Here is a 57671-nt window from a genome sequence, read left to right as displayed (position 1 = left end):
AGTACGAGATCCAGCAGGCCTCCGGCCAGCGCGGCTCCGGCTTCAACTTCAACGACGAAATCCTGCCCGTCTGACACCATGAGCACCCCCCAGGAATTCCTCGCCGCCGGCGACCCGGCCCAGGCCCTCGCCGCGCTGCAGCAGCAGGTGCGTGAAAAGCCGGGCGATGCCAAGCTCCGCATCTTCCTGTTCCAGCTGCTGAGCGTGCTCGGCCAGTGGGAACGCGCCCTCGCCCAGCTCGACGTGTGCGGCCAGCTCGACCACGGCACGCTGCCCATGGTCAACACCTACCGCGAGGCCATCAAGTGCGAGGCCGTGCGCGCCGCGGTGTTCGCCGGCAAGACCACCCCCGTCGTGTTCGGCCAGCCCACTCCGTGGGTCGCCATGCTCATCGAGGCCCTGGCGCAGGAAGCCCAGGGCAACGCCGCGCAGGCCGCGCACCTGCGCGCCTCCGCGCTCGAGGCCGCCCCGGTCACCCCCGGCACGCTCGACGGTGTCGCGTTCGACTGGATCGCCGACGCCGACTCGCGCCTGGGCCCCGTGCTCGAGGTGGTGCTCAACGGCCGCTACACCTGGGTGCCGTTCGATGCCCTGTCGGCCGTCACCATCGAGGCGCCGGAAGACCTGCGCGACATGGTGTGGACCCCGGTGCAGCTCACGTTCACCAACGGCGGCCAGACCGTGGCGCTCGTGCCCACCTGTTACCCCGGCACCCGCGAACAGGCCGACGGTGCGCTCAAGCTCGCCCGCGGCACCACGTGGAACGGGCTCGGCGACGACCAGTACGCCGGCCTCGGCCAGCGGCTGGTGTCCACCAGCGGGCCCGAGGCCGCGCTGCTGGACGTGCGCGAGATCCGCCTCACCGCCACGCCGGCCTGAGCGCGCCCGCATGAACCTCCGCGACCGCCTGCAGCCCGTGCTGCTCGACCGCCTGACCGACCTCACGCCCCACACGCGTGTCGAGGCGGAAGACAACCGCATGATGAACAAGGCGCAGATCCGCGAAGCGGTGCTGCGCGACCTGTCATGGCTGCTCAACGCGGTGCAGCCGCTGCGCGGCCTGTCCGAGGCCCATGCGCAGGCGGCCAACTCGGTGCTCAACTACGGGCTGCCGCCCATGTCGGGCCAGATGGCCTCGCGCGTGGACATCAGCCTGCTGGAGCGCACCATCAAGCAGTCCATCCTGCGCTTCGAACCGCGGGTCATGGAAGACTCGCTCGAGGTGAAGGCCATCGACGCCACCAGCGTGCTCGACACCCACAACGTGATCGAATTCGAGATCCGCGGGTTCATGTGGGCCCAGCCCGTGCCGCTCGAACTGCTGTTGCGCACCCAACTCGACCTGGAAGCCGGCCAGGTGGAAGTGCGCGACGCCACCGCCATCCACGTGCGACGCAAGACCACCTGACGCCCTCACCGCCCCCGCCCCGATGGACCCGAGCCTGCTGCGCCTGTACAACGACGAACTCACCCATCTGCGCGAGGTGGGGGCCGAGTTCGCGAAGGAATTCCCGAAGATCGCCGCGCGGCTGTCGATGGACGGCGTGGAGGTGTCGGACCCCTACGTCGAGCGGCTGCTCGAAGGCTTTGCCTTCCTCGCCGCCCGCGTGCAACTCAAGATCGACGCCGAGCACCCCCGCCTCATCCAGCACATGCTGGAGACGGTGTACCCCGGTTTCCTGTCGCCCGTGCCGTCGATGATGATGGCGCGGCTGCGCCCCGACCTGCTCGACCCGAACCTGGCCCGCGGCTTCACGATCCCGCGCGACAGCGCACTCACCAGCGAAGCGGTGCGCGGCCAGAACACCCGCTGCGAGTTCCGCACATCGCAGGACGTCACGCTGTGGCCGGTGGACATCGACGCCGTCCAGTACTTCACCCACGCCCCCGACCTGCCGCTCACCCGCCTGCCCGGCGCCCGCCAGATCCGCGGCGGCCTGCGCATCAAGCTCAAGACCCACGGCGGCATCAAGTTCCGCCAGCTCGGCCTCGACACCCTGCCTCTCCACATCGCCGCACCCGACGACGTGGCATTCCGCCTGCACGAGCTGGTGCTCGGCAACGGCCTCGGCACATGGGTGGGCGGGGGTGACAAGGCCAGCATGTCGGCCTATGCCGATGCCGGTTCGGTCCAGCCCATGGGGTATGGCGACAACGAAGCGCTGTTGCCCGAGACACTGCGCGGTTTCAGCGGCCACCGGCTGCTGCAGGAGTACGCCGCCATGCCGCAGCGGTTCCTGCAGTTCAGCGTCACCGACCTGGCGCGGCGGTTCGCGCTGATCGATGGCACCGAGGCCGAGGTCGTGGTGCTGTTCGGCAAACCCGACGTGTCGCTCGAATCGCTGGTGGATGCCCAGAGCCTCGCGCTCTACTGCACCCCCGCCGTCAACCTGTTCCCGAAACGCCTCGACCGCATCCAGCTGGGCACCGGCGCCTGGGAACACCACGTGGTGCCCGACCGCACCCGGCCGATGGACTTCGAGGTGCACTCCATCGCGTCCGTCACAGGCTTCGGCACGGCCCAGGCGGCCGAGCAGAAGTTCCTGCCGCTGTACACCGCGTTCCACGACGAGTCCCGCAGCCACGGCGCGTACTACACGGTGCGCCGCGAACCGCGCCTGCTGTCGAGCCGCCAGCGGCTCGAGGGGCCGCGTTCGGCCTACATCGGCCAGGAGCTGTTCCTGTCGCTCGTGGACCCCAACAACGCGCCCTACCGCGACGACATCCGCCAGCTGTCGCTGACGGCACTCGCCACCAACCGCGACCTGCCCACGCTGCTGCCCGGCTCCGCCACCGCGTGGACGCTGGACGCGGCCGGCCCCACCATCCGCATCGACACGCTGCGCGGCCCCACCCGCCCGGTGCAGCGCATCGCCCGCGGCGACGTGGGCTGGGCCATGGTGAGCCTGCTCTCGCTGAACTACCTCAGCATCGCTGGCGAGGACCCGGCACGTGCTGCGGCCGCGCTGCGCAGCCTGCTGTCGCTGCACGGGCCCGAGCAGGACATGGCGTGGTCGAAGCAGGTGGACGGCGTGCAGTCGCTGCACGCCCAGTCGGTGGTGCGCCGCCTGCCGTTTCCCGGGCCGCTCACGTTCGGCTGCGGCGTCGAGATCACGCTCGTGGCCGACGAGCTCGGGTTCCTGGGCTCCAGCGCCTTCCTGCTGGGATCGGTGCTCGACCAGTTTTTTGCGCGCCACGCGTCGGCCAACAGCTTCGTCGAGACGGTGCTGCGCTCGGCCTCGCGCGGCGAGATCCTGCGCACCCGGCCGCGCGTGGGCACCCGGGCCGTGCTGTGACCCCCATGGACACCCCGGACGTCGCCCGCGCCCGCCACGAACGCCAGGCCCGGCTGTTCGACGCGCTCGCGGCCGAGCCCTGGAACCACGACTTCTTCGCCGTGTTGCGCGAGGTGGAGGCCATGTCGCCCCAGCACCCGCGCCTGGGCAAGGCCCTGCGGCCCGGCGCCGAACCGCTGCGGCTGGGTCAGGACCCGGAGCTCGATTTCGCGCCGGCGCCCATCATGTCGTTCAACGCGAGCCTCGACCGGCCGCGCCTCGGTGTGCGGTTCTTCGGCCTCTTCGGCCCGATGGGCCCGCTGCCGCTGCACTTGACCGAGTACGCCCGCGACCGCCTGCGCAACCACGCCGACCCCACGTTCGCGCGCTTCGCCGACGTGTTCCACCACCGCGCACTGCTGCTGTTCTACCGCGCGTGGGCCCAGGCCCAGCCGGCCGTGCAGGCCGACCGCCCCGATGACGACCAGTTCGCCAAATGGGTGTCGGCCCTGTTCGGCCAGGCCCCGGCGTCGATGCGTGCGGCCGACACCGTGCCAGACAGGGCAAAACGATTTGCCGCAGGCCACCTGGCCCGTGCCACGCGCAACCCCGAATCCATCCAGAAGGTGCTGCGCCAGTACTTCCAGGTGCCCATCCGCGTGGAGTCGTACGTGGGCCACTGGATGACGCTGCGTGCCGGCGACCGCACCCGCCTCGGCAGCCCCGGTGCCCGCCGTTCCGCGGCGCTCGGTGTCAACGCTGTGGCCGGGGGCAAGGTGTGGGACCGCCAGTACAAGCTGCGCCTGCACGTCGGCCCGTTGACCCTCGCCCAGTACAACCAATTCCTGCCTGGCCAGCCGTCTCTCATCGAACTGCGCGACTGGATGCGCCAGCTCGTGGGGTTCGAGATGCTGTGGGACGTTCGCCTCGTGCTGAAAGGCAACGAGGTGCCGCCCCTCGGCGTGAAGCGCCAGGCCCGGCTCGGCCTCACCACCTGGCTCGGCCGCGCCACCCCCCACCCAGACCGCGGCGACCTTCGCCTGCATCCCGCACGCCTCGGCGTGCCCTCAAACACCCAGGGAGAAAACCATGGCTGAAATCAGTCGCACCGCGTTGTTCGGCAAACTCAACCCGCTCGCCTACAAGGCGATCGAAGGCGCCACCGTCTTCTGCAAGCTGCGCGGCAACCCGTACGTCGAACTGCAGCACTGGTTGTTCCAGATCCTGCAGAACCAGGACTCCGACCTGCACCGCATCGTGAAGCACTACGGCATCGATGCCGCCGTGCTCGTGGCCGACCTGCAGAACTCGCTCGACCGCCTGCCGCGTGGCGCGTCGTCCATCACCGACCTGTCGAGCCACATCGAAAACGCCGTCGAACGCGCGTGGGTCTACGGTTCGCTGATGTTCAAGGACTCGCAGGTGCGCACCGGCTACCTGCTGATCGGGTTGCTGAAAACCCAATCGTCGCGCAACGCGCTGCTGGCCATCAGCAAGCAGTTCGAGCGGGTGAAGCTCGACGACCTGACCGAAAACTTCGCCGCCTTGCTCGCCGGTTCCCCGGAACACGGCCAGGCCGCCAGCGACGGCTCGGGCGCCGCCCAGCCGGGCGAGGCGAGCGACGCCATCGCACCGGCCGCGATGGGCAAGCAAGAAGCGCTCAAGCGCTACGCCGTGGACCTGACCGAGAAGGCCCGCAACGGCGAGATCGACCCCATCGCCGGGCGCGACGAGGAGATCCGCCAGATCGTCGACATCCTGATGCGCCGGCGCCAGAACAACCCCATCCTGACCGGCGAGGCCGGCGTGGGCAAGACGGCGGTGGTGGAAGGCTTTGCGCTGCGCCTCGCGCGCGGCGACGTGCCGCCGCAGCTGCGCGACGTGTCGCTGATGATGCTCGACATCGGGCTGCTGCAGGCCGGCGCCAGCATGAAGGGCGAGTTCGAGAACCGCCTGCGCCAGGTGATCGACGAGGTGCAGTCGTCGGCCAAGCCCATCATCCTGTTCATCGACGAGGCCCACACGCTGATCGGCGCCGGTGGCGCGGCCGGCACGGGTGACGCGGCCAACCTGCTCAAGCCGGCCCTGGCACGCGGCAAGCTGCGCACCATCGCGGCCACCACGTGGGCCGAGTACAAGAAGTACTTCGAGAAGGACCCGGCCCTCACCCGCCGCTTCCAGGTGGTTCAGGTGCCCGAACCCAGCGAGGAAAAGGCCGTGCTGATGTTGCGCGGCGTGGCCACCATCCTCGAGAAACACCACCGCGTGCAGCTGCTCGACGAGGCCATCGAGGCCGCCGTGAAGCTGTCGCACCGCTACATCCCCGCGCGCCAGCTGCCCGACAAGGCCGTGAGCCTGCTCGACACCGCCTGCGCCCGCGTGGCCGTCAGCCAGCACGCCACGCCGCCCGAGGTGGAAGACGTGCAGCGCCGCATCGAGGCGCTCACCACCGAGCAGCAGATCATCGACCGCGAAGCCGACGTCGGCATCGACGTGAAGGTGCGCCACGACCGCGTGGCCCAGCACCTGGCGGAAGCCAACGCGTCGCTCGAGAAGCTGCAGGCCCGGTTCCAGGAAGAGAAGGTGCTGGTGGACCAGGTGCTGGCCCTTCGCGGCAAGCTGCGCAAGGCCGGTGACAAGGCCGACGGCAAGGATGCCGCCACTGAGACCACGCTCTCGCCCGAGGAACGCACCCGCCTGCTGGCCGACCTGGCCGAACTGCAGACGAAGCTTCACCACCTGCAGGGTGACACCCCGCTGATCCTGCCGTCGGTGGACGAAATCGCCGTGGGCGCCGTGGTGCAGGACTGGACCGGCATCCCGGTGGGCCGCATGGTCAAGAACGAGGTGGAGTCGGTGCTGCGCCTGGCCGACACGCTGAACGAACGCGTGATCGGCCAGAAGCACGCGCTCGAGATGATCGCCCGCCGCATCCAGACGTCGCGTGCGAAGCTCGACAACCCGAACAAGCCCATCGGCGTGTTCATGCTGGCCGGCACGTCCGGCGTGGGCAAGACCGAGACCGCGCTCGCGCTGGCCGAGGCACTGTATGGTGGTGAACAGAACGTCATCACCATCAACATGAGCGAGTACCAGGAGGCGCACACCGTCTCCACGCTCAAGGGTTCGCCCCCGGGCTACGTGGGTTACGGTGAAGGCGGCGTACTGACCGAAGCCGTGCGCCGCCGTCCGTACAGCGTGGTGCTGCTCGACGAGGTGGAAAAGGCCCACCCCGACGTGCACGAGCTGTTCTTCCAGGTGTTCGACAAGGGCTGGATGGAAGACGGCGAAGGCCGCATGATCGACTTCAAGAACACGATCATCCTGCTGACGTCCAACGCCGGCAGCGACCTGATCATGAACCTGTGCAAGGACCCGGAGCTGATGCCCGAGCCCGATGCCATCGCGAAGGCGCTGCGCGAGCCGCTGCTCAAGGTGTTCCCGGCGGCACTGTTGGGCCGCATCGTCACCATCCCGTACTACCCGCTGTCCGAGGCCATGCTCGCGCAGATCGTCAAGCTGCAGCTCAACCGCATCAAGAAGCGCGTGGAAGCCAACCACGGTGTGCCGTTCACGTTCGATGACGACGTGGTCAAGCTCGTGGTGAGCCGCTGCAACGAGGTGGAAAGTGGTGGCCGCGTGATCGACGCGCTGCTGACCAACACCGTGCTGCCGCGCATCAGCCACGAGTACCTCACGCGCCTGGCCTCCGGCCAGCCGCTGAACCGCGTGGCGCTCACCGTGCAGGCGGGCGATTTCGCGTACGCCTTCGACTGACCGATGGCACGCGGTTCGAACAAGGCGGCGCCACGCGGGGCCAGCGGCGCAGCCCGGCTGGCCTGGACCCAGGCGCTGCAGTACGCCGTGGCGCTGCTGCGCGATGGCCAGCACGAGGCCGCGGAGCGAGAACTCCGCGCCGTGCTGCGCAAGTGGCCCGACCAGCCGGACGGGCTGCACTTCCTCGGCATCGCACGGCACAACCAGGGGCACTCCGACGAAGGCATCGCCCTCATCCGCCAGGCCCTCGCCGTCAATCCCGGCGCGGTCGGCGTCTGGAACAACCTGGGCAACGTGCTCACCGAGGCACAACGCTTCGACGAGGCGAAGGCGACCTACCGGGAAGCCCTCGCCCGGCACCCGGAGTTCATCAACGCGATGAACAACCTCGCCACCATCCTGCGGCGCGAAGGTGACCATGCCGGGTCGGAAGCCCTGTGCCGTCGCGCGGTCGAGATCGATCCCGAGTTCGCCCAGGCCTGGTACAACCTGTCGCTCACGCTGCTGGAACAGGGCAAGGTGGACGAAGGCCTGACGGCCAACAGCCGCGCCATCGTGCTGTGGCCGAAACACCTGCAGGCGCGCAACGCCGTGCCACGCGCCCTGGTGCACCTCGGCCGCCTGGACGAAGCCGCGCAGCTCTACCGCGACTGGCTCGCCACCGACCCCGACAACCCCGTGATCCTGCACCACCTCGCCGCGTGTTCCGGCGGCACCGTGCCGGAACGGGCCAGCGACGACTACGTCGAGCGCACGTTCGATGCCTTCGCGGCCACGTTCGATGCCAACCTGTCGGCGCTCGGTTACCGCGCGCCCCAGCTCGTGGCCGACCTGCTGACCCGGTTGCTCCCACCGCCTGCGCGCCAGTTCGACGTGCTCGACCTCGGTTGTGGCACCGGCCTGTGCGGCCCGCTGGTGCGCGACTGGTCCCGCACCCTCACCGGTTGCGACCTGTCCAGCGGCATGCTGGAGAAAGCGGACCGCCGCCGCGTGTACGACAAGTTGCAACACGCCGAGCTGGTCGCCTACCTGCTCGATCACCCCGGCTCGCAGGACGCCCTGGTGTGCGCCGACACGCTGTGCTATTTCGGCGAACTGGGCCCGGCGATGGCCGCCGCCCACGGCGCGCTGCGGCCCGGTGGCCTGCTCGTGTTCACCGTGGAAGCGTTGGGCGACGGCGGCGACGCCCCGTATCATCTGCAACCCCACGGCCGCTATGCCCACCGGCGAGCCCACGTGGCGGCCTCCCTGGCGGCCGCTGCGCTGCACACCGAGGCGCTCGAACCCGTCGAACTGCGCATGGAAGCCGGCAAGCCGGTGGCGGGCTGGCTGGTGGCCGCACGTCGCCCTTGATGTTCCCTCTCTTCCCCTGAATCGATGACCGCCGACGACCTCATCGCCTGCCTCGGCAAGGCCGACGACCACCCCGACATCCAGCGCCTGCTCACCCGGCTGGGCGCCAGGAAGCCGCCCAAGGGCGGCCGTGGCGACACCGGGTCGCGCGTCGAGGTGCGCCAACTGGGCGTCACGCTCGAGTTCGCCCCCGCCGACGGCGACCCCCGGCATGGGCAGGAGCTGGTCCGCGTGGTGCTGCAGGGCCAGGCCCAGGGCGGCGCCAAACCCTTTGCCGGCGCCTTGCCCTTCGGCCTGGCCTTTGCCGATCCACGCAAGGACGCCCGCAAGAAGGTGGGGCCGCCCATGCACATGAGCGACGAGCTGAACCGCGACGCGTGGGACTACCAGTCCCACACGATGACCGCCGACTACGCGCCAGGCCGCGGCAGCATCCTGCGGCTGTCCCTGTCGATGCCGTTCGATCCGGACGACGACGACGACGACTGACCGGGGCGGTGACTTTCGTCGCTTGCCCGCACGCCCCCGCCCTCCTAACGTGCAGGAGGAGTGTCCCCGCAGCCCGCAAAGCCCGCCATGAACAAACAGATCACGGTCACGTCGCCCCTTTCGACCGAACTGCGTGTGGAATCCATCGATTTCACCGCCGGCCTGAGCCAGCTCGGGGAGATGGAACTGCGCCTGCTCAGCGAGTCGGGCGATCTGTCGCCCGAAGACCTGCTGGGCAAACCCATCACCGTGTCGATCAGCCGCGACAACGACGAGCAGCAGCACTTCAACGGATACGTCACCCGCTTCGGCATTGGCCGCAGCCGTGGCCGGCACTTCGGCTACCAGGCCGTGGTGCGCCCCTGGCCCTGGTTCCTCACCCGCACGGCCGACTGCCGCATCTACCAGGACCTGGACGTCCCCGCCATCGTCAAGCAGGTGTTCGACGACAACGGATTCTCCGATTTCGACTTCCGCCTGTTCCGCTCGTACCGCAAGCGCACCTACTGCGTGCAGTACCGCGAGAGCGACCTGACCTTCATCACCCGCCTGCTCGAGCACGAAGGCATCTACTGGTACTTCGAGCACACCGCCAGCAAGCACGTGATGGTGCTCGTGGACTCGTCGAGCGCCCACGAACCCATCACCGGCGAGGCCACGCTGCCCTACTTCGAGAACATCGACTCGGCACCGCCCGACCTGGAATACGTGTCCGACTGGACCATGTCGCGCGAGGTGCGCACGGGCAAATCGGTGCTGCAGAGCTATGACTTCGAGCGCCCGTCGGTGGACCTGATGGTGGATGCCAACCTCACCCGCAAACACGCCCAGGAGGCATTCGAGCGTTTCGACTACCAGGGCGACTACATCATCAAGGGCGACGGCAAGCAGCTCGTGGACGACCGCCTCGACGAACACCAGGCTCGCCACCACCAGCTGAGCGCCGCGTCCAACTGCCACCGGCTTGGCGTGGGCCACCGGTTCAAGCTCGACCGCCACCCGCGCACCGACCAGAACGCCGAGTTCCTGGTCGTGGGCACCACCGTGCACGCCACCATCGGCGGCATCGAGTCGGGGCACCCGGACGGCGACTACCGCAGCACGTTCACCGCGATGCCCGTGGCCCAGCAGTTCCGGCCTGCGCGCACCACGCGCGTGCCGTTCGTGCAGGGGCCGCAGTCGGCCGTGGTGGTGGGCCCGTCCGGCGACGAGATCTACACCGACAAGTACGGCCGCGTGAAGGTGCAGTTCCACTGGGACCGCTACGGCAAGAACGACGACAAGAGTTCATGCTGGGTTCGGGTTTCCCACCCGTGGGCGGGCAAGAGCTTCGGGTCCATCCACATCCCCCGCATCGGCCAGGAGGTGATCGTCAGCTTCCTCGAGGGTGACCCGGACCAGCCGCTCATCACCGGCCGTGTCTACAACGCCGAGCAGATGCCCCCGTGGGACCTGCCCGCCAACGCCACGCAGACCGGCATCCTCACGCGCTCGTCGAAGGGCGGCGCGTACGACAACGCCAACGCCATCCGCTTCGAGGACAAGAAGGGGGCCGAGGAAGTGTGGATCCACGCCGAGAAGGACCAGCGCATCGAGGTCGAGAACGACGAGTCGCACTGGGTGGGCCACGACCGCAAGAAGACCATCGACCACGACGAGACCACGCTCGTCAAGCACGACCGCACCGAGACGGTGGGCAACAACGAGACCATCACCATCGGTGTCAACCGCACCGAGACCGTGGGCAGCCACGAGGTGATCGGCATCGGCATCAACCGCACCGAGACGGTCGGGGCGAACGAAACCATCACCATCGGCGCCAACCGCACGATCTCCGTGCTGGCCAGTGAAACCGCCACGGTGGCGCTGCAACGCACCCACGCGGTGGGCATCAACGAAACCATTGCCATCGGTGCGGCCCAGGAAGTGGCCATCGGCGCGATGCAATCCATCACGGTGGGCATCAACCAATCCACCTCGGTGGGGGTGAACCAGAGCAACAGCATCGGCAAGAACCGCACCATCGAGGTGGGTGCCAACCAGGGCACCACGGTGGGCAAGAACCGCACGGCCAGCGTGGGCGACAACGACACGCTCACGGTCGGCAAGGACCTGGTGATCTCGGCCGGCGACTCCATTACGCTGAAGACCGGCGACGCCGTCATCACGATGAAAAAGGACGGCACGATCTTCATCAAGGGCAAGAACATCACGATCGACGGCTCGGGCAAGATCAACGTCAAGGCCAGCAAGGACATCGTGATGAAGGGTTCCAAGATCCTGCAGAACTGAACAGAACAGAACAAAGGTGAACACCATGGGACGCAGAGACACCCTCGACACCGCCCGCGACCTGCCGGCAACCGACGATCCATTGACCCCGCTGCTCGCGTCGCGGCCGCTGCGCCCCACCGCCCCGGCCTTGCCCGAGGTGGTGGTGGGCGAGTTGATCGCCCTCGCCGACGACGGCCACACCCCGCTCGTGCGGTACGCCGGCCAGCCCGGCACCGCCGCACTGCGCGCCCGCGCGGTGCTCGACCTGCAGGGCAGCCACGTGGGCCGGTCGGTGGTGCTGCAGTTCGAAGGTGGCGACGCCGAACGCCCCATCGTGATGGGCGTGCTGCGCGAGACGCCGGCCGCCCCGGCCGCGGGCCCGGGCCAGGTGCAGGTGGATGCCGACGGCGAACGCCTCATCGTGCGCGCCACCGACCAGCTCGTGCTGCAGTGTGGCAAGGCCAGCATCACGCTGACCAAGGCGGGCAAGGTGATGATCCAGGGCACCTACGTGTCGAGCCGGTCCACCGGGGTGAACCGCCTGCAGGGTGGCTCGGTGCAGTTGAACTGAGCGCCGGTCCGATGGAACTGCTCAATGCCACCCGCATGATCGCGGGCTACAACCTCGGCGTGGAGCCGAGTGGGCGCGAGAGCCTGGTGGTCGTGATCAAGGGCACCTTCCGCTTTCCCGTCGACGGTGAGCCGGCCGGGCATTTCGCGCTGCACGACGTGCAGGCGCCATTGGTGATGGCCGACACCTTCACTGGCGCACCGGGGTTCTCGGCACCGGTGCACGAGGTCGACTTCGCCCCCCGCAAGACGCGCTGCGACATCCTGCTGGTGGGCAGTGCCCACGCGCCGCAAGGGCAGCCCGCGGCCCGCGTGGACGTGGGCGTGCGCATCGGTGACTGGCTGAAGGCGTTGTCGGTGGTGGGCCCACGGCGGTGGGACTGCGGCGTGGCCACGCTGCGTGCCACCGCGCCGGAGCCGTTTGTCGTGCAACCCATCAGCTACGACGTGGCGTACGGTGGTGTCGACACGCGCCACGACGACCCCGCACAACACGCCGCGTTCCTGGGCAACCCGGTGGGCCGCGGCTTCCACAAGCACCTGCGCAAGGAGTGGGTGGACGGCAAGCCGTTGCCGCTCACGGAGGAAATCGGGCGCCCGGTGTCCGACACCGATGGCGACTACCGCCCCATGGCCTTCGGCCCGCTCGGCCGTGGCTGGTCGCCGCGGGCAGCCCTTGCGGGCACCTACGACGACGCCTGGCGCGAGCAGCACTTCCCGTTCCTCCCGCCCGACTTCGATGCCCGCTACCACCAGGCCGCACCGGAAGACCAACAAGTGCCGCTCGACTTCTTCTCCCGCGGTCCGATGGAGGTGACGCTGTCGAACCTCACGCCCGAGGGCCATACCCAGTTCACGATCCCGTCGCTGGTGGCGCCCGTGACGGTGTTCCCCAAGCGCGGTGACCGCGAGGAACTGACCGCCGTGCTCGACACCGTGGTGATCGAACCCGACCTGCGCCGCTTCACGCTCACGTGGCGCGCGGTGCGCCCGTTGCGCAAGAGCCTCTTCGAGATCGCCCAGGTGCTGGTGGGCAAGAAGGGCCGCGACTGGTGGCAGCTGCGGGACAAGGTCACCTTCCCGATCCCCGTCGTGATGGTGCCGATGGAACGTCCCACCCCCACGACCGCCTGACCGATGACCGCATCTCCCCTGGCCATCCGGCGCACCGCGCTGATCACGAGCGTGGGCCTCGACGCGCCATCCTCCTGCGCGGCCATCCGCGCCAAGCTCACGAACCCCACCGAAACGCGTTTCGTCGACGACGAAGGCGCCTGGCTGATGGCCCACGCGGTGCCACTCGGCGAGTCCTGGAGCGGCCTCGCCAAGCTCGCCCGCCTGGCCGCATTGGCCATCGACGAATGCCTGGTGGACGTGCCACGCGACCAGTGGCCGCAGATCCCGGTGTTGCTGTGTGTGGCCGAGCACGACCGCCCGGGCCGCCAGGGGGGTCTCGACGACCGGCTGTTCGCCGAAGTGGAACGGCTGCTGGGCGCGCAATTCTCCGACCGCTCAGCCATCGTCGCCCATGGCCGCGTTGCCACGCCCATCGCGCTGGCCACGGCCCGGCAGTTGCTCGCCGACCCGCTGGTGACGCAGGTGGTCGTGGCCGGGGTCGACAGCCTCTTGAGCTGGCCCACCCTGTCCGTCTACCTGAAGGCCGACCGCCTGCTCACGCCCATCAACAGCAACGGCTTCATGCCGGGCGAAGCCGCGGGCGCCGTGTTGCTGGGCGCGCCCAGCGCGCATGCGGAACTGCGCTGCACGGGCGTCGGCTTCGGCATCGAGCCGGCCCACCTCGACGCCGACCTGCCGCTGCGCGGCAACGGCCTGGCCGCCGCGATCGAGCTGGCGCTCGACGACGCAGGCCGGCAGATGCACGAGTTGCAGTTCCGCATGACCGACCTGTCCGGCGAGCAGTACTACTTCAAGGAATCGGCGCTTGCCCTGGGCCGCACCCTGCGCCAGCTGACACCCGAGTTCGAGCTCTGGCATCCGGCGGAATCCACCGGCGAAACCGGTGCGGCCAGCGGCTTGGCCATGCTCGCGGTGGCCGACGCCGCCTGCCGCAAGGGCTACGCGCCCGGACCGGACTTCATCGCCCACTGGGCCAACGACAGCGGCCGGCGTGCGGCCGCCGTGTTGCAGTTCGCGAGGCACCCCGCATGACCAACCAGGTGTTCGCCAACAACCGCGAGGTGTCGTGCAAGTCCGCCGCCGGCAAGTCCATCTGCGCCTTCCCCGACGTGTGCTTCACGCCGCCGCTGACGCCGGCCACGCCGCCGGGCGTGCCCATCCCGTATCCCAACACGGGCATGGCCAGCGACACGTCCAACGGTTCCACGAGCGTGAAGATCTCCGGCAAGGAGGTCATGCTCAAGGACAAGTCGTACTTCAAGCGCAGCATGGGCGACGAGGCGGGGTGTGCGCCCAAGAAGGGCGTGATCACCAGCCGCAACATGGGCAAGGTGTTTTTCACGGCCTGGTCCATGGACGTGAAGATCGAGGGCGAGAACGTGGTCCGCATGATGGACCTCACCACGCACAACCATGGGTCCAACCCCGGCAACACCGGTCCGTGGCCGTACCTGGACGAGGTGGCGATGCCGGGCATCGGCGCACTGTGCGGGCCCGACAAGGACCGGGAAGAAAAGGCCTGCGAAGGGTGCAAGCCCAAGGGCAACAAGCCCGCCTGCCCGCCCTACTCGCCGCCCAAGCCACCCGCCTCCACGGCCACCAGCATGGCGGCCGACCAGGCCACGAAGATGGACGCGCTGGCGGCCATCAAGAAGGCCAAGCGCAGTTCCGCCCAGCAGAAGGAACTCGAATCGATCCGGGAGAAGGTCTACAAGGCCACGCCCGAATACGAGCAGTTCAAGGCGGATCACAAGAAGTACTTCGAGGACATGGCCAAGGCCACCGAGTCCGACGCCTACAAGTGCGCCCGTGCGCGCCGGTGCATGCTGGTGCCGTTCAAGTCGAAGGACAAGCAGCAGCAGTGCTGCGAAGGACAGACCGGGCACCACCTCATCGAAGCGTCCGCTTTCCTCGAGCCCGGCACGCGGGGCAAGGGTGATGTCCCGCGCGAGCAGTTCAAGAACTCCAAGTACGACATCAACAAGGCGCCGTGCATTTGCGCAGAAGGCCAGAACAACACCGCCGCCAGCCACGGCCTGATGCACACCTACCAGGGCGTGCGGGCCGAGAAGATCGCCGTCAAAGGCGAGTGGACGCTGAAGCAGGCCACCGACACCGCCGGCCAGGCCACGAAGATGGTGTTTCCCAACTCTGATTGCAGCCCGGGCTGCATCTCGGCACAGCTGAAGGCCTACCACGAGCAGGAGGGGGTGGGGGTCAAGCCGGGCGAGAAGATTCCGGCGTCGCCGAGTGGCAAGTTGGATGACGAGACGGCCAAGAATGCCTGGAAGGATCTGGATCAAAGAGCCGCTGAAGCCGAGCAACTGGCCAAGAATCGTTCAAGTAATCGCTGAAGAACACCATGAAAAACAGACCTCCAGACACGCCTCTCGACCATCGTCTCAAACTCTCGTTCGCGGCGATCCGCCAACGGGACATTGTCTACGTGAGTACGTTCGCGCCCGACATGCAGGACAAGGGGTTGCCCTTCGCGGTTTTCTATGACCATGACACCTCGGTCTTCGGTCTGATCGAGCATCCCGTGCGCTGGAACTGCGTCTCGGTGTGTGCCACCGAGTATCCCAAGCCGCAAATGGTGGCACTGGGCGAATACGGTCAGGTGCGCGTCTACGGTTCCCAGGACGATCTCGAGAGCCGGGTCGTCCCCGAGAACCTGCGGTTCCGCGAAGTGCGTTCCATCGCCGGCGTCGCCTACGCCTGCGCCATGGACCGCAAGGTCTTCCGTCGCGACGACTTGGACCAGTGGACCCCCATCCACGGCGACTTGCCGTCGCGCCCGGGCCCCGACATCGTCCTCGGCTTCGAATCCATCCACGGCTTCGGGCCCGACGACCTGTACGCCGTGGGTTGGCACGGCGAGATCTGGCACTTCGACGGCCGCGACTGGCACCAGGAAGAGAGTCCCACGAACATCATCCTCAACCGGGTCTACTGCGCCCCGGACGGATTCGTCTACGCGTGCGGCCTGAGAGGCACCCTGCTCAAGGGCCGCCACGGCCAGTGGTCCCTGGTGGCCGCCGATGCCTACGACCTCGACTACTGGGACCTGGAGTGGTTCGGCGATCGCCTCTGGATCTCTTCGCACCACGGCCTCTTCACGCTCGAAGGCGACACGCTTCAGCCGGTGCAGTTCGACGATGACGCCCCCTCCACCTTCTTCCACCTGGACGCGCGCGACGGCATCCTGTGGACGGTCGGCTCCGACGACATCCTGCAGTTCGATGGCGACGAGTGGGAACGCATTGCCTGATCCCGTCGCTCCGCCCATGAACCCACCCTCACCCCGGCCGGCCGTCGCGCCCGTCATCGACCAGCACCTGGAGGTGGCGATGCACCTCCACGGCACCCGCCAGGTGTTGCTCGATGCCCCGCATGCCCGCCTCCACCAGCTCGCGCGCCTCGACGAACGGCTGATCGCCCACCTCGATGGGCTGGCCATCGCGGGCGAGGCGGGCCTCCGGGCGAGCGACGCGACGCTGGTGGCGCCCTTCGGTGGCGGCGAGTTGTTCGTGGCCACCGTGCTCGCCCTCCAGGCGCGCGACACGGCCCGCCTCGAACGGCTGTTCGCCCTGGCCGAAGCGGTGTCCGATACTGCGCCGGCCCTGGTTTCGGCCTTCGGTTGGGTGTCTTCCCAGCACTTGCGCGGGGTCACCAAGGGCCTGCTCGATTCACCCAGCCCGCTGCGACGCGCCATCGGCCTCCAGGCCTGCGCGGCCCACCAGGTGGATCCCGGCCCGGCGCTCACCGCCGCTTGTGATGAAACCGACACGGCCCTTCGGGCCATGGCCTGGCGGGCCTCGGGCGAACTCGGCCGCGTCGACCTGCTCCCGGCCGCGTTGCGTGCGCTGACCGACCCCGACGACGCCGTGCGTTTCGAGGCCGCGCGGGCCGCCGCTCGGCTGGGCGACCGCGACGCAGCGCCTGCCACCCTGCGCGGGCTCGCTCTCGCCGCAGGCCCGCACCGGGTCGGCGCCCTCACCACCTCGTTGCTGGTCACCGCGCCTGGCGACGTGCATGGCCTGCTGAAGGCCTTGCCCGCCGACCCCGTTGGCGAACGCCTGCGCGTGCGCGGCGCCGGCTGGTCCGGCGACCCGTTCTACGTGCCGTGGCTGCTCAAGCAGGCGGCCACGCCCACGCTCGCCCGCGTGGCCGGCGAAGCGCTGTCGCTGATCACCGGCGCGGACCTCGCGGCGCTGGACCTCGAAGGTGCTGCACCCGCCGGCCCTGCCTCGGGTCCGAACGACGATCCGGCCGACGACGACGTGTCGCTCGACGAAGACGAGAGCCTGCCGTGGCCGGACACCGAACGGCTCACCGCGTGGTGGCAGGTCAACGCGACGCGCTTCGCGGCGGGCACCCGCCACTTCGTGGGGCAGGCGCTGTCACCCGCACAGGCCACGGCCGTGCTGTCCACCGGCATGCAGCGCCAACGCGTGCTTGCCGCGGATCACCTGATGATGCTGCAATCAGGCAGCCGCCGCTTCAACACCGCGGCGCCGTCGCACCGGCAGCAGAGGCTGCTGGCCACCGCACAGTGAACGGATGGTCACCATGCCCGACATCCACGTCCCCACCCTCTTCGCCCTGCTCGGACCCGCCTTCCTGCTGCTGGGCGCCGGCCGCTGCCTGGCGGCACGCGCCTGGCACCCCCAGGGCCGCACCTGGCTGATCGTGGGCACGGTTTTTTCCGCCGTGGCGGTGTGGCTTCACCTGCATCCGGCCTGAGAGATTGCCCCCGCTGTCGCGGCGCGGTATGACTTTCGTTGATTGCCACGGCGCCCCGTAACGGGGATAAACGAAGCTCGGGTGGGTCCGACGCTGTAGATCGGCGACACCCCGGCATTCGGAGCCTTTCATGAACCTGGTGATCCAAGCTCACACCCTCAAAAATGAGCCCTTGTCGCAGCCCATCACCGGACGTTTCGACGAACGGGGGGGCACCATCGGGCGCTCGGACACCAACACGCTCGCGCTGCCCGACCCGGAGCGACACATCTCCCGGCTGCACGCCGAGGTGTGGTTCAGCAACGGCTCGTTTTCCATCCGCAACGTGGGCAGCGCCAACGCCATCCTGGTGAACGGCCGCCCCATCGCGCCCGGTGAAGGCTCGGCCATCACCGAAGGTGACGAACTGGTGGTGGGCGCGTACGCGATGCGGGTGTCGTTCAACGTGCCGTCGCAGATCCGCCCCGTGGCGGTGGACGGCCGCACGGTGATCCGCTCGTCGGCCGGGGAATCGCGCACCAACCCGCCGCAGTCGCGCATCCTGCCGCGGCCAGCCATGCCTCCGGCCCCCGCGCCTGCGCCCGCAGCGGCCACCCCGGCCGCACCGGCAGGTGCGGACCCGTTCGCAGACCTGTTCGGCAGCCCGGCCCCGGCCGCGCCGTCCAACGACCCCTTCGCCGACCTGTTCGGCAGCCCCACGCCCAAGCCGGCGCCCATCCCCGCACCAGCCCCCGCGCCAGCCTCGTCTTCCCGCGCCGCCGCCCCCGTGCCCGCTGCGCCACCCCAGGGTCCGGCCCACCTGCCCGACGACTTCGACCCGTTCGCCGACCTGGCGCCGCCCAAGGGCGCCCAGGCCACCGACCTCGGTGACTTCATGGCCGGCACCCCGGCCCCGGCGGCCGGCAAGCTGCCCGACTCGGCGTTCGGCGACCTGTTCGGCAGCGCCGCGCCCACCCCTTCGTCCAGCCTCGACGACATGTTCGGCCTGGGCAAGTCGCCCGCCCCCGGCAAGGACCCGCTGGCCGACTTCATGGCCCCCGGCGCCGGTCTCGGCGGCGGCCGCGACCCGCAGCCGTCGCAGGACCCGCTCGCCATGTTCGGCGCGCCCACCCCGCCCGCCTCCAACCGGCCGTCCGACTTCAACCACACCCCCGAGCTGCGTGGCGCCTACACGCCCCCGGCGGTGCAGAAAGACCCAGTCACCGTCCCTGGCATGCGCCCGGCCGGCCGGCCCCAGGTCCCCCCTCCGCCACCGCCACGCCCACCCGTGGCCACCGCGCCCGCCCCGCGCCCGGTGTCGTCGCCCGCCGCCGCCGCGCCGCCGCGCCTGCCACCGTTCCCGCCCGAATTGGCCGAAACCACCATGCCGGCCATGCGGGTGTCGCGGCCGCTGCCGGGTGACGACGGCGATCCGGAGGTGTCCGCCCCCATGCCGCTGACGCCGCTGGTGGCGCCCACCCCGCCGGCGCATGCGCGCATGCCCAGCACACGCCCGCCCGCACCGGCATCCACCCCCGTCCCCCCCGTGCGGCCGCCGGCCCCGGTGGCCCAGGCGACCCCCACGGCCACCGGCAGCAACGCGTCCAACGACGCGCTGTGGGCTGCCTTCTGCGAAGGCGCCGGCATCAACATGACGCTGCCCCAGGGCCTGAACCCCGACCTGATGCGGGTGATCGGCCAGGTGATGCGCCACTCCGTGGACGGCACGCTCAAGCTCGTGGCCGTGCGTGCCGCCGCGAAGCAGGAACTGCGCGCACAGGTCACCACCATCCAGTCGCGCAACAACAACCCGCTGAAGTTCTCGCCCGATGCCGGTGCAGCCATCGAGCAGCTGCTGCAACCACCCATGCGCGGGTTCATGGTGGGTCCGCAGGCGGTCAACGACGTCATGGACGACCTGCTGGGCCATGCCATCGGCACCATGGCCGGCATGCGCGCAGCACTCTCCGGCGTGCTGGCGCGCTTCGAACCCGGGCAGCTCGAATCCAAGCTCGGCGGTGGCGGCATGATGGACACCCTGCTCCCGATGAACCGGCGTGCCAAGCTCTGGGAGCTGTACCTGCAGCATTTCAAGCGCATCCAGGGCGACGCGGAAGAAGACTTCCACGAACTCTTCGGCAAGGCCTTCATCCGTGCCTACGAAGACCAGCTCGACCGGCTCGACAGCGCCCGCCACCCGGACGTGTGAATCACCCCATGACCGTCACCGTCCCGCAGAAAGCCCATTGAGATGCTGCATGTCGAGATCGCTGCATGCAGCGAGCCCGGGGATCGCACCCACAACGAAGACGACCTGCGGTACGGCACCGCCGGGTCGTTCTGGTACGCGGTGCTGTCCGACGGCGCCGGCGGCCACCGGGGTGGCGCCATGGCGTCCGACCTCGTGGTTCGCCTCACCGCGCTGGGCCTGCAGTCTGCCCCCCAGGCCTCGCCGGAGGCCCTCACCCAGATCATCTGCGACGCCCACACCGCCCTCGGCGACCAGCAACAGGGCCGGCGTGGCCACGACCGCATGCATGCCACCGTGGTGGCGCTGTGGATCGACACCCGCCGTGAAGAAGCGTTGTGGACCCACGTGGGCGACTCCCGCCTGTACCAGCTGCGCCACGGCCAGGTGGGCGAGGTGACCAGCGACGACAGCGTGGTGCAGCGCATGGTGCATGCAGGCTACCTGTCGCGGGCCGAGGCCCGCGACCACCCCCGCAAGAACCAGTTGCTCAGTGCCATGGGGTCCACCGAGGCGGTCGAACCCAACACCACCGAACAGGCCACCCCCATCGCCGACGGCGATGCCTTCCTGCTCTGCAGCGACGGCTGGTGGGACCACTTCGAACCCCACGACATCGAGACCGCCTTCGCCGCCGCCACGTCGCCCCAGCACTGGCTCGACCTGATGGCCGCCGACATCCGCCGCGCCGGGCTCAAGGGCCAGGACAACTACAGCGCGGTGGCCGTCTGGATCGGTGACCCGGCCGAAACCACGCGCGTGGGCGCCTATCTGTGAACCCGACCCCTTGGAGGCCTCTGCCATGACCCGCCTTTTCCGCGTCTCCCACCCGCTGCCCGCCCTGGCATTGGCCCTGTCGGCCACGCTGGCCGCAGCGCAACCCGCCCCCCAGGGCGACGCCGTGTTGCGCGGCAACAAGGTCACCGAATCGAACCTGCTCGACGCGCTGACCCCCGACCCCGAGCCGGTGGTCACCCGCAGCCTGAAGGTCACGCGCGACGGCGCCCCCACGGTGCCCGCGCGCAAGCCCAGCGCCTCCTTGCTGATCACGTTCGAGACCAACTCCGCGGAGCTGACGGCGCCGGCCAAGAAGCAGCTGGACGTGGTGGCCGCGGCGCTCAAGAACGACCGCCTGGCCGAGTACAGCTTCAACGTGGAAGGCCATGCCGACCCCCGGGGGGACGCCGACACGAACCTGTCCCTGTCGCAGCAGCGCGCCGACAGCGTGCGCGCCTACCTGATCTCCACCCACGGCATCGCCGCCGAACGGCTGAAGGCCGAAGGCCGCGGCGACCGCGACCTGCTGAACCGCAAGGTGCCGTCCGCGGCAGAGAACCGCCGCGTCACCATCGTCACCAACCTGCGCTGAGGTCAGCGCGCGTAGCGCGCACCCCGGTTGAGCATCGATTCGGTGTGGTGCAGCTGCCCGATGGACACCAGCCCGCCGCCGGCCAGCAGCATGAAATCGGCCTCCACGTGCGCCATGGGCACCTGGGTGTCGTACAGGTAGACGATGTCGGACTGCAGGCGATCGCCGGCTCCGAACTGCATCCGGTGGATGCACTTGCGGCCGGCATCGCCGTTTTCGCCGACCAGCAGGCGGATGTGCAGCTCGCCCGGATGGGCGAGCACGATCACGCGCTCTCGGACGATGGTGGCGTTCTCATAGGTGGACATGTCGGTACCCCGGCTGCAACGACTGCCAGTATCGGCGAAGACAGTGCTGCCCCCTTTTCCAAGCCGCCCGACGCCGATGCAACTTGGGGATGCCCTGACCGGGCATTGATCGACATACTCCCCCGCAACGCAGCGAAGAGGTCGACAGATGGGCAACGGCGTATTTGCCAACGGGCGTGAAATCTCCAGCAAATCGATGGGTGGCAAATCGATCTGCTCGTTCCCCGATGTCTGTTTCACCCCGCCCTTGACCCCGGCCACGCCACCCGGCATCCCCGTGCCATACCCAAACACGGCCCTGGCATCCGATACATCGGGGGGGTCCATCACGGTCAAGATCTCCGGCAAGGAGATCATGCTCAAGGACAAGAGCTTCTTCAAGACGAGCACCGGCGACGAGGCCGGCTCGGCCCCCAAGAAGAACGTGGTGACAAGCAGGATCAAGGGCAAGGCGTACTTCATCGCCTGGTCGCTGGACGTGAAGGTCGAGGGCGAGAATGTCGTCCGCCACATGGACCTCACCACGCACAACCATGGTTCCATGCCGCCCGGCGCACCGCCCACGCTGCACAACGCGATGATGGCGGCAGCCCGCATCGGGGAATGCCACGACGACGTCATCGAGATCAACCGCCGGTGCGACCCGTGGCGCGAGGGGCGCGGATGCCCAGAAGAGCAGGAAACCAGCATCGAACGCGCCGAAGCGCGGCGCGACAAGGCCCGCACCGACTCCGGGCGCACCAAGCCGCCCTTCGGCGCCGCCTATGACCGCGCGCAGTCGCAAGTGCGGGACGAGTACCTGGTGTACACCTTCAGGATCAACCAGGACCCCTGCCGCAAAGCCATGAAGTGCCTGTTGATGCCGTTCAAGGACATGAACAAGATGAAGTGCAAGAAGCAGACGGGCGAACACCTCATCGAGAAGGCCAGTTGCAAGGGCGTGGGCGGGTACAACGAAAACGACGCCCCCACCGCATTCACCGAGGGCCCCAGCAACCACCTCGGTGAACACGGCATCGTCAGCCTCGACCGCAAGGAGTTCATGGCGGACTGGCTCAAGACCAACCCGCCGTCGGCCTGGACCATGGGCGAGGCCGCCGACCTGGGTGCCGACGTCTTCCATGAGCAGAATACCGAGCCCCGATGCAACCGCGAATGTCTGAAGAAGCAGATCATCGCGGGCCATGAGCGCATGGGGGTCCAGCAGAGCGATCCCATCCAGCCCAGCTCCGCGGCCTCCGACAAGTCCACGCCGGACCGCGAAATCATGAAACTGGTCCGCGAGCAGCTCGCGGACCAATGACACCTCAACCACCGGAGCCGCCGCCGTGCACGACAACCTCCGCGATGCCGTGACCTTCTGGGACGGCATCCCCCTGCCCGATGGGGTGCTGCTGATCGGCGGGCTGGACGCACAGCCCGACACCCGCCACACGGTGGTCGCCCGCATCCGCGACGACAAGAAGTCCATCTGGACCCTGGAATGGCAGGCGCGGATGGTGCTGCCGCTCAAGGACGGTGCCGCGTTCGCCCTGCTCGTCGGCGTGGACGGCGAAACCTGCAGCGTGTCCGACAACGGCATCACCGAGCTGCCACCGCTGCCCATCCACGCCCGCGAGGACAAGTTCGGCTCGCTGCTGGGCGGCCGGGTGATTGAAGGCGAGGCGGTGGTGGTGGGCTACCGGAACCAAGTCCATGTCCGGGGCCCGGGCGCCCCCTGGCGCACCCAGGACGCAGGCCTGCCGGGCCGCGCGGACACCGCGGCCCGCGTCTTCGGCCTGGAGGCGGTGGACGGTTTCTCGCTGGCGCACCTCTATGCCGTGGGCATGAAGGGGGCGATCTGGTACCGGGAGGGCGGCGCCTGGCATGCGGTGGACAGCCCCACGAACGTCCGCCTCACCGCTGTGCACTGCGCCCCCGACGGTTGGGTGTATGCCTGCGGGCAGCACGGCGTGGTTCTGCGCGGCCTGCGAGACCAGTGGGCGGTGGTGGCCGACGACGCGGCCATCTCGTACCTGTGGGGCATCGCCACCGTGGGGGGACGGGTCGTCGCCTCGTCGAACCTCGTGATGTACCAGGTCGACGACAGCGGTCTCGTGCCTTACCCTTTCGCCGACCTGAACCCCGACGATCAGAAGCTGCCGTTCTCGTTCTTCCGCTTGTTGCCCGAGGCGGACACGGTGCTGTCGGTGGGTCCGAAAGACGTGCTGCGTCTCGCCGCAGACAGCTGGCACCGCATTGTTTGAAGGTGTCAGAGGCTGAGCGTTTTTCTCAGCCCCGGCCCGCTTCCGCCACGGCGCGCAAGTCGGCCGCGAGCGCATCCACGCGCTCGGGCACCGAGTCCCACGCGAACATGAACCGTGCCCCGCCGCCGATGAACGTGTAGAACCGCCAGCCGCGTCCACGCAGCGCCTCCATCAGCGGCGGCGCCATCTTCAGGAACACGCCGTTCGCATCCGTGGGGAACATCAGCGACAGCTCCGGCACCCCGGCGATGCCATCCACCAGCCGCCGGGCGCAGGCGTTGGCGTGCGCGGCGCGGGCGCGCCAAGCGCCCGTCTCCAGCATGTGCACCCACGGCGCCGACAGGAACCGCATCTTCGAGGCGAGTTGCCCGGCCTGCTTGCAGCGGTAGTCGAAGTCTTCCGCCTGCGGGCGGTTGAAGAAGAGGATGGCCTCGCCCACGGCCATGCCGTTCTTGGTGCCACCGAAACACAGCACGTCCACGCCCACGCGCCACGTGATGTCGGCCGGCTCGCAGCCCAGCGCGGCGCACGCGTTGGAGAAGCGGGAGCCGTCCATGTGCAACACGAGGCCCAGCTCGCGGCACGTGGCGGAGATGGCCGCGAGTTCCTCGGGCCGGTACACCACGCCCGTTTCAGTGGGCTGGGTGATCGTCACCACGCGGGGCTTGGGAAAGTGGATGTCCTGGCGCTGCGTGGCGATGGCGCGGATGGCCTCGGGCGACAGCTTGCCGTCGGTGGCCGGTGCCACCAGCAGCTTCGAGCCGTTCGAGAAGAACTCGGGCGCGCCGCATTCGTCGGTTTCGACGTGGGCCGTCGAGGCACAGATCACGCTGTGGTACGACTGGCACAGCGACGCGAGCGCCAGCGAGTTGGCCGCCGTGCCGTTGAACACGAAAAACACCTCGCAATCGCGGTCGAACAGCGTGCGGAAGGCGTCGGAGGCCTTGGCCGTCCAGGCATCGTCGCCGTAGGCTGGCGCGTGGCCCGCGTTGGCCTCGGCCATCGCGGCCCAGGCTTCCGGGCAGATGCCCGCGTAGTTGTCACTGGCGAATTGCTGGGCGGTGTCGGGCATGGCGGGGTGTGGAAATGAAAACGGGCCCGGTGATGCTGACGCATTCCGGGCCCGCTGTCACGCCGTCGTCCCGGCGCAAGGCTGCAATCAGCGCTTCTTGACGGGCGGCAGGTCCGTGCAATGCCCTTCTGCCGCTTCAGCCGCAAGGCCGACGCTTTCGCCGAGGGTCGGGTGCGGGTGGATCGTCTTGCCGATGTCCACCGAGTCGGCGCCCATCTCGATGGCCAGGGCCACCTCGCTGATGAGGTCGCCCGCATGGGTACCAACGATGCCGCCGCCGATGATCCGGTGCGTTTCCTCGTCGAAGATCAGCTTGGTGAAACCCTCGTCGCGGTTGTTCGCGATGGCCCGCCCCGAGGCGTTCCACGGCAGCACGCCCTTCGTGTACTTCAGGCCCTGCGCTTTCGCTTCGTCCTCGGTCACGCCCACCCACGCCACTTCGGGGTCGGTGTACGCCACGCTCGGGATCACGCGTGCATCGAACTCGGTCTTCTCGCCGAAGGCCGCCTCGGCCGCCACGTGGCCTTCATGCACCGCCTTGTGGGCGAGCATGGGCTGGCCCACGATGTCGCCGATGGCAAAGATGTGCGGCACGTTGGTGCGCATCTGCTTGTTCACCGGGATGAAACCGCGGTCGCCCACGGCCACGCCAGCCTTGTCGGCACCGATGCGCTTGCCGTTGGGCACACGGCCCACGGCCTGCAGCACCAGGTCGTACAGCTGAGGTTCCTTCGGTGCGCCCTCGCCTTCGAACGTCACGCGGATGCCCTCGGGCGTGGCCTCGGCCCCCACCGTCTTGGTCTTCAGCATGATGTTGTCGAAGCGCGGCGTGTTCATCTTCTGCCACACCTTGACCAGGTCGCGGTCGGCGCCGAGCATCAGCGAGTCCATCATCTCCACCACGTCCAGGCGGGCGCCCAGCGTGCTGTAGACCGTGCCCATCTCGAGGCCGATGATGCCGCCGCCGATCACGAGCATGCGCTTGGGCTTCTGGCGCAGCTCGAGCGCGCCGGTGGACGTCACGATGCGCGGGTCGTCCTTCGGCAGGAACGGCAGCTTCACGGCTTCAGAACCGGCCGCGATGATGGCCTGCTTGAAGCGGATGGTCTGGCGCTTGCCGTCGGCGTCGGTCACGGCCAGGTGGAAGGCGTCGACGAACTCGCCGTTGCCGTGCACTACGGTGACTTTCCGCATCTTCGCCATCCCGGCGAGACCGCCGGTCAGCTTGCCGACCACCTTTTCCTTGTGCTTGCGCAGCTTGTCGAGGTCAACCTGCGGTTCGCCGAACGTGATCCCGAGCGCGTCGAAATGCTTCGCCTCGTCCATCACGGCTGCCACGTGCAGCAACGCCTTCGACGGAATGCAACCCACGTTCAGGCACACGCCGCCGAGCGTCTTGAACCGCTCGACCAGCACCGTCTTCATGCCGAGGTCGGCCGCGCGGAACGCGGCCGAGTAACCGCCCGGGCCGGCGCCGAGCACGACGAGATCGCACTCGATGTCGGCCGTGCCCACGGTGGACGGCGCCGCCGCGGGGGCGGCTACCGGCGCGGGGGCCGGTGCCTGCGCAGCAGGAGCCGCGGCCGGGGCGGCCGCGGGCGCGGCAGCACCCGCGGCTTCGAGCGTCAGCAGCAGCGAGCCTTCGCTGACCTTGTCACCGAGCTTGACCTTCAGTTCCTTGACCACTCCGGCATGGGTGGACGGGATTTCCATCGAGGCCTTGTCGCTCTCGACGGTGACGAGCGATTGTTCGGCCTTGATGGTGTCGCCGGGCTTGACCAGCAGCTCGATGACGGCCACGTCCTTGGAGTCGCCGATGTCCGGCACCTTGATGTCGATGAGCGACATGGTTCTCTTTCGTGAAGGTGTCTTACAGCAGCACGCGGCGGAAGTCGCCGAGGATCTGCGCGAGGTAGGCGTTGAAGCGGGCCGCCGAGGCGCCGTCGATCACGCGGTGGTCCCAGCTCAGGCTGAGCGGCAGGATCAGGCGCGGCTGGAAGGCCTTGCCGTCCCACACCGGTTCGGTGGTGGAGCGGCACACGCCGAGGATGGCCACCTCGGGCGCGTTGATGATGGGCGTGAAGTACCGGCCACCGATGCCGCCGAGCGACGAGATCGAGATGCAGCCACCGCTCATGTCGGCCGGGCTCAGCTTGCCGTCGCGGGCCTTGGCGGCCAGCGCGTTCATCTCCTGCGAGATCTGCACCACGCCCTTCTTGTCGGCATCCTTGAGCACCGGCACCACGAGGCCGTTCGGCGTGTCTGCCGCAAAGCCGATGTGGTAGTACTGCTTCAGCACGATCTGCTCGCCTTCGAGCGACGCGTTGAAGTCAGGGAACTTCTTCAGCGCGGAGACCATGGCCTTGATCAGGAACGCGAGCATCGTGACCTTCACGCCCGACTTCTCGTTCTCCTTGTTCAACTGCACGCGGAACGCTTCGAGTTCGGTGATGTCCGCGTCGTCGTGGTTCGTGACGTGCGGGATCGTGACCCAGTTGCGGTGCAGGTTGGCGCCCGAGATCTTCTTGATGCGCGAGAGGTCCTTGCGCTCGATGGGGCCGAACTTCGAGAAATCGACCTGCGGCCACGGCAGCAGGCCCGGGAACGCACCGCCACCGGCTGCTGCACCGGCCGGGGCCTTGGCCACCTGCGCCTGCGTGCGCACGTCGCCGGCCATCACGCCCTTGACGAAACCGTGCACGTCGGTGTGCGTGATGCGGCCCTTCAGGCCCGACCCCTTCACCTCGGCCAGCGGCACGCCCAGCTCGCGGGCGAGCTTGCGGATGCTGGGCGACGCGTGAGGCAGGCGCCCCGTGGGCGGCGGCGGTTCGGCCGCCGGCAGCGCCGCGGTGGGCACCACGCGCTCGACCACCGGCGTGGACGGCGTCTCAGGGGCAGCCGCCGGCGCGGAGGCCGCAGCAGGCGCAGGCGCGGGCGCGGCGGCAGCACCACCAGCGATCTCGAGCGTGGCGAGCACGCTGCCCTGGCTGACCTTGTCGCCGAGCTTGACCTTCAATTCCTTGACCACGCCGGCGTGCGACGACGGGATCTCCATCGAGGCCTTGTCGCTCTCGACGGTGATCACGCTCTGCTCGGCCTTCAGCGTGTCGCCCACCTTGATGAACACCTCGATCACCGACACGTCGGTGCTGTCGCCGATGTCCGGCACCACCAGTTCGATGGTGCGGGTGCCACCCGTGGCGGCGGCCGGTGCCGGTGCCGGCGCCGCGGCTTGTGCCGGGGCGGGTGCGGGTGCCGCAGCGGCGGGAGCCGGCGCTGGGGCGGCCGCCCCGGCTGCCGCCTCGATCGTCAGCACGATGGAACCTTCGCTCACCTTGTCGCCGAGCTTGACCTTCATCTCCTTGACGACCCCGGCCGCGCCGGACGGGATCTCCATCGAGGCCTTGTCGCTCTCGACCGTCAGCAGCGACTGGTCCACCTGGATGGTGTCGCCTGGCTTGACCAGCAGCTCGATGACTTCGACTTCCTTGAAGTCCCCGATGTCGGGGACCTTGACTTCGACCAATGCCATGTTCTTCTCCGATTCCTGTTTTCGTCAGGCGTACAGCGGGTTGATCTTGTCCGCCTTGATGTTGTACTTGGCAATGGCCTCGGCCACCTTCGCTGCCGGCACGGTGCCTTCTTCGGCCAGCGCCTTCAGCGAGGCCACCACGATGTAGTGGCGGTTGATCTCGAAGTGCTCGCGCAGCTTGCTGCGGAAGTCGCTGCGGCCGAACCCGTCGGTGCCCAGCACCTTGAACGTGCGGCCCTTCGGCAGGAACGCGCGGATCTGGTCGGCGTAGCTCTTCATGTAGTCGGTGGACGCGATCACCGGGCCGGCATGCGGCTCGAGCTGCTGCGCCACGAACGGCACACGCGGCTTGTCGGTGGGGTGCAGCAGGTTCCAGCGTTCGGCGTCCTGGCCGTCGCGGGCCAGCTCGTTGAAGCTCGGGCAGCTCCACACGTTCGCGGCCACGCCCCACTCCTTCTCGAGCAACTCCTTCGCCGCGATGGATTCGCGCAGGATGGTGCCGCTGCCGAGCAGGTTCACGCGCGGCGTCTTCTTGGCGCCGGCCTGCAGCAGGTACATGCCCTTGATGATCTGCTCTTCGGTGCCGGCGGTGAGGCCAGGCATCGCGTAGTTCTCGTTCAGCAGCGTCAGGTAGAAGAACACGTTCTCCTGTTTCTCGACCATGCGCTTCAAGCCATGGTGCAGGATCACGCCCACTTCGTGCGCGAAGGTCGGGTCGTAGCTGATGCAGTTCGGGATGGTGCCGGCCAGGATGTGGCTGTGGCCGTCCTCGTGCTGCAGGCCTTCGCCGTTCAGCGTGGTGCGGCCCGACGTGCCGCCCAGCAGGAACCCGCGGGCCTGCATGTCACCCGCCGCCCAGGCCAGGTCGCCGATGCGCTGGAACCCGAACATCGAGTAGTACACGTAGAACGGGATCATGATCCGGTTGTTCGTGGCGTACGACGTGGCCGCGGCGATCCAGCTGCTCATGCCGCCGGCCTCGTTGATGCCTTCCTGCAGGATCTGCCCGGCCTTGTCCTCGCGGTAGTACATGACCTGGTCCTTGTCGACCGGGGTGTACAGCTGGCCCTGCGGGTTGTAGATGCCGATCTGGCGGAAGAGGCCTTCCATGCCGAACGTGCGGGCTTCGTCCACCAGGATGGGCACCGTGCGCGGGCCGATCTCCTTGTCACGCAGCAGCTGCGTCAGGAAGCGCACGTAGGCCTGCGTGGTGGAGATCTCGCGGCCTTCGGCCGTGGCTTCGAGCGTGGCCTTGAAGGTGTCGAGCGGCGGGATGGTGAACTGCTCTTCGGCCTTCGGGCGGCGCTGCGGCAGGTACCCGCCGAGGGCCTTGCGGCGCTCGTGCAGGTAACGCATCTCGGGCGTGTCGTCGGCCGGCTTGTAGAACGGCACCTCGGCGATCTTGTCGTCGGGGATGGGGATGTTGAAGCGGTCGCGGAAGGTCTTCACGTCCTCGTCGACCATCTTCTTGGTCTGGTGGGCGGTGTTCTTGCCTTCGCCGATCTTGCCCATGCCGAAGCCCTTGACCGTCTTGATCAGGAGCACCGTGGGCTGGCCCTTGTGGTTCACCGCGCGGTGGTACGCCGCGTACACCTTCTGCGGGTCGTGGCCGCCACGGTTCAGGCGCCAGATGTCATCGTCGCTCATCTTCGACACCATCTCGAGCAGCTTCGGGTGGCGGCCGAAGAAGTTCTTGCGCACGAAGGCGCCGTCATTCGCCTTGAACGCCTGGTAGTCACCGTCGAGGGTGTCCATCATGACCTTGCGCAGCAGCTCGTCCTTGTCGCGGGCGAGCAGCGGGTCCCAGTAGCTGCCCCACAGCAGCTTGATGACGTTCCAGCCGGCACCGCGGAACTCGCCTTCGAGTTCCTGGATGATCTTGCCGTTGCCACGCACCGGGCCGTCGAGGCGCTGCAGGTTGCAGTTGACGACGAAGATCAGGTTGTCGAGCTTCTCGCGCGCGGCCAGGCCGATGGCGCCGAGCGATTCGGGTTCGTCCATCTCGCCGTCGCCGCAGAACACCCACACCTTGCGCTTGGAGGTGTCGGCGATGCCGCGGGCGTGCAGGTACTTCAGGAACCGGGCCTGGTAGATGGCCATCAGCGGGCCGAGGCCCATGGACACGGTGGGGAACTGCCAGAACTCGGGCATCAGCTTCGGGTGCGGGTAGCTGGAGATGCCCTTGCCGTCGACTTCCTGGCGGAAGTTGTTCAGCTGTTCTTCGGTGATGCGGCCTTCCATGAAGGCGCGGGCGTAGATGCCCGGCGACGAGTGGCCCTGGATGTACAGCAGGTCGCCGCCGTGGTCCTCGGTGGCACCGTGCCAGAAGTGGTTGAAGCCGGCACCGAACATGGTGGCCAGCGACGCGAACGACGAGATGTGCCCGCCGAGGTCGCCACCATCGGCCGGGTGCAGGCGGTTCGCGCGCACCACCATGGCCATCGCGTTCCAGCGCATGTAGGCGCGCAGGCGCTCTTCCATCTCGAGGTTGCCGGGACAACGCTCTTCCTTGTCCGCAGGAATGGTGTTCACGTACGCCGTGTTCGCGGAGAACGGCATGTCGATGCCGACCTGGCGTGCGTGGTCGATCAACTGCTCGAGGAGGAAGTGGGCGCGGTCGCCACCTTCGGTCTCGATCAGGGCCGACAACGCGTCCAGCCACTCACGGGTTTCCTGGGAATCGGCGTCGTTCGCCGAGGCGCCCAAGAAGGATTCAGGCAGGGCCGACATCACACTCTCCTCGTTCAGGGTTCGAAAGGTGGCGCGGAGTGTCGCACAGGGTTCAGGAAATCTCAAATTGTGCAAGATAGTTTCGTATTGTGGAAACTACCAATGAAACTCAGGGTTCTCTCCGTGTCGCAATGCGGAGTGGTGAACTGTTTGCCCGCTCCGCAGCCTCGATAATCCGCCGATGCAGCCCGCGAAAGATTTGATCCGCTCCCCCCGCCCCGGTGACGTCCGGGCCAAACGCCTGTTCGGCACCTGGTGGCGCCGGCAGTCGCCGTCACGCCAGGACCGCTACGCCACCCTCGGACCGCTGGTCTCGGTGCTGCTGTTCCTCGCGGCGATCATCTCGGCCTTCTGGTACCTCCGCAATGAGGAATTGGAGCGGGAGCAGGAGTCGGTCAAGCGCGACACCGAGATCGCCCAGCAGCAGGTGCGCCTGCGCCTGATCGAAAGCCAGGAACAGCTGATCCGGATGGCGCGCGAGATCGCCACCAACACCATCAAGGCCGACGGGTTCGCCCAGCAGGCCGCCGGCCTCGCCCGCGAGCGGCCCGAGATCACCCACCTGATGTGGGTCGACGCCGACCGCCACCGCCAGGCCAGCTACTCCAGCGCCAACATGCACATGCAGGTGGAGAGCAGCCCCGAGGAACTGGACAGATCGCTGCCCATGCCGCTGCGCGAGGGCACCCCCGAGCGCACGTTCGAGGCCACCCGGCAACTGCGTTACCCCACCTACTCCATCGCGTACCTCAACGGCTTCGGGCACTGGGTGTTCCAGCTGCAGGTGCCGCTGATCGACAACAACCGTTTCAACGGCACGCTGATCGCCGAATACTCGGTCGAGGCGCTGGTGCGTTACTTCATCCCGGCCGACGTGTCGAACCGCCACGTGGTCACGGTGGTCGATTCGCAGGAGAAGGTGCTTTCGAGCAGCGTGATGCTGATGCCGGGCCAGATCTCCCGGCCGGCGTCCATCGTCCACGACGTGCCGCTTGCGCCCGCCGGCAATGGCCTCAAGCTGCGTGTGCAGGGCTACCGCACGTCCATCGGCCTCATCAGCAACACGCTGTTCTGGATGGTGGCCGCGCTCAGCACGCTCACGGTGTGGATGCTGCTGGGCACCTGGCGCCACATGCGCCGCCGGCTGCAGATGCAGAACACGCTCATCAGCGAGACGAACTTCCGCCGGGCGATGGAAAACTCCATGCTGACCGGCATGCGTGCGATGGACCTGGAAGGCCGCATCACCTACGTGAACCCCGCGTTCTGCGCGATGACCGGCTTCAACGAGCAGGACCTGATCGGCCACCTGCCGCCCTTCCCCCACTGGCCGCCCGACCGCTACGACGAGAACAACCGCCTGCTGCAGCAGGAGCTGCAGGGCCGCAGCCCGGCCGGCGGCATCGAGGTGAAGGCCATGCGCAAGGACGGCAGCCTGTTCGACGCCCGCATGTACGTCTCCCCGCTGATCGACCCGAAGGGGGTGCAGACCGGCTGGATGACCTCGATGACCAACATCACCGAGGCCAAGCGGGTGCGCGACCAGCTCTCGGCTTCGCACGAGCGGTTCACCACCGTGCTGGAAGGCCTGGACGCGGCCGTGTCGGTGCTCTCCGTGCAACAGAGCGAGCTGCTGTTCGCCAACCGCTCGTACCGGCTGTGGTTCGGTGCCGAGTCGCGCGGCCATGCGGCGCTGGCCGGCGGCGAGGCCGCCCCCATGCTGCTGGGCGACTTCGGCGACTCGGTGGACAGCTTCGGCGGCCTGCCCACGCAGGAACTGACGGAAGCCGGATCGGACCCGCGCGAGGTGTTCGTCGAATCGCTGCAGAAGTGGTTCGACGTGCGGGCGCGTTACCTGCAATGGACCGACGGCCGCCTGGCCCAGATGCTGATCGCCACCGACATCACGAGCCGCCGCCACGCGGAGACCCAGGCCCAGCAGCAGGCCGAGAAGGCCCAGGTGACCAGCCGCCTCGTGACCATGGGGGAGATGGCCTCGTCGGTGGCCCACGAGCTGAACCAGCCGCTGACCGCCATCACCAACTACTGCAACGGCATGGTGTCGCGCGTGAAGGCCGATGCCATCGAGAAGCCCGACCTGATCGCCGCCCTCGAGAAGACGGCCAAGCAGGCCGAGCGGGCGGCGCAGATCATCCGCCGCATCCGCGCCTTCGTGAAACGCAGCGAACCCCGGCGCGAACCGGCGCACGCGGCCAACATCGTCGACGAATCGGTGGACCTGGCCGGCATCGAGCTGCGCCGGCGCAACGTGGCGCTGCACATCTACGTCGCGCAGCGCCTGCCGGTGCTGATGGTGGACCCCATCCTGATCGAGCAGGTGCTGCTGAACCTCCTGAAAAACGCCGCCGAGGCCATCGACTCAGCGGGCCTGCCCTTGCCGCGCCGCAACATCGAGCTGCGCGTGGTGCCGCGCCACACCCCGGACGAAGGTGGCGTGATCGAGTTCACCGTCACCGATTCGGGCCCGGGCCTGAAGGAGGAGGTCATTGGCAGGCTGTACGAAGCGTTCTTCTCGACGAAGGTCGAGGGCCTCGGCATCGGCCTGAGCCTGTGCCGCTCGATCATCGAGAGCCACCGCGGCCGGATTCGTGCCGAGAACTTATACAATGGCGCCACCGTGGTCGGCTGTCGTTTCAGCTTCACGCTGCCTGTCGAAACCGCCAAATCCACCGGCCTTGAAACGGCCCTGACCTGAGCCCACACATCCATGAGCCTGATCCCGAAAAAAGGAACCGTGTATGTCGTCGACGATGACGAGGCCGTGCGCGATTCCCTACAGTGGCTGCTCGAAGGGAAGGACTACCGGGTCAAATGCTTCGACTCGTCGGAAGCGTTCCTGTCCCGGTTCGACCCCCGCGAAGTCGCCTGCCTGATCGCCGACATCCGCATGGACGGCATGAGCGGCCTGGAGCTGCAGGACCGCCTGCTCGAACGCAAGTCACCGCTGCCGGTGGTGTTCATCACCGGCCATGGCGACGTGCCCATGGCCGTCACCACGATGAAAAAAGGCGCGATGGACTTCATCGAGAAGCCCTTCAAGGAAGAGCAACTGCTCAACCTGGTCGAACGCATGCTCGACCAGGCCCGCAGCGCCTTCTCGCACCACCAGGAAGCCGCCAGCCGCGACGCCCTGCTGTCTCGCCTGACCACGCGTGAATCCCAGGTGCTGGAGCGCATCGTCGCCGGCCGCCTGAACAAGCAGATCGCCGACGACCTGGGCATCAGCATCAAGACGGTGGAGGCGCACCGCGCCAACATCATGGAAAAGCTGAACGCCAACACCGTCGCCGATCTCTTGAAGATCGCCCTCGGAGCACAGAAGGCTTAGCCCCCCAGTCGCTTCGCTCCTGCCCCCAAGGGGCGCCCGCGGTCGCCCGGGAGACCCGGGCTCGGCGGTAGCTTGATCTGGCGCTTCGCTTCGCTTGCTTGTTTTACTGGGCCGCTTTTGCGGCCCTTTCTCATTCATTTCTTCGAGGACCCTGCCCATGACCGCCCAACTGATCGACGGCACCGCCCTGTCCAAGCAAATCCGCGCCGAGGTGGCGCAACGTGCGGCCGCCCTCACCGCCCGGGGCCACCAGCCCGGCCTGGCGGTGATCCTCGTTGGCGAGGACCCGGCCAGCCAGGTGTACGTGCGCAACAAGGTCAAGGCATGCCAGGAGCACGGCCTGCACTCGGTGTTCGAGAAGTACGACGCCACGCTGTCCGAGGCCGACCTGCTGGCCCGCATCGACGCGCTGAACAAGGACAGCACCATCCACGGCATCCTGGTGCAGATGCCCCTGCCCAGGCACATCGATTCCACCAAGGTGATCGAGGCCATCGCCACCACGAAAGACGTCGACGGCTACTCGGTGCTGAGCGCCGGCGAGCTGGTGGCCGGGCTGCCCGGTTTCCGGCCCTGCACCCCCTACGGTTGCATGAAGCTGATCGAGTCCACCGGCGCCGACCTGCGCGGCAAACACGCCGTGGTGATCGGCCGCAGCAACACCGTGGGCAAACCGATGGCGCTGCTGCTCTTGCAAGCCAACGCCACCGTCACCATCTGCCACAGTGCGACCCCGGACCTCGGGTACCACACCCGCCAGGCGGACGTGATCGTTGCGGCGGTGGGCCGCCGCAACACGGTCACGGCCGACATGGTGAAGCCGGGCGCCATCGTGATCGACGTGGGCATGAACCGGAACGACGAAGGCAAGCTCTGCGGCGACGTGGACTTCGCCGGCATCTCCCAGGTAGCCTCGGCGATCACGCCGGTGCCCGGTGGCGTGGGCCCGATGACGATCACCATGTTGCTGGTGAACACCATCGAATCCGCGGAACGGGTCGCCGCTGCACAATAGTCCGAACCCTGACCTGAAAGGCCCCGCATGACCAACCCGCTGCTCGCCCGCACCGATCTGCCGCTGTTCGCCGACATCCGCCCTGAACACGTGGGCCCGGCCGTCACCGAGCTGCTCGCCGAGGCGAACGCGGCGCTGGAGAAGGTCACGGGAGACACCGTGCCGGCCGACTACGACGCCATGTCGGCCGTGCTCGACGTGGCCACCGAACGCCTGGGCCGCGCCTGGGGCGCGGTGGGCCACCTCAACAGCGTGGCCGACAACCCGGCGCTGCGCGCCGCGTACAACGAAAGCCTGCCGCTCGTCACCGAGTTCCACACGCGCCTGGGTGCCGATGAACGCCTGTATGCGAAGTACAAGGCCATTGCCACCAGCCCCGCCGCGAAGGCCCTGAACCCGGCCCGCCAGCGGGCCCTGTCCAACGCGATGCGTGACTTCGTGCTGGGCGGCGCCGAGTTGCAAGGCGCCGCGCGCGAGCGCTACGCGGCCATCCAGGACCGCCAGGCCGCGCTGTCGCAACTCTTTTCCGAGCACGTGCTCGACGCCACCGACGGCTTCACCTACTACGCCGCCGAAGCGGAACTGGCGGGCGTGCCCGACGACGTCAAGGCGTCCACCCGGGCGGCCGCCGAGGCTGATGGCCTGGCCGGCCACAAGCTCACGCTGCACCTGCCGAACTACCTGCCCGTGATGCAGTACGGCGAGAACCGCGCGTTGCGCGAGCGCCTGTACACCGCCTACAGCACCCGCGCCAGCGACCTGGGCCAGCCCGAGGTCGACAACACCGCGGTGATGAAGGAACTGCTGGCCCTGCGCCAGGAAGAGGCGAAGCTGCTGGGTTACGCCAACTTCGCCGAAGTGTCGCTCGTGCCCAAGATGGCCAGCACCCCCGCCGAGGTGATCGACTTCCTGCGCGACCTGGCCCGCCGCGCGCGGCCGTACGCCGAGAAGGACCTGGCCGAACTGCGTGACTTCGCCCGCACCGAACTGGGCCTCGCCGACCTGCAGGCCTGGGACCAGGCCTTTGCCAGCGAAAAGCTCAAGGAACGCCGCTACGCCTTCAGCGACCAGGAGGTGAAGCCCTATTTCACCGAAACCAAGGTGCTCGAGGGCCTGTTCGGCATCATCGAGACGCTGTTCGAGGTGAACATCCGCCCCGACAGCGCACCCGTCTGGCACCCCACCGTGCGCTTCTTCCGCATCGAACGGGCCGGCCAGCTCGTGGGCCAGTTCTACCTCGACCCGTATGCCCGCCCCGGCAAACGCCCGGGCGCCTGGATGGACGACGTGCGCGGCCGCTGGGCCCGCCCGGAAGGCACCACGCAGACGCCGGTGGCGCACCTGGTCTGCAACTTCGCTTCGCCGGTCAACGGCAAGCCCGCGCTGCTCACGCACGACGACGTCACCACCCTCTTCCACGAGTTCGGCCACGGCCTGCACCACATGCTCACGAAGGTGAACGACGTGGGCGTGGCCGGCATCTCCGGCGTCGAGTGGGATGCGGTGGAGCTGCCCAGCCAGTTCATGGAAAACTTCTGCTGGGAATGGCAGGTGCTGAAACACCTGACGGCCCACGTGGACACCGGTGAACCGCTTCCGCAGGCGCTGTACGACAAGATGACCGCGGCCAAGAACTTCCAGAGCGGCATGCAGACGCTGCGCCAGGTGGAGTTCTCGCTGTTCGACATGCGCATCCACGCCGAACCCGGCAGCGAAGACCGCGTGCAGGCCGTGCTCGACGACGTGCGCGGCGAGGTGGCCGTCATGAAGGCCCCGCCGTTCAACCGCTTCCAGCACGGGTTCTCTCACATCTTCGCCGGCGGGTACGCGGCCGGGTACTACAGCTACAAGTGGGCCGAGGTGCTGAGCGCCGACGCCTGGAGCGCGTTCGAGGAAACGGGCACGCTCAATCCCGAGACCGGCCGCCGCTACCGCGAGGCCATTCTCGAAGCGGGTGGCAGCCGTCCGGCGCTCGACAGCTTCAAGGCCTTCCGGGGCCGCGAGCCGCGCATCGACGCCTTGTTACGTCACCAAGGCATGGCTTGATACAGTCGTGTCTTCCCACGTTCCTTTTCCCCTGGAGTTCGCGATGAACGCTGTTTCGCCCCGTGCCGCCCGCCTCGCCGCGGTCGCCGCGTTGTTCGCCTCGGCACTCACCGCGCTGCCGGCCCACGCCCTGTACAAGGTCGTCGGCCCGGACGGCAAGGTCACCTACACCGACCGCCCGCCCACCTCGAAGGAAAACAAGGTGGCCACGGTGAACACCAACACCGGCAGCGTCAGCACCGAATCGCTGCCCTTCGAGCTGCGCCAGGTGGCCGAGAAGTACCCCGTGACGCTGTACACCACCGCGAACTGCGCCCCGTGCGAAGGCGCTCGCCAGTTCCTGCGCCAGCGTGGCGTGCCGTTCAGCGAACGCACCGTGGCCACCGCCGACGACAACGCCGCCTTGAAACGCCTCACCGGCAAGACCGAACTGCCCACCATCAGCATCGGCAGCCAGGTGATGACGGGCTTCGCGTCGGCTGAACTGGGGAGCTACGTGGACGCCGCCGGGTACCCGAAGGAATCGAAGCTGCCGCCGTCGTACACCGAACCCGCGCCCACGCCGCTGACCGAGCCGAAGGCGGCACCTGCGGTACCTGCGGCGCGCCAGGCACCGGCCGCCACGCCGGCACCGGCACCGGCCCAGGCACCCGCCCCGTCCGGCTTCAAGTTCTGACGCTGCGGGCCGGCACCCGCCGCGCCTGAAGGCTGCCGGCGGCCACCACGGCCCCCATCAGCCAGAACAGCACCCCGGCGCCCAACGCGGCGCCCAGCACCCCGAAACAGAGCGGCATCACGCTGCTCGACAGGTTCAGGCTCATGGACCGCAAGGCGATGGCTTCGCCGTGGCGGTCGTGCGGGGTCACCTCGTGCAGCAGCGACATGATCATGGGCTGCACCGACCCGAGGGGCAGGCCCAGCAGCGCCGCGCACACCGCCATGGCCCAGGCTGACGACACAAACGGGTACACCGCGAGGATGAACCCGGTGGCGAGCGTGGCCCCCACGAGCACCTGGCGTTCCGTCAGGCGATGCGCCAGCACCGGGATGAGCAGGCGCACGCCGGCCACCGCCACAGCGAAGGCGCCCAGCACCAGGCCGATGGCCGTGGCGTCCAGCCCGCGCTCGTGCCCGAGGATGGGCACCACGAAGTTGTGGACGTCCCAGCTTGCCGACAGCAACCAGTTGAGGAACAACAACCGGCGCACCGGCGCCTCGCCGAGCAGGTCCCACACGCGCCGCGCCGGTGCGGGCCCGGAGGCCGGCGATGCAGCGCGCACTGGCTCCTCGGGCACCGCGCGCGCAAACGCCAGCGCAAGCAACGGCAGCACCGCGAGCGCCGCAAACGCCACGCGGAAACCGGCCAGGTCGATCAACGTGCCCGCCATCACCGGGCCCACGAGATTGGACATCGCGGGCGCCAGGCCCAGCCAGCTGAACACCTGCAGCCGCTCGGTGGGATCCGACGTGGTGCGGCCGGCCGAACGCTGGATCGCGATCAGCCCGAGGTTGGCCCCGGCCCCACACAGCGTGGCCGCCAGGCAGAGTGCCAGGTAGTGCCCGCCCGCAACCGCCAGCGCAGCCCCCGAGACCGAGAGCGCCACGGCCAGCCGCAGCGGCCGGTGGTAACCCAGGCGGTCGGCCAGCCGCCCGCCCGGGATGGCCAGCACCACCGGCGCCAATGCGAACAAGGCCATCAACACCCCCACCGACCAGGCCGACCGCCCGTCGTGAAGCGCCTGCAGCGGTGCCGCGAGCCGCACGCCGGTCATGGCCGAGTGCAGGCTGATCTGGCCGAGGATCAGGGCCAGCAGTGGACGGGTGAAGGCACGGCTCACGACGGTCTCGGTCGCTCAGGCGGGTTGTTCGCCTCCGGCGAGTTCATCGTCGGCCGGCATGGGCAGCAGCGCCTGCGCACGCGATTCGGGCAGGGCCTCGACCGCACGCAGCTCGCGCGCCATCACGCGGCTGCGCCGCTCGGCCATCTCGATGCTGCTGCTGGCCTCGTCGAGTTTCTTGCGGGTCTTGGCGAGCGCGTCGCCGAACTTCTGGAACTCGGTCTTGACGGCGCCCAGCACCTCCCACACCTCGACCGACCGCTTCTCGAGCGCCAGCGTGCGAAAGCCCATCTGCAGGCTGTTCAGCGTGGCCAGCAGCGTGGTGGGGCCCGCGAGCATCACGCGGTACTCCCGCTGCAGCGCTTCCATCAGGCCCGGGCGGCGCAACGCCTCGGCGTACAGCCCCTCCGTGGGCACGAACAGGATGGCAAAGTCGGTGGTGTGCGGCGGCGCCAGGTACTTGTCGCGGATGGCCTTGGCCTCGTTGCGCAGGCGGGTTTCGATGGCTTTGGCCGCGGCCTCGGTGGCCAGCGGGTCGGCACGCTCCTGGGCGTCGAGCAGGCGCTCGTAGTCTTCGCGCGGGAACTTGGCGTCGATGGGCAACCAGAGCGGCACGCCGTCGGCGCGCTGGCCCGGCAACCGGATGGCGAACTCCACCCGTGCACCACTGCCCGGCACGGTCTCGACGTTGACCGCGTACTGGTCGGGCGTGAACACCTGCTCCAGCAGGCCCGCCAGTTGCACCTCGCCGAAGATGCCGCGGGTCTTCACGTTGTTCAGCACCCGGCTGAGCGAGCCCACGTCGCGGGCGAGCGTCTGCATCTCGCCGAGGCCCCTGTGCACCTGGTCCAGCCGGTCGGCCACCTGCTTGAAGCTTTCGCCCAGGCGCTGCTCCAGCGTGGCGTGCAGCTTCTCGTCCACGGTGGCCCGCATCTGCTCGAGCTTGCGTTCGTTGTCGGCCTGGATGGCGGCCAGCTTCTGCTCCACCGATGCGCGCATTTCACCCATGCGCTGGTCGTTGGCCTGCGTCAGCGCCTTGAGCTGGTCGTTGAGCGTGGCGGAAAACCGCTGCAAGGCATTGGCCTGTTGCTCGGCCAGGCGGGCAAGCGCCGCATCCTGCGTGATGGTGGCGTGGCGCAAGGTGTCGGCGAGCGTCTGCTGGGTGGCGGCGAGTTGCGTGCGGAAGCTGTCGATCTGTTCGTTCTGCGTGCGCGCCGTGTCACCCTGCTGCGCCAGCAGTGTCTGCTGGAACGATGCCAGCGTGGCGCCCAGTTCCTGGCGCGTGCCCACCGCGCTGCGGGCCACGTCGTCGCGCAATTCGCGGGTGTTGCGTTCGGTGTCGGCGCGGGTGTCGGCGCGGGTGTCGTCGCGCAGGCGGCGGAGCAGTTCGTCGGGGCGGCTGCGCAGGAACAGCACCACCAGCACGAGCAACACCACCACGGTCAGGGCAAGGGAGATCCAGTCGAGAAGCATCCGCCGATTGTCTCAGGCCGGGCCAGCCACTGCATCGAAGTTGGCGGCAAAAGGCGCGACGGGCGGAGGGAACGGGCCGAGGGGGATGCCGTCGAACGGTATCGACGGGCGCCGCACGGGCCCGGTCCGGCTGGCCGGCGGCATGCCGGGCCAACACGAGGCGCAGCGGCTCGCCTTGCGGCGAGCCGGCTCCTCAAGGCACCTTCACAGGTGCCTCGCGACCTCAGTCGCGCGAAGCGCGCTTGCGCTCGTGTTCCTTCAGGAATCGCTTGCGCACGCGAATGGACTTCGGCGTGATTTCGACCAGCTCGTCGTCGTCGATGAACTCGACACCGTATTCCAGCGTCAGGTCGATCGGCGGCGTGACCTTGATCGCGTCTTCCTTGCCGGACACGCGGAAGTTCGTCAGCTGCTTCGTGCGGGTGGCGTTGACGATCAGGTCGTTGTCGCGGTTGTGGATGCCGACGATCATGCCTTCGTACACCGGGTCGTTCGCCTTCACGAACATGCGGCCACGGTCGTCCAGCTTGCCGAGGGCGTAGGTGAAGATTTCACCGTCGTCCATCGAGATCAGCACGCCGTTCTTGCGGCCGCCGATCTCACCCTTGTGCGGCTCGTAGCCGTCGAAGATGTTGCTGATGAGGCCCGAACCGCGGGTCAGGTTCATGAACTCGTTCGAGAAACCGATCAGGCCACGGGCCGGGATGCGGTACTCGAGGCGGACACGGCCACGGCCGTCCGGTTCCATGTTGACCAGCTCGCCCTTGCGCTCGCCCAGGGCTTGCATCACGCCACCCTGGTGGCCTTCTTCGATGTCGGCCGTGACCAGTTCGATCGGCTCGTGCTTCACGCCATCGACGTCATGGAACACCACGCGCGGCTTGCTGACGGCCAGCTCGTAGCCCTCGCGGCGCATGTTTTCCAGCAGGATGGTCAGGTGGAGTTCACCACGGCCCATCACTTCGAAGATGCCGTCTTCGTCGGTTTCGCTGACGCGCAGCGCGACGTTGCTCTGCAGTTCCTTCTGCAGGCGATCCCAGATCTGGCGGCTGGTGACGAACTTGCCTTCGCGGCCAGCCAGCGGGCTGGTGTTCACGCAGAAGTTCATCGTCAGCGTGGGCTCGTCGACCTTCAACATCGGCAGCGGGGCCGGGTTGGCAACGCTGGTGACGGTCACGCCGATGCCGATGTCCTCGATGCCGTTGATCAGCACGATGTCGCCAGGGCCAGCTTCCGCGGCTTGCACGCGGTCCAGGCCCTGGAAGGTCAGCACCTGGTTGACACGGCCCTTGACGGCCTTGCCGTCCGGACCTTCCATCACCAGCACGTCCGTCATCGGCTTGATGGTGCCCTGGCTGATGCGGCCCACGCCGATGCGGCCCACGAAGCTCGAGAAGTCCAGCGCCGAGATCTGCAGCTGCAGCGGGGCTTGCGGGTCACCGGTGTTCGGCGGCACGTGCTTCAGGATGGTGTTGAACAGGGCGGACATGTCCGGGCCCCATTGTTCGCCGGGCGCACCTTCGGTCAGCGACGTCCAGCCGTTGATGCCCGAGGCGTACACCACCGGGAAGTCGAGCTGCTCGTCGTTGGCGCCGAGCTTGTCGAACAGGTCGAACGCGGCGTTGATGACGGCGTCGGGCTTGGCACCCGGCTTGTCGACCTTGTTGACCACGACGATGGGCTTCAGGCCGAGGGCCAGGGCCTTCTTGGTCACGAAGCGCGTCTGCGGCATCGGGCCTTCCTGCGCGTCGATCAGCAGCACCACGCCGTCGACCATCGACAGTGCACGTTCCACTTCACCGCCGAAGTCCGCGTGCCCCGGGGTGTCGACGATGTTGATGTGCGTGCCTTCCCAGCTGACCGCGCAATTCTTGGCCAGGATGGTGATGCCGCGCTCGCGCTCGATGGCGTTGTTGTCCATCACCGTGTCGACGACCTTCTCGTGTTCAGCGAAGGTGCCGGACTGGCGCAGGAGCTGGTCAACCATGGTGGTCTTGCCATGGTCGACGTGGGCAATGATGGCAATGTTGCGGATCTGTCTGTTGGTCATGCTGACGTTCTCTCTGTATGTTCCTGCTTCTCGGGCTCTTCGATCACCAGGAGGCCTTGCACCTCCATCGGGCTCAAGAGCCTCGTCGAAATCAGTTCTCCGGCCGTGACCCGGGCGCTGCCCAGGAAGGCCTTGGGTTCGGGGCCGTACACGCGCACTTGCGGTGTGTCGTCCAGGCGAACGCGGCGGCGCAGCCCGGTGAGGAAGCGGGCGGCCTCCTCCGGGTCCAGGCGCACGACGGGCACGTCGGCGAGGAGCGCATCGGCGTCCATCAGCAGGCGGTCCCGTTCGGGTTCGGTCATGGCGGCCAGCTGCTCGAGCGTCACGGCGCCCGACAGCGTGAGCGGGCCGCTGCCGGTGCGGCGCAGCGCGGCGAGGTGGGCACCACAGCCCAGCGCCTCGCCGATGTCCTGCGCGAGCGTCCGGATGTAGGTGCCCTTGGTGCAGGTCACGTCGATGGTCACCTGGTCATCCTGACGCCCGAGGATGTCGATGGCGTGAATGGTCACGCGGCGCGCGGCGCGCTCGATCTCGATACCCTGGCGCGCGTACTCGTAGAGGGCCTTGCCTTCGTGCTTGAGCGCCGAATGCATGGGTGGCACCTGGTCGATCTCGCCGGTGAACTGGCGGCAGGCCTCGGCCAGCTGGGCGTCGGACACGGCCACCGGGCGGCGCTGCAGCACCTCGCCCTCGGCATCGGACGTGGTGGTGGTGGCACCGAGCTGCAGCGTGGCCACGTAGCGCTTGTCGGCGTCGAGGCTCACCTGCGAGAACTTCGTGGCCGCGCCAAAACACAGCGGCAACAGGCCGGTGGCCAGCGGATCGAGCGTGCCGGTGTGGCCAGCCTTCTCGGCGCGGAAGAACCTCTTGGCCTTCTGCAATGCATCGTTGCTCGACAAGCCCAGCGGCTTGTCGAGCAACAACACACCATGCACCGCGCGGCGAGGCACGCGCGGCCGGGTATTGGCAGCAGAGCGGGCAGCAGGTCGGGCGGTGTTCACGGAATCAGTCGTCCTTGGCGCGCGTGGCGTTGGCCTGCGCGATCAGCGAGCTCAACTCGGCCGCCCGTTCGGTGGTGCGGTCGAAGTGGAAGTGCAGCGTGGGCACGGTGTGGATCTGCAGGCGCTTGAAGAGGCCGTTGCGCAGGAACCCGGCGGCCTCGTTCAGCGCCTCCTGGCACTGTTCGACGTCACCCACCAGCACCGAGAAGAACACCTTCGCGTGGGCGTAGTCGGGCGTGACCTCGACGGCCTGGATCGTGACCATGCCGATGCGGGGGTCCTTCAGGTCGCGGATGAGGTCGGCCAGGTCGCGCTGGATCTGGTCGGCCACACGGAAACCGCGGTTGGGAATGGATCTTTTGTGTCGCATCTGATGCTCCTTGCAGGCATCCCATCAAACACAAACCCCGCCATCTTTTGGAAGGCGGGGTGTGGGTGGGGACCCGCTCCGCTCTTACAGCGTTCGGGCCACTTCCTTGACTTCGAAGAATTCCAGCTGATCGCCTTCGGCGATGTCGTTGTAGTTCTTGAGCTTGATACCGCACTCGAAGCCTTCCTTGACTTCGCGCACGTCGTCCTTGAGCCGGCGCACCGAGTCGACTTCGCCGGTGTAGACCACCACGTTGTCGCGGAGCAGGCGGAAGCGCGCGTTGCGGCGCACCAGGCCCGAGGTGACCATGGAACCGGCCACCGTGCCGATCTTCGAGGCCACGAACACCGTGCGGATCTCGGCCGTGCCGATGATTTCCTCGCGCTGTTCCGGCGCCAGCATGCCGGTCATCGCTGCCTTCACATCGTCCACGGCGTCGTAGATGATGTTGTAGTAGCGGATGTCGACACCGTTGTGCTCGGCCAGCTTGCGCGCGCCGGCATCGGCCCGCGTGTTGAAGCCCACGATGACGGCCTTCGAGGCGATCGCCAGGTTGACGTCCGACTCGCTGATGCCGCCCACCGCGCCGTGCACGATGCGCACCTTGACTTCGTCGGTGCTGAGCTTGAGGAGCGACTGCGACAGCGCTTCCTGCGAACCCTGCACGTCGGCCTTGATGATCAGGCCCAGCGTCTGCACGTCGCCCTGGCCCATCTGGTCCATCAGCGTTTCGAGGTTGGCGGCCTGGCGCTTGGCCAGCTTCACGTCGCGGTACTTGCCCGAACGGAAGGTGGCGATTTCACGGGCGCGGCGTTCGTCGCTCAGCACCATGAATTCGTCGCCCGCCTGCGGCACCTCGGTGAGGCCCTGGATCTCGACCGGAATGGACGGACCGGCTTCGGTGATGTTCTTGCCGTTCTCGTCGAGCATGGCGCGCACGCGGCCATACGTGGAACCGGCCAGCACGACGTCGCCGCGCTTGAGGGTACCCGACTGGATCAGCACCGTGGCCACCGGGCCGCGGCCCTTGTCCAGCTGCGCTTCGACGATCAGGCCCTTCGCGAGGGATTCGACCGGCGCCTTCAGTTCCAGCACTTCGGCCTGCAGCAGCACTTGCTCCAGCAGGTCGTCGATGCCCATGCCGGTCTTGGCCGACACGCCCACGAACGGGGACTCGCCACCGAACTCTTCCGGCACCACTTCCTCGGCCACGAGTTCGCTCTTGAGGCGTTCCGCGTTGGCTTCGGGCTTGTCCATCTTGTTCATGGCCACCACGATGGGCACGCCGGCCGCCTTCGCGTGGGCGATGGCTTCCTTCGTCTGCGGCATGACGCCGTCGTCGGCCGCCACCACCAGGATGACGATGTCGGTGGCCTTCGCGCCACGGGCTCGCATGGCGGTGAACGCCGCGTGGCCCGGGGTGTCGAGGAAGGTGATCATGCCGCGCGGGGTGTCCACGTGGTACGCACCGATGTGCTGCGTGATGCCGCCGGCTTCACCGGAGGCCACGCGGCTCTTGCGGATGTAGTCGAGCAGCGAGGTCTTGCCGTGGTCGACGTGGCCCATGACGGTCACGACCGGCGCACGGGGCAGCACCTCGTGGTGCGCTTCCGATTCGTTTTCCTCGAGGAACGCGTCCGGATCGTCCAGCTTGGCGGGGAACGCCTTGTGGCCCATTTCTTCCACGACGATCATCGCGGTTTCCTGGTCCAGCTGCTGGTTGATGGTGACCATCTGGCCGAGCTTCATCATCGTCTTGATGACTTCGGACGCCTTCACCGACATCTTGTGGGCGAGGTCGGCCACGCTGATGGTTTCCGGAACGTGCACTTCCTGGATCTGCTGTTCGGCAGGTGCGGAGAAGTTGGACGAACCCGAATCGTTGCGGTCGCCACGGCGGCCGCCGCGCGGTGCACGCCAGCCCGGACGGTTGCCACCGCCGCTGTTGATGGTCTTGAGGCCGCGCTTCTTGGCGGCATCATCGGCCCAGCTCGACGACAGCTTCTCGGACTTGACCGATTTCTTGTCGCCCGGCTTGGCTGCACCCGGGGCAGCCGCGGTGGTGGCCGCAGGAGCGCCTGGCGCACCGGCCGGCTTGTGGATGGTGCCCTTGATGCCTTCCTTGTTCGGATCGACCGGCTTCGGCTCTTCCTTCTTGGCCTGCAGCACCTTCTTCGGCGCATTCATCATGGCGCGGATGGCGGCGGCTTCGTCCTCGGCGGCCTTGCGGCGCTTGGCGAGGTCGGCAGCGCGCTGCTTCTCTTCGTCGACGACGTCGGCGGCCTTGATCACACGGAGGGCAGGCTTCGGCGGTTCCACCGGCGCAGCCGGGGCAGCAGCGGCCACCGGGGCCGGCGCTGGCGTGGCGGATGCCGGCGCCGAGGTGGCAGGCTTCTTCGGCGCAGCCGCGGCGGCGGCAGCCGCTTCGAGCGCCGCCTTCGCGGCAGCGGCTGCAGCGGCCGCAGCAGCTTCCGCCGCTTCACGGGCGCGCTGTTCGGCGGCTTCGCGCTCGCGCGCTTCCTGCTCTTCACGCAGGCGGCGCTTCTCGGCGAGTTCTTCTTCCTGCTTGCGCAATTGCTCGGCCTGGGCGCGTGCCTCGTCCTCGCGGCGGCGCAGTTCGTCGTCGTCGACCACCGGAGCCGCGGGCTCGTCCGAAGGCGCACTTTCGTCGCGCTTGATGAACGTGCGCTTCTTCCGCACCTCGACCTGAATGGTGCGAGCCTTGCCGCTGGCATCGGCCTGCTTGATCTCGCTGGTCGACTTGCGGGTCAGCGTGATCTTCTTGCGCTCGCCGGCGGCAGTGCCGTGAGACGAACGCAGGAAATCTAGCAGCCGCTCCTTGTCGGACTCGGTCAGCGCGTCATCGGTGGACGCCTTCGCGACGCCGGCCGATTGGAGCTGTTCGAGCAGTGCCGCGGCTGAGCGGTTGAGCTCGGCGGCAAACTGGGCGACGGTGGTCACAGCCATTGTGTATATCCTTGCTTTCTACGTGCGGTGCGGCTTCGGAGCGTAATTCTGGAACGGGGTCGTGACGGTTCGATCAGGTGGTGAACCAGTGTTCGCGCGCCTTCATGATCAGCGCCTTCGCCTGGGTTTCATCCACGCCGGTCATGTCGGTGAGTTCGTCCACGGCCAGGTCGGCCAGGTCGTCACGCGTGTGAATGCCACCATCCGACAACTTCGCGATCAGTTCCTGTGACAACCCTTCCAGGTCACGCAGGTTCTGCGACACGTCTTCCATGTTCTCCTCGCGGACGATTTCCATCGTCAGCAGGGCATCCTTGGCACGCGTGCGGAGCTCATTCACGGTGTCTTCGTCGAAACCTTCGATCTCGAGCATTTCCTGCATCGGGACGTAGGCCACCTCTTCCAGGCTGCCGAACCCTTCGGCAATCAGGATGTCGGCCACTTCGACGTCGACGTCGAGCTTCTCGACGAACAGCTTGCGCAGCCCGTCCGATTCCTCGCTTTGCTTCGCCTGCGATTCCTCGGCGGTCATGATGTTGATGCGCCAGCCGGTCATCTCGGAAGCGAGACGAACGTTCTGGCCGCCGCGGCCGATGGCGATGGCGAGGTTTTCCTCGTCCACCACCACGTCCATGGCATGGCGCTCTTCATCGACCACGATCGACTGCACGTTGGCCGGAGCCAGTGCACCGATGACGAATTGTGCCGGGTCTTCCGACCACAGCACGATGTCGACACGTTCGCCGGCAAGTTCGTTCGTCACGCTGTTCACGCGCGAACCGCGCACGCCGACGCAGGTGCCGATGGGGTCGACCCGCTTGTCGTGCGAGATCACGGCGATCTTGGCGCGCGAACCCGGGTCACGGGCACACGACTTGATCTCGAGGAGGCCTTGTTCGATCTCGGGCACTTCCTGGCCGAACAGCTCGATCATGAAGCCGGGCGCGCTGCGCGACAGCAGGATCTGCGGGCCGCGGAGCGTGGGATCGACTTCGGCGATGAACGCACGCACGCGGTCGCCCGAACGGAGGTTTTCCTTCGGGATCATCTCGCTGCGCTTCAGGCGCCCTTCGATGCGGCCGGACTCGACGATCACGTCGCCCTTGTCCAGGCGCTTGACCGTGCCCACGAAGATCTTGTCGCCACGCGACAGGAAATCGGTGAGGAGCTGCTCGCGCTCGGCGTCGCGGATCTTCTGCAGGATGACCTGCTTCGCCGCTTGCGCGCCGATGCGGCCGATCGTGACGGACTCCACCGGCTCCTCGATGTAGTCGTCGACTTCGATGTCGGCGATCTGTTCGAGGGCTTCGAAGTGCAGGATCTCGGAATCGGGGAGCTGCAGGCCGGCTTCATCCGGAACCACGTGCCAGCGACGGAAAGTTTCGTATTCACCGCTCTCACGATCCACGGTCACGCGGATGTCGACCTCACCACCATGCAGCTTCTTGCTGGCCGAGGCCAGGGCTGCTTCGACAGCGCCGAACACCACTTCGCGATCCACGCTTTTCTCGCGTGAAATGGCATCTACCAGCATCAACAGTTCGCGGTTCATTGCTTACGATCTCCGTCAGTTTCATCAGCCTCGGCCTGTGCACCCGATGCGGTGTCCACGGGCGACGGCTGGAACCGGCGACCCTTGAAATCCACCACGGGCACCAGACGGGCCTCCTTTACTTCGTCAAGCGAAAAATCGAGCGCTTGCTCGACCTTGCCGTCGTTGAACACCAAACGCCAGCTTTCGCCCAGGGCCTCCAGGAGGCCCTTGTATTTCTTTCGTCCCTTGAACGGCTCCTTCAGGGTCAGTTCGACCTCCTGGCCCGTGAAGCGTGTGTAGTCGGCGGCTTTTTTCAGCGGCCGATCGAGCCCTGGGGAGGACACTTCGAGGCGCTCGTACGGAATGGCCTCCACCTCCAGCACGTGCTGGAGCTGGCGCGTCACGCGCTCGCAATCCTCGACAACGATGTATTCACCCGTGGGATCATTGGCCACGCGGTCGATGTAGACGCGCAGCAGCCCCTTGGGGCTGCGCTCGCAGTCCACAAGGTCGTAACCCAGTGCGGTCACGGTGCTTTCAACAGCAGCTTGCCAGTTCATCCAGTCGGCTCGGTTCCTGATACCTGAATGCTTGGTCAGGCCTGCCGTCGTCGCCCGAACCGGGCCCCACCGCAAAGTCGATCAAGCAAAAAAAAAGGGCTGGAAAGAATCCGCCCATGCAGTTTTCTTGAGAAAGACGCATTGTAGCGTGACCCGCTGTTACAGGCAAGGCCCCAGGCTGTCAAGAGCGTGAGCGCCCACGCAGACTCCCTCTGTGACCGGGTTCCGCGCGTGCGAAAATCATCGGCTCTTTCACCTGGATGGAGTCACCCATGGGCTTTCTGGCCGGCAAACGCTTCCTCATCACCGGCGTTCTTTCCAACCGCTCCATCGCCTACGGCATCGCCAAGGCCTGCCACCGGGAAGGCGCCGAACTGGCCTTCAGCTACGTGGGCGAGCGGTTCAAGGATCGCGTCTCCGAGTTCGCCGCCGAGTTCGACTCGAAGCTCGTCTACGACTGCGACGTGGCCGACGACGCGCAGATCGACGCCATGTTCGCCCAGCTGGGCGAGGCCTGGCCGCAGTTCGACGGCGTGGTGCACTCGATCGGGTTCGCCCCGCGCGAGGCCATCGCCGGCGACTTCCTCGACGGCCTGTCGCGCGAAGCCTTCCGCATCGCCCACGACATCTCGAGCTACAGCTTCCCGGCGCTGGCCAAGGCCGCCCTGCCCCGCCTGCGCCCAGGCAGCGCGCTGCTGACGCTCACGTACCTGGGCGCGCTGCGCAGCATGCCCAGCTACAACACGATGGGCCTCGCCAAGGCGTCGCTCGAAGCCAGCGTGCGTTACCTCGCCGCCAGCCTCGGACCCAAGGGGATTCGCGTCAACGGCATCTCTGCGGGCCCCATCAAGACGCTGGCCGCGTCCGGCATCAAGGGCTTCGGCAAGATGCTCGAGATGACCGCGCAGAGCCCGCTGGGCCGCAACGTCACCATCGAGGACGTGGGCAACGCCGCGGCGTTCCTGCTGTCCGACCTGGCCTCCGGCATCACGTCCGAGATCACTTACGTCGACGGTGGGTTCAGCCAGACGGCGCTGGTCGGGATGACTGAATAGGGCCCCCCAGTCGGCTAGCGCCTCCTGCCCCCAAGGGGCGCCCGCGGTCGCCCGGGGGACCCGGGCTCGGCGGTAGCTTGATCTGGCGCTTCGCTTCGCTCGCTCTCCTGGCGTTCGCGGTTCGGGGCTTTGCTTGCTTCGCTCGCTCGCCCCTTTCGCCTGCCTTGGTTTTACACCAGGCCCTTGGTCGAGTCGAATGCGGCCTTCATGGCCTTGGCTTGCATTTCCGAAGCGGCCAGGGCCGCTTGGCCTTCCGCAATCCTCTCGTTGTTCAAGGCGGTGCGGATTTGCATCTCGACGCTGCTGAGCGCAGCCTTCTCCTGCATCGCCATCAGGGCTTCCATCCGATCTTCACTCGAATCCGCCTTGGATTCAGGAGGCGGCGGCGGATACACGTCCCCGCCCATGGGTGGCGGAGGCGTGAAGGACGGGGGCGGAGGTGGCGGGAACCCCGAATGCGGGTCGGTGTGCGTCGGCGTGGGCGCGTACAGGGGCGCCAGATTCGCGAACGGATCGACTTGAGGAGGCGCCGGCGGATACGCCTCAAACTCCATGAGTGGCGGCGTGTGCGTCGACGTGGGCGCGTACAGGGGCGCCATATTCGCGAACGGATCGACTTGAGGAGGCGCCGGCGGATGCACCTCAAACTCCATGAGTGGCGGCGTGTGCGTCGACGTGGGCGCGTACAGGGGCGCCAGATTCGCGAACGGATCAACTTCAGGAGCCGCCGGCGGATGCGCTTCAAACTCCATGAGTGGAGGCGTGAAGGACGTGGACGGAGGTGGCGGAAACCCCGAATGCGGGTCGGTGTGCGTCGGCGTCGGCGTGTTAAACAGGGACGCCAGACCCTCGAACGGATCGACTCCTCGACTCTTCGTCCCTGACAGTTGGGACAGCCCCCCACGCGGCGCCATGGACGTCGAGGCGTCCGTGGTCCCTCGCTTCTTGGCGTGCGGCATGAGGTGGGACGCCGCGTGACTGGAACTCTGGCCCGTCTTCCCTGTCTGCCCGGGGGAAGACGCGGGAGGAGGAGCTCCGGTGCCAATGTTCGCCGGGAGGGAGTTGCTTCTGGTCAGCTTGGGTGAAGACATGTGGGATTCTCGGTTCGGTTGCACATCCGTCCTCTTGCCCCCCGTGTCGTGGCAACAACCTCGACGCAGAACAGGACCGATGGGACAGTGTCAATGTCCCAGATGCGAACCCGGCCGTCTCACCGTGATGCGAAGCCGTGTGTCCGGGGCCGAAGGCGACCGGGCGGCACGGCCTCGCCGTCTCGCACCCGCCCGGTTCAGTCCTCGTCCCGCACGCAGTCCACGTAGTAGCAGTGCGTCTCGGCGTCGCTGTCTTCCTCCACCAGCCCGTGCACGTCGGTATCGAAGCCCGGGAACTGGGCGTTGAACGTGCGGGCGAAGCGCAGGTAGTCGACGATCTTGCGGTTGAAGCGTTCGCCCGGGATCAAGAGCGGGATGCCCGGCGGGTACGGGGTGACGAGGGACGCGGTGATGCGGCCTTCCAGGTCGTCGATGGCCACGCGTTCGGTCTGGCGGTGGGCGATGCGGGCGAACGCGTCGCTCGGTTTCATCGCGGGCTGCAGGTCGGACAGGTACATCTCGGTGGTCAGGCGGGCAATGTCATGCTTCGCGTAGGCCTCGTGGATGGACTGGCTCAGGTCGGCAAGGCCCATGCGCTCGTAGCGCGGGTGCGTGGCCACGAACTCGGGCAACACGCGCCACAGCGGGGCGTTGCGGTCGTAGTCGTCCTTGAATTGCTGCAGCGCGGTGAGCAGCGTGTTCCAGCGGCCCTTCGTGATGCCGATGGTGAACATGATGAAGAACGAGTACAGCCCTGTCTTTTCCACGACCACGCCGTGCTCGGCCAGGAACTTCGTGACGATGGCGGCAGGGATGCCGGTCTTCGCGAACTTGCCCGACATGTCGAGCCCCGGGGTGATGATGGTGCTCTTGATGGGGTCGAGCATGTTGAAGCCTTCGGCCAGGTCGCCAAAGCCGTGCCACTTGGCACCGGCCTTGAGCACCCAGTCCTCGGGCTTGCCCACGCCTTCCTTGACGAGCTTGTCCGGGCCCCAGACCTTGAACCACCAGTCCTTGTCGTACTCGTTCTCGACCTTGCGCATCGCGCGGCGGAAGTCGAGCGCCTCGGAGATGCTCTCCTCCACCAGGGCCATGCCGCCCGGGGCTTCCATCATGGCCGCGGCCACGTCGCACGACGCGATGATCGCGTACTGCGGGCTCGTGGAGCTGTGCATCAGGTAGGCCTCGTTGAAGAGGTGGCGGTCGAGCTTGCGGCTCTGCGAATCCTGGACGAGCACCTGCGACGCCTGGCTGATGCCGGCCAGCAGCTTGTGCGTGGACTGGGTGGCGAACACGAGCTGGTCCTTCGGACGCACGCGGTTGCGCCCCATCGCGTGGTAGGTGCTGTAGAAATCGTGGAACGCGGCGTGCGGCAGCCAGGCTTCGTCGAAGTGCAGCGTGTCGATGTAGCCGTCCAGGCCGTGCTTGATGGTCTCGGTGTTGTAGAGCACACCGTCGTACGTGCTCTGCGTGAGCGTCAGGATGCGCGGCTTGACGCTCTTCGCGTCCACGCCGGCCAGCAGCGGGTTCGCGGCGATCTTCTTCTGGATGGCCTCCTGCGTGAACTCGCTCTCGGGGATGGGGCCGATGATGCCGTAGTGGTTGCGCGTGGGGCGCAGGAACACGGGCACCGCGCCGGTCATGATGATGGCGTGCAGGATCGACTTGTGGCAGTTGCGGTCCACCACCACCACATCGCCCGGGGCCACCGCGTGGTGCCACACCATCTTGTTGCTGGTGCTCGTGCCGTTCGTGACGAAGAAGCAGTGGTCGGCGTTGAAGATGCGCGCGGCGTTGCGCTCGCTTTCGGCGATGGGGCCAGTGTGGTCGAGCAGCTGGCCCAGCTCGTCGACGCTGTTGCACACGTCGGCGCGCAGCATGTTTTCACCGAAGAACTGGTGGAACATGCGGCCCACGGGGCTCTTCAGGAACGCCACGCCGCCCGAGTGGCCCGGGCAGTGCCACGAGTAGGACCCGTCGTGCGCGTAGTCCACCAGCGCGCGGAAGAACGGCGGCGCCAGGCCGTCGAGGTAGCTCTTGGCCTCGCGGATGATGTGGCGCGCCACGAACTCCGGGGTGTCCTCGAACATGTGGATGAACCCGTGCAGCTCGCGGAGCACGTCGTTCGGGAGGTGCTGCGACGTGCGGGTCTCGCCGTACAGGTAGATGGGGATCTCGGCGTTCTTGAACCGGATCTCCTGGATGAACTTGCGCAGGTTCAGCACGGCCGGGTCGATGTCCGGCCCCCCCGCGAACTCGTTGTCGTCGATGGACAGGATGAACGCGCTGGCGCGGCTTTGCTGCTGGGCGAACTGGGACAGGTCGCCATAGCTGGTGGCGCCCAGCACCTCGAAGCCCTCTTTTTCGATGGCATCCGCCAAGGCACGGATCCCCAACCCCGACGTGTTTTCGGAACGGAAGTCCTCGTCGATGATCACAATGGGGAAGTTAAAGCGCGACATGGCATCTCCAGGGTCGAAAACGGCGAAAGCGCGAAGTGTAGGGCCACTGGATGACCGTCGGGGCGCGGGCCTTACACTGCCCGCGAACCGTCCGGGGAATGACGGCTGACGACAACAGCAACATAACAGCAAGGAGTGGGGAATGGACCTCTCGGTGGCGACGTTCTGGTGGGTGCTCGCGGGCGTGGCGGTGGCAGCGGAACTGGCCACGGGCACCTTCTACCTGCTGATGATCGCGCTCGGCCTCGTGGGCGCGGCGCTCGCGGCCCATCTTGGCCTGTCGGTCACGCTGCAGGTGGTCACCGCGGCGGTCGTGGGGGGTGGGTCCACCGCGCTGTGGCACTGGCGCCGCACGGTCACCGAGCCCTCCCCCGAACCCGTGGCCCGCAACCGCGACGTGAACCTCGACATCGGCGAACGGGTCACGGTCACCGCCTGGGAGGCCGACCACACCACCCGCGTGAGCTACCGCGGCAGCTCCTGGCAGGCCCGCCGCCAACCGGGGGTACCCGAAGTCACCGGCCTGCACATCGTGCAGGCGGTGGAAGGCAACTGGCTCGTGGTCGCCCCCCTCACCCACTGAAAGAGAAAGTACCCATGGAAATCGCGCTCATCCTCGCCGTCATCGCGGCCATCTTCATTGTGCGCACGTTCAAGATCGTGCCGCAGCAGAACGCCTGGGTCGTCGAAAAGCTCGGCAAGTACGACCGCACGCTCACCCCCGGCCTGAAGTTCGTGCTGCCCTTCATCGAACGCGTGGCCTACAAGCATTCCCTGAAGGAAGTGCCGCTCGACGTGCCGAGCCAGGTCTGCATCACGAAGGACAACACCCAGCTGCAGGTGGACGGCATCATCTACTTCCAGGTCACCGACCCCATGCGGGCCAGCTACGGGTCGAGCAACTACGTGTTTGCCATCACCCAGCTTGCGCAGACGCTGCTCCGTTCGGTCATCGGCAAGATGGAGCTTGACAAGACCTTCGAGGAACGCGACCAGATCAACGCGTCGGTGGTCAACGCGCTCGACGAGGCTGCCGCCAACTGGGGCGTGAAGGTGTTGCGCTACGAGATCAAGGACCTGACGCCGCCCGCCGAGATCCTGCGGTCCATGCAGGCACAGATCACGGCCGAGCGCGAGAAGCGCGCGCTGATCGCCGCGTCCGAGGGCCGCAAGCAGGAGCAGATCAACATCGCCACCGGCGAGCGCGAGGCCTTCATCGCCCGCTCCGAGGGCCAGCGCCAGGCCGAGATCAACAACGCCCAGGGTGAGGCCGCCGCCATCACCACCGTGGCCGATGCCACGGCCGACGCCATCCGCAAGATTGCCGAGGCCATCCGCCAGCCCGGCGGCATGGAGGCCGTGAACCTGAAGGTGGCCGAGAAGGCCGTGGAGGCGTACGGCCAGCTCGCCAAGACCAACAACACGATGATCGTGCCGGGCAACATGACGGAACTGTCCGCGCTGATCGGCACGGCCATGACCATCCTGAAGCCGCGCACGCCCCAGTGACGCAGGAGGTAGACGCCATGGCCCGCAACGTCCTCGGTGGCGACCTGGCCGCCTGCTCGTACGACCCGCTCGCCGGCTTCTTCCGCGACGGCTGCTGCAACACCCGGTCCGACGACGTGGGCACGCACGTGATCTGTGCCAAGGTCACGGCCGACTTCCTGGCGTTTTCGATGCAGCGGGGCAACGACCTCAGCACACCCCAACCCGAGGCGAGGTTCCGCGGCCTGCGGCCCGGCGACCGTTGGTGCCTGTGCGTGTTGCGGTGGAAGGAAGCGCTCGATGCCGGTGTCGCGCCCCCCGTGGTGTTGCAAAGCACGCACGAACGCGCACTGGAATTTGTCACGTTGGCGCAGCTTCAAGCGCATGCGGTGCAAAAGGTAGGCTAAACTCGCGGGCTACGGAGAGGTGGATGAGCGGTTTAAGTCGCACGCCTGGAAAGCGTGTGTGGGTTAATCCCCACCGCGGGTTCGAATCCCGCCCTCTCCGCCAAAAAGCTAGTCAATACGGGCCCTTGGGGCCCGTATTTGTTTCTTCCCATCAAACGATGGGCAGCCACTGGAAGTGGTGTGTGGCGCCTGCGCGATCGCCCCCCCCCTCGGGCCGCCAAGTCACAGCCCTCGAGCGAGCCACCGGCGTCAAGTCAGTCCCACGGCGCAGCACCGCTCCGCGATCAGCCGCACAGTGCGCGGCCGTTCCGGCGAGGTGGCAGCGGGCGGCCTACTTCGTCCCGGCGGTAGCGACACCGCACTGGGGCAGCAGCACAGCCGCCGTGCGCGTGTACGCGTACCCCTGGCGAATGCTGTGAGCCCTCGTGGACACCTCGCCGGTCGTGGCGTCAACGTAGAACACCTGCCTGTTCGTGGCCCTCATCGCGAACATCGCCCTCCCGCCATCCTCGGACCTGCCGATGACCTCATACGAGTCACCGAGCACAAGGTTCTCGGTCCACTCCGTTTTTGGCGTGCGCTTGTCGGAGACGTACCGGAACTGCATCGTGAGCGCGCCCGGGGCGCACACCGCCAGGAAGCGAGGGTCGGACGCCTTGAGCACAGGGGCAGGCATCTTCGTTGCGCAACCGGTGGCGCCGAGCACAAGGACGGCGGCGAGGGTGAAAGAGGAGAGCTTCATTTGTGTTTTCAGTGGGGGTTGGGCCATGCAGAGGTCAACGGCTGGCTGCGCCAATCTGCACCTGCGGCATTCTTTACGAAAGACTGTCCGCTGAAAGCATCGCATCGAAAAAAGGCCGGCACCGGTCGGCACCAGCGCAAGCAGTTCACCGCAGCGCCGCGTGGCCCGCACAGCTCGCCGGCGCATGCACTCCGCATCGGCTGAAAAGGCCCCCGGGCGACTCCGCCTCGAAGGCGCTTGCCTTGCCGCGGCAAGGCAAAGACCAAGTGTCGTGACAGGTCCAACAGATCGATCGCGCGCTGTTGGGCCGCACCCGCGGGCGACTCCGCCTCGAAGGCGCTTGCCTTGTCTGAAAAGGCCCCCGGGCGACTCCGCCTCGAAGGCGCTTGCCTTGCCGCGGCAAGGCAAAGACCAAGTGTCGTGACAGGTCCAACAGATCGATCGCGCGCTGTTGGGCCGCACCCGTCACTTGGGGCTCGCACGTACTGCTCGTGCAACGCAACGGCCCACGGCCAAGAAGAAATTCCCCTTTGTTTTCAATCACTTGCCATCTCACACCGCCTGTCGGTGGTGCGTGGAGGAATGCTGGCACGGCGCGTGCGATATAGACCTCGAGCAGACGCTCAACACCCAGTCCCAGAACCTCTTCACTCACCCACCTCTTAGGAGAACTGAAATGCAATCCCTGATSATCAAAGACCTGTCGGCCAGCCACGCACTCGATCGCCAAGCCATGACCGCCGTGCGCGGTGGCCTCGGCGACCAAGCCAACGGCACGAGCCAATCGAACGATCACTTCAAGGGCCTTTCCATCGCCTACCCCTGGTACGGCGGCCCCACCGCCTGGTGATCCGCAACAACCCGTCCAACCGTACCTTCAAGCGAGAACTGCCATGACCTCCACCCTCACCCTCTCCGACCTGTCCACCAGCAAGGAACTCGACCGCGCCGCCATGTCCGCGGTGCGCGGCGGCAACGCCGATCAAGCCAACGGCACGAGCCAGCTGAACCTGCATCTCCGACCTGTCCACCAGCAAGGAACTCGACCGCGCCGCCATGTCCGCGGTGCGCGGCGGCAACGCCGATCAAGCCAACGGCACGAGCCAGCTGAACCTGCA

At 67.6% G+C, this 57671-nt stretch carries 47 protein-coding genes, 1 tRNA gene and 1 pseudogene (1 of these 49 running past the window's edge); 33 read left to right on the top strand and 16 right to left on the bottom strand.

Going from position 1 to position 57671, the window contains the following annotated elements; all coding sequences use genetic code 11:
- The 19 genes from ASC87_RS16385 to ASC87_RS16295 all read left to right on the top strand — a co-directional run.
- A protein-coding gene (locus ASC87_RS16385) for a type VI secretion system tube protein Hcp (RefSeq protein ID WP_056664140.1) crosses the window boundary here: on the top strand, positions 1-74 show its final stretch. It extends 448 nt beyond the left edge of the window; the window shows 74 of its 522 coding nt (coding positions 449-522); its start codon lies beyond the left edge, outside the window; it ends in the stop codon at positions 72-74.
- A 4-nt stretch (positions 75-78) separates the two neighbouring features.
- Positions 79-879 (top strand): type VI secretion system accessory protein TagJ, encoded by an 801-nt coding sequence (locus ASC87_RS16380; protein WP_056664135.1) that lies wholly within the window; start codon positions 79-81, stop codon positions 877-879.
- A 10-nt stretch (positions 880-889) separates the two neighbouring features.
- Positions 890-1408 carry a type VI secretion system baseplate subunit TssE gene (tssE, locus tag ASC87_RS16375; RefSeq protein ID WP_056664132.1) on the top strand — a complete coding sequence of 173 codons (519 nt, stop codon included), beginning with the start codon at positions 890-892 and terminating at the stop codon, positions 1406-1408.
- Positions 1409-1430: 22 nt separating this feature from the next.
- The gene (tssF, locus tag ASC87_RS16370; RefSeq protein ID WP_056664129.1) at positions 1431-3296 is read left to right on the top strand and encodes a type VI secretion system baseplate subunit TssF; all 1866 of its coding nucleotides are present in this window, start codon (positions 1431-1433) and stop codon (positions 3294-3296) included.
- 5 nt (positions 3297-3301) lie between these two features.
- Positions 3302-4372, top strand: coding sequence for a type VI secretion system baseplate subunit TssG (gene tssG / locus ASC87_RS16365; RefSeq protein ID WP_056664126.1), 1071 nt, complete (start codon positions 3302-3304; stop codon positions 4370-4372).
- Positions 4365-7052 (top strand): type VI secretion system ATPase TssH, encoded by a 2688-nt coding sequence (gene tssH, locus ASC87_RS16360; RefSeq protein WP_056664123.1) that lies wholly within the window; start codon positions 4365-4367, stop codon positions 7050-7052. Before tssG ends, tssH begins: the two co-directional genes overlap by 8 nt.
- Positions 7053-7055: 3 nt before the next feature.
- Entirely contained in the window at positions 7056-8405 is a 1350-nt protein-coding gene (locus ASC87_RS16355) for a tetratricopeptide repeat protein (protein WP_056664120.1), read from the top strand.
- 24 nt (positions 8406-8429) lie between these two features.
- Positions 8430-8894, top strand: coding sequence for a hypothetical protein (locus tag ASC87_RS16350; RefSeq protein ID WP_056664119.1), 465 nt, complete (start codon positions 8430-8432; stop codon positions 8892-8894).
- A gap of 87 nt (positions 8895-8981) precedes the next feature.
- Positions 8982-11186, top strand: a complete 2205-nt coding sequence (locus tag ASC87_RS16345) for a type VI secretion system Vgr family protein (protein ID WP_056664115.1) — start codon at positions 8982-8984, stop codon at positions 11184-11186.
- Between the two features lie 25 nt (positions 11187-11211).
- Positions 11212-11739, top strand: coding sequence for a DUF6484 domain-containing protein (locus ASC87_RS16340; RefSeq protein ID WP_235582189.1), 528 nt, complete (start codon positions 11212-11214; stop codon positions 11737-11739).
- Between the two features lie 11 nt (positions 11740-11750).
- Entirely contained in the window at positions 11751-12872 is a 1122-nt protein-coding gene (locus ASC87_RS16335) for a DUF2169 domain-containing protein (protein ID WP_056664112.1), read from the top strand.
- 3 nt (positions 12873-12875) lie between these two features.
- A complete protein-coding gene (locus tag ASC87_RS16330) occupies positions 12876-13907 on the top strand; it encodes a 3-oxoacyl-ACP synthase (RefSeq protein WP_056664109.1) in 1032 nt (343 codons plus the stop codon).
- On the top strand, positions 13904-15229 hold the full coding sequence (locus ASC87_RS33615) for a PAAR-like domain-containing protein (protein ID WP_056664106.1): 1326 nt from the start codon (positions 13904-13906) through the stop codon (positions 15227-15229). The genes ASC87_RS16330 and ASC87_RS33615 overlap by 4 nt, the downstream gene beginning before the upstream one ends.
- Before the next feature lie 8 nt (positions 15230-15237).
- Positions 15238-16146: a hypothetical protein gene (locus tag ASC87_RS32455; RefSeq protein ID WP_200954373.1), complete on the top strand. Its 909-nt coding sequence runs from the start codon at positions 15238-15240 to the stop codon at positions 16144-16146.
- A gap of 16 nt (positions 16147-16162) precedes the next feature.
- Positions 16163-17434: a TIGR02270 family protein gene (locus ASC87_RS16315; RefSeq protein WP_056664099.1), complete on the top strand. Its 1272-nt coding sequence runs from the start codon at positions 16163-16165 to the stop codon at positions 17432-17434.
- A 13-nt stretch (positions 17435-17447) separates the two neighbouring features.
- Positions 17448-17621, top strand: a complete 174-nt coding sequence (locus tag ASC87_RS16310) for a hypothetical protein (protein ID WP_157604083.1) — start codon at positions 17448-17450, stop codon at positions 17619-17621.
- Between the two features lie 130 nt (positions 17622-17751).
- Positions 17752-19809, top strand: coding sequence for a type VI secretion system-associated FHA domain protein TagH (gene tagH / locus ASC87_RS16305; protein ID WP_056664093.1), 2058 nt, complete (start codon positions 17752-17754; stop codon positions 19807-19809).
- 42 nt (positions 19810-19851) lie between these two features.
- A complete protein-coding gene (locus ASC87_RS16300) occupies positions 19852-20625 on the top strand; it encodes a PP2C family serine/threonine-protein phosphatase (protein ID WP_056664090.1) in 774 nt (257 codons plus the stop codon).
- A gap of 25 nt (positions 20626-20650) precedes the next feature.
- On the top strand, positions 20651-21217 hold the full coding sequence (locus ASC87_RS16295) for an OmpA family protein (protein ID WP_056664087.1): 567 nt from the start codon (positions 20651-20653) through the stop codon (positions 21215-21217).
- 2 nt (positions 21218-21219) lie between these two features.
- Here the strand turns inward: ASC87_RS16295 and ASC87_RS16290 are convergent, their stop codons facing one another.
- Positions 21220-21525, bottom strand: coding sequence for a hypothetical protein (locus ASC87_RS16290; RefSeq protein ID WP_056664084.1), 306 nt, complete (start codon positions 21523-21525; stop codon positions 21220-21222).
- A 148-nt stretch (positions 21526-21673) separates the two neighbouring features.
- On the opposite strand from ASC87_RS16290, the gene ASC87_RS16285 reads away from it, so the two are divergent.
- Positions 21674-22828 (top strand): PAAR-like domain-containing protein, encoded by a 1155-nt coding sequence (locus tag ASC87_RS16285; RefSeq protein WP_056664081.1) that lies wholly within the window; start codon positions 21674-21676, stop codon positions 22826-22828.
- Between the two features lie 25 nt (positions 22829-22853).
- Positions 22854-23771, top strand: a complete 918-nt coding sequence (locus tag ASC87_RS16280; protein WP_056664079.1) for a hypothetical protein — start codon at positions 22854-22856, stop codon at positions 23769-23771.
- 25 nt (positions 23772-23796) lie between these two features.
- Here ASC87_RS16280 and ASC87_RS16275 read toward each other — a convergent pair whose 3' ends face one another.
- The 4 genes from ASC87_RS16275 to aceE all read right to left on the bottom strand — a co-directional run bounded on the left by ASC87_RS16275 (position 23797) and on the right by aceE (position 31105).
- Positions 23797-24843, bottom strand: a complete 1047-nt coding sequence (locus ASC87_RS16275) for a low specificity L-threonine aldolase (RefSeq protein WP_056664076.1) — start codon at positions 24841-24843, stop codon at positions 23797-23799.
- 87 nt (positions 24844-24930) lie between these two features.
- Positions 24931-26691 (bottom strand): dihydrolipoyl dehydrogenase, encoded by a 1761-nt coding sequence (gene lpdA, locus ASC87_RS16270; protein WP_056664073.1) that lies wholly within the window; start codon positions 26689-26691, stop codon positions 24931-24933.
- A 22-nt stretch (positions 26692-26713) separates the two neighbouring features.
- A complete protein-coding gene (aceF, locus tag ASC87_RS16265; RefSeq protein ID WP_056664071.1) occupies positions 26714-28375 on the bottom strand; it encodes a dihydrolipoyllysine-residue acetyltransferase in 1662 nt (553 codons plus the stop codon).
- A gap of 24 nt (positions 28376-28399) precedes the next feature.
- Complete coding sequence (gene aceE, locus ASC87_RS16260) at positions 28400-31105, bottom strand: pyruvate dehydrogenase (acetyl-transferring), homodimeric type (RefSeq protein ID WP_056664069.1); 2706 nt, start codon at positions 31103-31105, stop codon at positions 28400-28402.
- A 181-nt stretch (positions 31106-31286) separates the two neighbouring features.
- Here aceE and ASC87_RS16255 point away from each other — a divergent pair, with 181 nt between their 5' ends.
- The 5 genes from ASC87_RS16255 to ASC87_RS16235 all read left to right on the top strand — a co-directional run bounded on the left by ASC87_RS16255 (position 31287) and on the right by ASC87_RS16235 (position 38191).
- Entirely contained in the window at positions 31287-33821 is a 2535-nt protein-coding gene (locus ASC87_RS16255; protein WP_056664066.1) for a PAS domain S-box protein, read from the top strand.
- 12 nt (positions 33822-33833) lie between these two features.
- On the top strand, positions 33834-34454 hold the full coding sequence (locus tag ASC87_RS16250) for a response regulator transcription factor (protein WP_056664063.1): 621 nt from the start codon (positions 33834-33836) through the stop codon (positions 34452-34454).
- Positions 34455-34611: 157 nt separating this feature from the next.
- On the top strand, positions 34612-35469 hold the full coding sequence (folD, locus tag ASC87_RS16245) for a bifunctional methylenetetrahydrofolate dehydrogenase/methenyltetrahydrofolate cyclohydrolase FolD (protein ID WP_056664060.1): 858 nt from the start codon (positions 34612-34614) through the stop codon (positions 35467-35469).
- Between the two features lie 27 nt (positions 35470-35496).
- Positions 35497-37515 (top strand): M3 family metallopeptidase, encoded by a 2019-nt coding sequence (locus ASC87_RS16240; RefSeq protein ID WP_056664057.1) that lies wholly within the window; start codon positions 35497-35499, stop codon positions 37513-37515.
- 43 nt (positions 37516-37558) lie between these two features.
- Positions 37559-38191, top strand: a complete 633-nt coding sequence (locus tag ASC87_RS16235; protein WP_056664053.1) for a glutaredoxin family protein — start codon at positions 37559-37561, stop codon at positions 38189-38191.
- Here the strand turns inward: ASC87_RS16235 and ASC87_RS16230 are convergent.
- The 8 genes from ASC87_RS16230 to rimP all read right to left on the bottom strand — a co-directional run bounded on the left by ASC87_RS16230 (position 38181) and on the right by rimP (position 49308).
- A complete protein-coding gene (locus ASC87_RS16230) occupies positions 38181-39353 on the bottom strand; it encodes an MFS transporter (protein ID WP_235582188.1) in 1173 nt (390 codons plus the stop codon). The two genes, ASC87_RS16235 and ASC87_RS16230, sit on opposite strands and share 11 nt — an antisense overlap.
- A gap of 15 nt (positions 39354-39368) precedes the next feature.
- Entirely contained in the window at positions 39369-40826 is a 1458-nt protein-coding gene (rmuC, locus tag ASC87_RS16225; RefSeq protein WP_056664051.1) for a DNA recombination protein RmuC, read from the bottom strand.
- Positions 40827-41049: 223 nt separating this feature from the next.
- Positions 41050-42876 (bottom strand): translational GTPase TypA, encoded by a 1827-nt coding sequence (gene typA / locus ASC87_RS16220; protein ID WP_056664048.1) that lies wholly within the window; start codon positions 42874-42876, stop codon positions 41050-41052.
- Complete coding sequence (gene truB / locus ASC87_RS16215; RefSeq protein WP_056664045.1) at positions 42873-43877, bottom strand: tRNA pseudouridine(55) synthase TruB; 1005 nt, start codon at positions 43875-43877, stop codon at positions 42873-42875. The genes typA and truB overlap by 4 nt, the downstream gene beginning before the upstream one ends.
- Before the next feature lie 4 nt (positions 43878-43881).
- The gene (gene rbfA / locus ASC87_RS16210; RefSeq protein WP_056664043.1) at positions 43882-44247 is read right to left on the bottom strand and encodes a 30S ribosome-binding factor RbfA; all 366 of its coding nucleotides are present in this window, start codon (positions 44245-44247) and stop codon (positions 43882-43884) included.
- Positions 44248-44331: 84 nt separating this feature from the next.
- On the bottom strand, positions 44332-47214 hold the full coding sequence (gene infB / locus ASC87_RS16205; protein ID WP_056664039.1) for a translation initiation factor IF-2: 2883 nt from the start codon (positions 47212-47214) through the stop codon (positions 44332-44334).
- Positions 47215-47287: 73 nt separating this feature from the next.
- Complete coding sequence (gene nusA / locus ASC87_RS16200; protein ID WP_056664037.1) at positions 47288-48766, bottom strand: transcription termination factor NusA; 1479 nt, start codon at positions 48764-48766, stop codon at positions 47288-47290.
- Positions 48763-49308 carry a ribosome maturation factor RimP gene (gene rimP, locus ASC87_RS16195; protein WP_056664034.1) on the bottom strand — a complete coding sequence of 182 codons (546 nt, stop codon included), beginning with the start codon at positions 49306-49308 and terminating at the stop codon, positions 48763-48765. The genes nusA and rimP overlap by 4 nt, the downstream gene beginning before the upstream one ends.
- Before the next feature lie 272 nt (positions 49309-49580).
- Between rimP and fabI the strand changes: the two genes are divergently transcribed.
- Positions 49581-50363, top strand: coding sequence for an enoyl-ACP reductase FabI (gene fabI / locus ASC87_RS16190; protein ID WP_056664030.1), 783 nt, complete (start codon positions 49581-49583; stop codon positions 50361-50363).
- A 170-nt stretch (positions 50364-50533) separates the two neighbouring features.
- On the opposite strand, the gene ASC87_RS31930 is transcribed toward fabI, so the two are convergent.
- Both ASC87_RS31930 and ASC87_RS16185 read right to left on the bottom strand, forming a co-directional pair.
- On the bottom strand, positions 50534-51115 hold the full coding sequence (locus ASC87_RS31930; protein ID WP_157604082.1) for a hypothetical protein: 582 nt from the start codon (positions 51113-51115) through the stop codon (positions 50534-50536).
- A gap of 536 nt (positions 51116-51651) precedes the next feature.
- Complete coding sequence (locus ASC87_RS16185) at positions 51652-53916, bottom strand: arginine/lysine/ornithine decarboxylase (protein WP_056664026.1); 2265 nt, start codon at positions 53914-53916, stop codon at positions 51652-51654.
- A 142-nt stretch (positions 53917-54058) separates the two neighbouring features.
- Here ASC87_RS16185 and ASC87_RS16180 point away from each other — a divergent pair, with 142 nt between their 5' ends.
- The 4 genes from ASC87_RS16180 (at position 54059) to ASC87_RS16165 (ending at position 55914) form a co-directional block, all read left to right on the top strand.
- A complete protein-coding gene (locus ASC87_RS16180) occupies positions 54059-54499 on the top strand; it encodes an NfeD family protein (protein ID WP_056664023.1) in 441 nt (146 codons plus the stop codon).
- A 14-nt stretch (positions 54500-54513) separates the two neighbouring features.
- Positions 54514-55425, top strand: coding sequence for an SPFH domain-containing protein (locus tag ASC87_RS16175; RefSeq protein ID WP_056664020.1), 912 nt, complete (start codon positions 54514-54516; stop codon positions 55423-55425).
- Positions 55426-55442: 17 nt separating this feature from the next.
- On the top strand, positions 55443-55811 hold the full coding sequence (locus ASC87_RS16170) for a DUF2237 family protein (protein WP_056664017.1): 369 nt from the start codon (positions 55443-55445) through the stop codon (positions 55809-55811).
- A gap of 13 nt (positions 55812-55824) precedes the next feature.
- Positions 55825-55914, top strand: a tRNA-Ser gene (locus ASC87_RS16165).
- Positions 55915-56142: 228 nt separating this feature from the next.
- Here the strand turns inward: ASC87_RS16165 and ASC87_RS16160 are convergent.
- Positions 56143-56553 (bottom strand): hypothetical protein, encoded by a 411-nt coding sequence (locus ASC87_RS16160; RefSeq protein ID WP_056664014.1) that lies wholly within the window; start codon positions 56551-56553, stop codon positions 56143-56145.
- A 676-nt stretch (positions 56554-57229) separates the two neighbouring features.
- On the opposite strand from ASC87_RS16160, the gene ASC87_RS31925 reads away from it, so the two are divergent.
- A complete protein-coding gene (locus tag ASC87_RS31925) occupies positions 57230-57403 on the top strand; it encodes a hypothetical protein (RefSeq protein ID WP_157604081.1) in 174 nt (57 codons plus the stop codon).
- Positions 57404-57446: 43 nt separating this feature from the next.
- A pseudogene (locus ASC87_RS31920) lies at positions 57447-57671 on the top strand (hypothetical protein); the annotation flags it as partial.

Origin of the sequence: Rhizobacter sp. Root1221, from assembly GCF_001425785.1 — a bacterium.
In the GTDB taxonomy this organism is placed as follows: Bacteria; Pseudomonadota; Gammaproteobacteria; order Burkholderiales; family Burkholderiaceae_C; genus Rhizobacter.
Note: the sequence above shows the minus strand (reverse complement) of the source record. Positions and strands in the feature narration are given on the sequence as shown.

What these genes read in the sequence shown, in the direction of transcription:
- ASC87_RS16170 (WP_056664017.1), top strand. Translation starts at nt 55,443, where the DNA reads ATGGCCCGCAACGTCCTCGGTGGCGACCTGGCCGCCTGCTCGTACGAC.
- infB (WP_056664039.1), bottom strand. Translation starts at nt 47,214, where the DNA reads ATGGCTGTGACCACCGTCGCCCAGTTTGCCGCCGAGCTCAACCGCTCA.
- ASC87_RS16330 (WP_056664109.1), top strand. Translation starts at nt 12,876, where the DNA reads ATGACCGCATCTCCCCTGGCCATCCGGCGCACCGCGCTGATCACGAGC.
- ASC87_RS16250 (WP_056664063.1), top strand. Translation starts at nt 33,834, where the DNA reads ATGAGCCTGATCCCGAAAAAAGGAACCGTGTATGTCGTCGACGATGAC.
- ASC87_RS32455 (WP_200954373.1), top strand. Translation starts at nt 15,238, where the DNA reads ATGAAAAACAGACCTCCAGACACGCCTCTCGACCATCGTCTCAAACTC.
- ASC87_RS16345 (WP_056664115.1), top strand. Translation starts at nt 8,982, where the DNA reads ATGAACAAACAGATCACGGTCACGTCGCCCCTTTCGACCGAACTGCGT.
- rmuC (WP_056664051.1), bottom strand. Translation starts at nt 40,826, where the DNA reads ATGCTTCTCGACTGGATCTCCCTTGCCCTGACCGTGGTGGTGTTGCTC.
- typA (WP_056664048.1), bottom strand. Translation starts at nt 42,876, where the DNA reads ATGACCAACAGACAGATCCGCAACATTGCCATCATTGCCCACGTCGAC.
- ASC87_RS16290 (WP_056664084.1), bottom strand. Translation starts at nt 21,525, where the DNA reads ATGTCCACCTATGAGAACGCCACCATCGTCCGAGAGCGCGTGATCGTG.
- ASC87_RS16235 (WP_056664053.1), top strand. Translation starts at nt 37,559, where the DNA reads ATGAACGCTGTTTCGCCCCGTGCCGCCCGCCTCGCCGCGGTCGCCGCG.
- ASC87_RS16160 (WP_056664014.1), bottom strand. Translation starts at nt 56,553, where the DNA reads ATGAAGCTCTCCTCTTTCACCCTCGCCGCCGTCCTTGTGCTCGGCGCC.
- ASC87_RS16380 (WP_056664135.1), top strand. Translation starts at nt 79, where the DNA reads ATGAGCACCCCCCAGGAATTCCTCGCCGCCGGCGACCCGGCCCAGGCC.
- ASC87_RS16310 (WP_157604083.1), top strand. Translation starts at nt 17,448, where the DNA reads ATGCCCGACATCCACGTCCCCACCCTCTTCGCCCTGCTCGGACCCGCC.
- ASC87_RS33615 (WP_056664106.1), top strand. Translation starts at nt 13,904, where the DNA reads ATGACCAACCAGGTGTTCGCCAACAACCGCGAGGTGTCGTGCAAGTCC.
- ASC87_RS16180 (WP_056664023.1), top strand. Translation starts at nt 54,059, where the DNA reads ATGGACCTCTCGGTGGCGACGTTCTGGTGGGTGCTCGCGGGCGTGGCG.
- ASC87_RS16300 (WP_056664090.1), top strand. Translation starts at nt 19,852, where the DNA reads ATGCTGCATGTCGAGATCGCTGCATGCAGCGAGCCCGGGGATCGCACC.
- folD (WP_056664060.1), top strand. Translation starts at nt 34,612, where the DNA reads ATGACCGCCCAACTGATCGACGGCACCGCCCTGTCCAAGCAAATCCGC.
- lpdA (WP_056664073.1), bottom strand. Translation starts at nt 26,691, where the DNA reads ATGTCGCTCATCGACATCAAGGTGCCGGACATCGGCGACTCCAAGGAC.
- tssH (WP_056664123.1), top strand. Translation starts at nt 4,365, where the DNA reads ATGGCTGAAATCAGTCGCACCGCGTTGTTCGGCAAACTCAACCCGCTC.
- nusA (WP_056664037.1), bottom strand. Translation starts at nt 48,766, where the DNA reads ATGAACCGCGAACTGTTGATGCTGGTAGATGCCATTTCACGCGAGAAA.
- ASC87_RS16275 (WP_056664076.1), bottom strand. Translation starts at nt 24,843, where the DNA reads ATGCCCGACACCGCCCAGCAATTCGCCAGTGACAACTACGCGGGCATC.
- aceE (WP_056664069.1), bottom strand. Translation starts at nt 31,105, where the DNA reads ATGTCGGCCCTGCCTGAATCCTTCTTGGGCGCCTCGGCGAACGACGCC.
- rbfA (WP_056664043.1), bottom strand. Translation starts at nt 44,247, where the DNA reads ATGCGACACAAAAGATCCATTCCCAACCGCGGTTTCCGTGTGGCCGAC.
- ASC87_RS16185 (WP_056664026.1), bottom strand. Translation starts at nt 53,916, where the DNA reads ATGTCGCGCTTTAACTTCCCCATTGTGATCATCGACGAGGACTTCCGT.
- ASC87_RS16350 (WP_056664119.1), top strand. Translation starts at nt 8,430, where the DNA reads ATGACCGCCGACGACCTCATCGCCTGCCTCGGCAAGGCCGACGACCAC.
- tssE (WP_056664132.1), top strand. Translation starts at nt 890, where the DNA reads ATGAACCTCCGCGACCGCCTGCAGCCCGTGCTGCTCGACCGCCTGACC.
- tssG (WP_056664126.1), top strand. Translation starts at nt 3,302, where the DNA reads ATGGACACCCCGGACGTCGCCCGCGCCCGCCACGAACGCCAGGCCCGG.
- rimP (WP_056664034.1), bottom strand. Translation starts at nt 49,308, where the DNA reads ATGAACTGGCAAGCTGCTGTTGAAAGCACCGTGACCGCACTGGGTTAC.
- tagH (WP_056664093.1), top strand. Translation starts at nt 17,752, where the DNA reads ATGAACCTGGTGATCCAAGCTCACACCCTCAAAAATGAGCCCTTGTCG.
- ASC87_RS16340 (WP_235582189.1), top strand. Translation starts at nt 11,212, where the DNA reads ATGGGACGCAGAGACACCCTCGACACCGCCCGCGACCTGCCGGCAACC.
- ASC87_RS16240 (WP_056664057.1), top strand. Translation starts at nt 35,497, where the DNA reads ATGACCAACCCGCTGCTCGCCCGCACCGATCTGCCGCTGTTCGCCGAC.
- ASC87_RS16255 (WP_056664066.1), top strand. Translation starts at nt 31,287, where the DNA reads ATGCAGCCCGCGAAAGATTTGATCCGCTCCCCCCGCCCCGGTGACGTC.
- ASC87_RS16175 (WP_056664020.1), top strand. Translation starts at nt 54,514, where the DNA reads ATGGAAATCGCGCTCATCCTCGCCGTCATCGCGGCCATCTTCATTGTG.
- tssF (WP_056664129.1), top strand. Translation starts at nt 1,431, where the DNA reads ATGGACCCGAGCCTGCTGCGCCTGTACAACGACGAACTCACCCATCTG.
- ASC87_RS16285 (WP_056664081.1), top strand. Translation starts at nt 21,674, where the DNA reads ATGGGCAACGGCGTATTTGCCAACGGGCGTGAAATCTCCAGCAAATCG.
- fabI (WP_056664030.1), top strand. Translation starts at nt 49,581, where the DNA reads ATGGGCTTTCTGGCCGGCAAACGCTTCCTCATCACCGGCGTTCTTTCC.
- ASC87_RS31930 (WP_157604082.1), bottom strand. Translation starts at nt 51,115, where the DNA reads ATGGAGTTTGAAGCGCATCCGCCGGCGGCTCCTGAAGTTGATCCGTTC.
- ASC87_RS16295 (WP_056664087.1), top strand. Translation starts at nt 20,651, where the DNA reads ATGACCCGCCTTTTCCGCGTCTCCCACCCGCTGCCCGCCCTGGCATTG.
- aceF (WP_056664071.1), bottom strand. Translation starts at nt 28,375, where the DNA reads ATGGCATTGGTCGAAGTCAAGGTCCCCGACATCGGGGACTTCAAGGAA.
- ASC87_RS16335 (WP_056664112.1), top strand. Translation starts at nt 11,751, where the DNA reads ATGGAACTGCTCAATGCCACCCGCATGATCGCGGGCTACAACCTCGGC.
- ASC87_RS16355 (WP_056664120.1), top strand. Translation starts at nt 7,056, where the DNA reads ATGGCACGCGGTTCGAACAAGGCGGCGCCACGCGGGGCCAGCGGCGCA.
- ASC87_RS16315 (WP_056664099.1), top strand. Translation starts at nt 16,163, where the DNA reads ATGAACCCACCCTCACCCCGGCCGGCCGTCGCGCCCGTCATCGACCAG.